Raw genomic sequence first — 57,671 nt, 5'->3', positions numbered from 1 at the left:
ATCGCGTCCTGCCAGTTGAAAGGCGAGAAGGTAAGCTCGACGCCTGTCACGCCGGAGGACTGAACGCTGTCGAGTATCCGGTCCCAGAAGGCGCGCGGCGCCTCGCGGGCATAGCTGATGACAGCCTCGTGATCGGGGACGTTCCAAAAGCCAGGATGGAAGAAGGTCACCAGGTCGACGCCAAAGCGGAGTCCGTCGCGGCAAGTCATGGCTGCTCCAGTTTCTAGGCATGCTGCATGGTTTGCGGAAAATGCATCCCGCATAATAAAATACAGCAATTTCAAAATGTTGCGAAATGGCAAACGATTGCCATGGCTAGATAATAATCAAGCCTATATTTATTGCAAGTGCTTTTTGGCAAACGTTTGCTATAAGCTTCCGGGCGGATTGGGTACCATGACGCGAATGTCTGGGAGGCAACAGAATTGAACAGAAAAGACAATGTGACGCAGGACGAGCCGTCAGGTCCGCTGATGGCGGATGTCGCCCGACTTGCGGGCGTGGCAATTTCGACGGTCAGCCGCGCGCTTGCCAATCCCGGGCGCGTCAACGAAAAGACGCGCGCGAAGATCGATGCCGCGGCCAAGCAACTGGGCTACACGCCGAACGCCATGGCGCGATCTCTCAGGGTCGGCAAGCCCAATACCATCATGATTATCCTTCCCGGATCGCTCTACTACGGCGCGTCGCAGATCATTCCGCAGGTCCTGCAGAGCATCAACAAGTCGCTGATCAAGGCCGGCTACAACCTGATGATCGCCAACCTCGATCGCGACGAGACCTCGGAACGCTACATTCTCGACCTCGCCTTCGGCGGCACGGCGCGCGGCGTCATCATCCTGTCCTCGAAATTGCCGGAAGTCGACGGCCGCTCGCTTGCGCAGGCGGGACTGCCGGTCGTCTCGATGCTTCTGGACATGAGCGACGCCGGCACGCCGAGCGTCGTCACCAATGATCGCGCGGCCGTTCGCGCGGTGTCCCGCGATCTGATCGGACTGGGTCACAGGCGGTTCTTCTATCTGGCCGGGCCCGAGGGCAATTATCACGACGTGGAGCGCTATGCCGGCGTTGTCGAGGCATTGGCCGAGGCGGGCCTTGGCGAGGATGCGGTGGTGCGCTCGGGAGGCAGCCTCGACTATCAGCAAGGCTTCAGAATCGGCCTTGAGGGCGTCGCCGATTTCGAAGCGCTCGAAAACCGGCCAACCGCGGTGATCGCGACCAGCGACGACATGGCGATTTCCTTCATGAGCGGCATCCGCAAGCTCGGCTTGCGCATTCCGGAGGACGTCTCGGTCGTTTCCTTCGACGGCTCCCCTGTCTGCGCCTTCTGCACGCCGCCGCTTTCGACGATTGAGCAGCCGGTGGACGAGATGGGCCAAGCGGCCGCAGCCTTGCTGCTTGAGGCTATCGAAAACGGCCCACCGACTCCAGCGAGCTGCACTGTTGTTCCAAGCCGGCTGATCACACGCGAGAGTATGGCACCGCCTGCCCTATCGCGCTGAACGACCGCGCCGCGTCGGGCCATGCGGTCGTTGGAAGGATCTTGCAGAGCCCTGCGTCACGTCTTCAGGACGAGGTCAGCCGCGATACTGTGTTCAATGACCATTTTGGCGTTGGGGAGATCGTTTTCCTCGATCTTGGCGCGCGCTTCCTCCGGCTGCAGAGAACGCCATCTTTCGAGCAGGCGCTGGCGCAGCAACGCCAAAGGCACATCCAGATACAGGCTCAAGTCGAAGCGTTCATGCAGAGTCTTCCATCCCGGTTCATCCAGCAACAGATAATTGCCTTCAACAAGGATCAAGCGCGCAGATGGCGCGATCACCGAGGCGCCCGCACGGGAGATCTCCAGCGCGCGGTCGAAGACTGGAACCGCAACCGGGCGATCCCCCCGAGCAAGCCGGTCGAGCACACATGCCAACCCGTCCAGGTCGAAGGTGTGGGGAGCGCCCTTGCGCGCCAGCCAGCCATGCGACTGCAGGACGGCATTATCGTAATGAAACCCATCCATGGGCAGAACCGCCACCCGTCCAGGCGCTTCCGCTTCAACCGCCTTGAACAGGCGCTCGGCAAGCGTGCTCTTGCCGGAAGCTGGCGCTCCGGCGATAGCGACAAACCTGCGGACATCGCCTTGCGCGAAGGATATCAACCGGTTCCGAAGGTCGGTTTCGTCGGTCGGAAGAGATTTTTGCGCGCTCACCAGCATGTGAGCCCGCCATCGACCACCAAAACGGCACCCGTTATCAGACTGGCGGCATCACTCGCCAGAAAATGCACGGCGGATGCGACTTCATACACCTGTCCGAAACGCCCCATTGGCGTGTCACGCATCCAGATGGCGGCCATGCCGTTCTCATGGGCAACGGCCGTCAGCGGCGTTTCGATATAAGTCGGCGCCACCGCGTTCACCCGCAGACCGCGATCAGCCCATTCTGCGGCCAACGACTTCGTCAGGTGATGGACGGCGGCCTTGGAACTGTTGTAATGCGCTTGCCCCTGTGGACGATTGACGATGATGCCGGACATCGAGCCAATGTTGACGATGCTGCCGCGCTTGCGATCCAGCATCTTCCGGCCAAACGCACGGTTGCAGTAGAAGACCCCGTCGAGATTGACTCGATGCACTTCGAGCCAATCCTCGTTGGCAATGTCTTCGGCTGGCGTGGGCAAGCGTCCGATACCGGCATTGGCAACCAGAATATCCAGATCCCCGACAGTGGCGGCGGCATCATCGACGGCAGCACTGTCCTTGACATCGAGGCTCATGGCCTCGGTGCTGCGTCCGTTTTCAGCCAGCCTCGCAGCCGCAGCCGCGGCAGCCGCGCCATCGAGATCGGCCAGGACCACATGGGCTCCGGCCTCGCTCAGCGCATCGGCACAGCCATAGCCAATGCCGCGGGCGGCCCCCGTGACGAGCGCGCGGCGCCCGCGTAGAGACAATTTTTCCATATACATCTTCGAACCCTCGCGAATCCGGCGCGCCGGTCAGGCGGCGCCGGCCAGTTGAACGTTTCGGATCGTGGCGCCCTCGGCATCAAAAAGATGACAATTCCCGGTTTGCGGCGTCAGGGAAATCACACTACCTCTGCCGAAGGCGCGTTCGCCGACGCCGCGCACAACCAGTTGTTGGCCGAGGCCGGCTACCGCGACATGGAGATAGGCGTCGCTGCCGAGTTGCTCCGTCACCGTGACCTTGCCATCCCATAGTCCTCCCGAGCCCTGATGCAGGAAATGCTCTGGCCGGATGCCCAGTATTCTCGTCCGGGCACACTCGGCAGGACTGCGGTCAGGAAGCGTGATCTGGAGCCCTCCTTCAAGGTGAAGCCGGTTTTCCTCAGCATGCGTGACCTCGAGGAAATTCATCTTCGGGCTGCCGATAAAGCCAGCAACGAAAAGATTGGCCGGATGATCATAAAGTTCGACCGGCGTATCGAATTGCTCCACTCTTCCGCCATTCAGCACGACGATGCGATCAGCCATGGTCATCGCTTCAACCTGATCATGGGTTACATAGATCATCGTTCGCTTCAGGTCGGCGTGCAGATTGATGATCTCCATGCGCATTTGCACGCGCAGCGCCGCGTCGAGGTTCGACAGCGGCTCGTCGAAAAGAAAGGCCGATGGCGAGCGCACGATCGCCCGCCCGATCGCCACGCGCTGTCGTTGACCACCGGACAGGTCGCGCGGACGGCGCTCGAGCAGCGGCGTCAGCTCAAGAAGGCGTGCGGCCTCCTCGATCTTGGCGTTGATCTCAGCCTTCGGGAAGCCGGAAATCCTGAGGCCAAAACCAATATTTTTGCGAACGCTCATATGCGGATAGAGCGCATAGCTCTGGAACACCATGGCGATGTGACGGTCAGCGGGCTCCTTCATGTCGACCCGCTCTCCGTCGATGCTGATTTTACCCTCGTCGATCTCCTCAAGGCCTGCGATCAGGCGCAGCAGCGTGGACTTGCCGCACCCTGAAGGACCAACGAAAACCACGAACTCGCCATCTGCAATCTTGAGATCTATGCCCTCGATGACGGTGACGATACCGAAACTCTTACGCACATTATCGAGGTGTATGGCACCCATTTCAGGCCTCCATTTCGTTGAACCCGGATGCCCTCAGCACCGTTTCGCGCGCGGCTTTTAATTGGGCATGGGTAAATGTGTAGGCGTGGCGCGCCAGATCCTCGCCATCCGTCCAGGTGTTGCGCCAGATGCCGAGAATGCCGGTGAGCGGCTGCCCCACGACCTCCGATGAAAAGGACTCGTAGGTGATCGGACCGTCATAGCCTGAAGCGACCAGCGCCCGGAACAGGCGTGGGTGGTCGATGGAGCCGGAGCCGATATAGCCCCGATGCGATTCTCCGGTATGGAAATAGCCCAGACGCTTGCCGGTCGCCATAATGGCGTCTGAAGGGTTCTGTTCTTCGATGTGCATGTGATAGGCGTCGAGATGCACTTTCACATTGGGGGCATCGACCATCTCGCAATAGGCGAGAGCCTGGGCGGCCGTGTTCAGCACATTGCTCTCGTAGCGGTTCACAACCTCCATCCCCAGCGTGATGTCGTTTTCCGCCGCATAGTCAGCCACCCGCCGCATGACCTCGGCGGAGGCCTCGATGCCCCTCCGGGTCGGCGGTTCGAAATATTTCTGAAATGCGCTGTAGAGAATGCCGCAGACGTGGGTTGCACCCAGGTCCCGGGCGACGGACAGTGCGGTGCGCAGCATTTCCTCGCCGGCCTTCATCATCTCAGGGTCGCCCGAGGAAATATCGCTCCTCTCATTCAAGCCGAACGACATCGTACAGCCAATACCGGCTGCATCAAGCCGCCTGCGCGTCTCGTCCGGCCGCAGGCTCGATGGGTCCATTGCAGGGATTTCAACGAGGTCGAAGCCTGTCGCAGCGGTCTTTTCGATAGCCATTGCCGCCTCGTTTTCGCTCCAGCCGGCGACCCAGACATTTGCGTGCAAACCAAGTTTGTTCATAAGGTTTCGGTCTCCGTGAGAACTCAGTGAAAAATGATGCCACCGCAGACGTTGATCGCCTGGCCGGTGATGAAGGCCGCATCGTCGGAAGCGAGGAAGGCAACCGGTCCGGACACGTCCTCGGGGTAGCCAAGCCGTTTCAGCGCGGTCTTGGAATGAACAGCCGCCAGCGCCTCTGGCGTGCGATAATTGTTGCGGCCCATGTCGGTATCGATAATGCCCGGGCAGATCGCATTGACGTTGATACCGTCCTGAGCCACTTCCTCGGCGAGGATCTGCGTGAAACTGATGACTGCCGCCTTCGAGGAACAATAGTGGATCTGGCCCGGCGCACCACGTTTGCCACCGATGGAAGCGATATTGATGATGCGTGCACGGTCTTGCTTGCGAAGGTGCGGCAACATCGCCTGCGTGACGAGGAAAGTGCCGCGCGTATTGATCTGATACATCCGATCCCATTCCTCGGGCGACAGGTCATCGACGGACGACACCGAAAGCACCCCGGCGTTGTTGATCAGCACCCGGATACCGCCCGAAAGCGCGAGGGCATCGTCAGACAGCGTCTCGATGGATTTTGGATCGCCGACGTCGCAGGGCAGAAAATCCGCCCTACCCCCGGCGTTGCGGATGGTTTCAACCACGGTTTCAGCCTCACCACGCTGGCGCTCAAGATCGCTGAGGAGAACGTGGTAGCGGTCAGCGCCGAACCGCTCGGCGATGGCGCGACCGATGCCGCGCGATGCACCGGTGATCAGCGCCGCGCCGGGATTTTCAAGGGTCAGGGTCATGGGTATCAATCCTTTATGGCGCCCATCGTCATGCCGGACACGATGTGTCGCTGCATGGCGAAAGCGAAGACGATGGGGGGAACGCACTGCACGACCGTAGCGGCAGCGATGTATTCCCAATAAATCCGACCCGTCCCGATGAAGGACGAGATGGTAACCGGGAAGGTTCGGGACGAGCCGCCGCTGAGGAACAGCGCCAGGAGGAACTCATTCCAGGCAAAAATGAAGACGAACGTGGCGACCACGGCGATGCCGGAGAGACTGAGCGGTATGGCGATCAGCATCAGTATCTGGAACCAGGAGCAGCCTTCCAGGCGAGCAGCTTCAATCAGCTCTTTCGGAACCTGCTTCAGGAAGGACATCGATACCCAGATGGCAAAGGGCATGTTGAAGCCCGCATAGGCTATGATCAGCGCCGGGATGCTGTCGAGAATGCCGAGACCGTTGAATATGATGAACAGCGGAACGGCGGCAGCTATGGGCGGCATCATGCGGGTCGACAGAATCCAGTCGGCAAGAAAGTTGCGGCGCTTCAGCCTGAAATTCACCAGTGCGAATGCCACCGGAAGCGCAAGAACCAGCGCAAGGATCGTGGTTCCCACGGTTACGACCAGCGAGTTGCGCATGTTTGGCCAGTAAGTAGCAAACAGGTCGATGAAGTTCTTGAAGTAGGTAAAATCAACCGCCCAGACCGGGGGAACGGCAATCATCTGTGCAGTCGTCTTGAAGGCGCCGAGGAACATCCAGAGCAGCGGAGCGAGGGAAAATAACGTCACGCCGAGTGCGACCATGACGAGGATCGCGTCTTTCCAGACGGCACGTCTCATTGCTCGATCCTCCGCAGAAGCGCCACGGCGAATGTTGTGATGACGATCGACATGGCAAGGATGATGACGGCGGACGCAGAGCCAAGCCCGACCTGGAAGTACTGAAATTCCTGCTGGTACGTGAACAGTGTCATCACCATCGTCGCATCGCTCGGACCGCCGCGGGTGGTGATGTAGACGATATCGAAAAAGCGCAGGATCTCGATCAACCGCAAGATGACGGCTAGGAGGGCAATCGCCAGGATCGAGGGAATCTCGATGAACGCTGTTATATGATACCAGCGGGCCCCGTCGACGCGGGCGGCCTCAAGCACATCGTGGCGCACGGACATCAGGCCGGCGAGAAGCAGCACCGCCACGAAGGGCGTCCATTGCCAGACATTGATCAGCAGGATTGAAAGCTTTGCCATCATCGGATCGCCGAACCAGCTGACAGGATCGATCCCGAGGCTTGCAAGCAACTGATTGATGATGCCCAGTTGCGGGTTCATGACATAATTGGCAATGACGCCGATGGTGATCGGGGTGACCATCATAGGCACGAGATACGCGGATCGCAGCGAATTCACCCAGGGCCGATGCGCCAGTTCGTAGAACACTTTGGCAATGGCAAAACCGAGGATCAACTCGATGGTCAGGGTGGCACCGGCAAGCAACAGGGTGTTGCGAATGGCGCTGATAAAAATCTCGTCCTGGAACAGGTCGATATAGTTCTGAAGCCCTGCGAACACCTTGTTGTCGAGCCGCGTGAGACGCACATAATGAAGACTGAGCCACACCGAGTAGACGAATGGAAACAGCGTCAGAAGCAGCAGGAACAACAGCGGCGGCCACAGAAATGCCGGTTGCTGGACGTCATCGCGCGACCACCAGCGCTTGCGGCCGTGGCGCATCGTGGCAGAGCCCTCCCCTCTAGACAGAACGGAGGAACGGCTATCCAGCGAAGGGTTGGCGGTTCCGCGAGACATGCGGATCTCCTTGGCAGGTCAGGCATGAGAGGGGAACAGAGGGCGCACCAGGCGCCGCTCTGTCTGGTTTTGGTGAAGCCTAGAGCAGACCAGCGCGCTGCAGCATCTTTTCCGCCTGCGCATTGGCATCGTCCATCGCCTGCTGCGGGGTCTTTTCGCCGATGATGGCGCGGTTGACCTCGACGCCGGTCTCATCGATGAGCTGGAAGGTCAGCGGGTGACGCGGCCGACCTTCGGCCCATGCGGTCTGGCGTGCCTCATTGAGCTGAACGGTCCACGGCCATTTCGCCTGAATGTCGGCGTCTTCCATGGCAGACACGCGGCTCGGCGGTCCGCCGGCCAGAACGAATTCCTTGTGAACCTCCGGGCTCGAGAACCAGCGGATCAGGTCCCAGGCGGCGTCTTTCTGCTCGCTATGGGCATTCATGCACATGACCCAACCGCCGACTGGCGATATCGTCTTCTCGCCTTCGGCGTGCGGCATCAACGCGGCGGCGAATTTGCCGGAAATCTGACTGGTTGCCGGATCTTCGGCGATCTGCGCGCGAACCGACCAGTCGTTGATCATCGCCAGCGAGCCATTGGCAAAGCCTGTCGCGCGCTCGTCCCATGCGTAGCTCTCAACGCCGGGGGGACCATAAGCCGTCATGTCCTTGAAGAACTGTACAAGCTCGACAGAGCGCTCTCCGTTCATGGTCGGCGTCAGATCGGCATAGGGATTTTCCGCGCCAACCGTGTTGGATTTCCATGGCGACACGCCGGCGGAGAAAGCCCATTCAAAGTATTGCTGCCCAGCTGCAGCGCCGCGCTGATTGTTCATCGCATAGCCATAAACGCCGGGAAAGTCAGGATTGTCGGTAAAGAAGGCAGCAGCTTCCTTCAACTCGTCAAAGGTCTCCGGCACCTCAAGCCCTGCCGCTTCGAAGAGATCGGTCCGGTAGAACATGAGACCATAGTAAATGCCGATCGGCGCGCAGTATCGCGTGCCGTTCCAACTGGCCTGCGTCGCGCCATCGGCAACGAAGTCATCCCAGGCGAAACGATCTTCGTCCGCTGCGATGCGATCGTCGAGGGGCTCAAGGCATCCGGCTTCAACGAATTCACCCATCCAGATGCCGTCGATCACCAATACGTCGGTGCTACCGTCGTTTTGCGAGCATCCCAGAAGCTGACGGTCGTGAAGCGCATCGTAGCCAAAGCCGTCGATCGTCACCTCGGCGCCGGTCAGGGCCGTGAACTCGGGCATCGTCTCTTCCATCGAGTCGATGAACGGGTCGGTAATGGTCGAGATCACCAGACTGGTTCCATCGAGATTGCCCAACTCGGACGACCAATCGATATCCTGTGCGTGCAGCGCCTGCGCGGAAAACACCGTCAGCGCTGTTAAGACAGCCTTTTGCGTAAATCGTTTCATATTTTCCTCCCAAAAGTTCGAGGGATGCCCCTCGTCGGTTATGCCCGGTCTCAGCGCGAGGCCGGTGCGGTAGATTCTCTGATAATGAGTTCGGGCCGATGCATGGTGTGGGTATTCAGGTTCTCTCCGCCCTTTATCCGCATGCGCAGGCTATCCCAGGCGAACTGAGCCATCTCCCGGACCGGCTGCCGGATGGCCGTAATTGACGGACCGGCCACTGCCATCCAGTCGTAGTCGTCAAAGCCGACCAGCGAGACATCATCCGGCACCCTGCGCCCGAGATGGCGCAGTGCGGCCAGCGCCATCAGCGTGGCGGAATTGGTGAAGGCCACGACAGCCGTACAATCATCCATCCAGCGGGCAGCCACCTCGTCTACACTTAGTCTGCTGTCCGCGTGACCGATCTGGATCTGTACGGCCGGCTGCCCCAGCTCATCGGTCATCGCAGCAAGACGCTCCTTGACGTTGTCCACCGTGAATGAAGGCGCCACCACGGCTATACGGGAATGTCCAAGTTTCATCAGATGCTTAGCGGCCATTCTCCCAGCAAGCCGGTTGTCAATTTCAACGAAATCCGCGTTTTGTCCGTCAATACACCGGTCTGCAAGAACGAGTGGAACATTGGCTGTCGTTATCAGATCCTGGCTGCGAAAATTTCTACTACAAGGAATGGCGAACAGACCGGCGGGACGCCAAGTCAGCAACGATCGGACCCGCGCTATCTCCGTCGCTTCATCATCATTGGAAGAGGCGACGATCAGGTCATAGCCATCGCGGCCGCAATGGCGCTCGATTGCGGCAAGCATCGCTGAAAAAAACGGATTCTGGATGTTGGGCACGATTGCGCCGATCACGTTTGACTTTCCTGAACGCAACAGCGACGCTGCCGGGTTCGCGCGATAGTTCAGCGCCTTCACGGCGGCAACCACCTTGCGACGCGATTCCTCACGCACAGGCTTAGATTCGCTGAGCACATTGGAAACCGTTGCCGCAGATACACCGGCATATTCGGCGACCTGCTTGATCGTTACCGACACGCATTCCTCCCAAATAACGTGAATCGTTTTATGTATATCGTTTTACGAAAGACGTGATCCAGAGTCAAGCGTTCTCGAGACTATAACGTGCTCCAAAACTCTCGCGCGTCGCCAAACGGAAGCTCTTCTCTGTCTAACGAACAGGCGCCTGCAAATGCGGCGCGACTTCCTCGGCGACGGCCTCACTCTTCGGATCCGGCGCGGATGCCGTGAGCACCGGGCTATTGCCGAGCGAAACGATTGGCATCGTAAAGTTAAAAGACCCCGGTCAAAAGCCTCGCCCACCGCTCTCGCTTATGCTGCCTGCAGGCGTGCGATCTCATTCCACATAAGCATGGCTGCGGTTCTCAGTTCGCGGTGATGATCGGAGGGAATATTGTGGCGTGGAATGTGAAAGAGATTTGCGACGGGGTCATGAATTGAAACGAGCAGTTGGAGATGTCGGGCTGACTTGAAACCCTTCATGATCCGTTCTCGCCGTCGTGTCGGCTGATGGGAATTCTCCGCCCGGTTGTTCAGGCCTTTGTGCGAGCGATGCTCGACGCCAGGCATGATATCGCGCTTTGCCGCGCCATAGGATCGCAACTTGTCGGTGATCATGACGCGGGGTGAATGCCCCTGTCCTTTCATAAGCTTTCGCATAAGGCGTTTGGCAGCCATCGGTCATTTTCAATAACCGTTGGTATAAATAGGAGCCCATCCGTCTTCGTAGTCCCGACGAAAAATAAACCCTTCACTATCGGGCAAACACCATGGGCATGCGCATCGCCAGGTCGATGTCGACGATATCGCCAGGCTTCAAACCGATTGCACGCTCGATCGGAAGGCGCGCGACCAATACATGGGGATGGCAGTCGACCACCATGCGAACGGCATCGCCGAGGAACAACGCCTCACGGATTTCGCCGCGCCACCGGTGTCCGTCGTCGACCGCCTCTTTTGCCGGCTTCAGTCCGACATGTTCCACGCGCACCACGAGATCGACCGCGCCGTTGCTTCCGGCGGGAGATGACGGCTCAAGCGCCAGCGTACGTCCCGCTTCGTCCTGAAAAGGCCTGCCGTCATTGCTCGCGGTCATCGCAACGATATTCACCTCGCCAAGGAATTCGGCTACAAAGCGGGATTCAGGCTGGAGGTAGATCTGCTCGGGCGGCGCATCCTGCACGATCCGCCCGTCGCGCATGACAACAACGCGTTCCGACATCGTCAAAGCCTCCGTCCGGTCATGGGTGACGCAGACCATCGTGGTTCCGATTTCCCGGTGAATTCGCCGCAACTCCAACTGCATTTCCTCGCGCAGCACCCGGTCGAGAGCTGAAAGCGGCTCATCGAGGAGAAGCACATCCGGCTCGAATACAACGGCACGCGCCAAAGCTATGCGTTGCTGCTGGCCGCCAGACAATTCCGCAGGACGGCGGTCCCCATACGTATCAAGGCGAACGAGGGAAAGCGCGCGCTCGACACGCGCCTGCGCCTCGGACCGCCCGATCCGACGTACACGCAAGGGATAGCCGACATTCTGTGCCACTGTCAGATGCGGAAAAAGCGAGTAGTTCTGAAACACCATGCCGATATTGCGTCGATTCATCGGCACTGACGACAGGTCCCGTCCCGCGATCGAGAGCTTTCCACCGTCGGGCGTCATCATGCCGGCTATGGCGCGAAGGCAGGTCGTCTTGCCGGAACCGGAAGGGCCGAGCAACGTGACGAATTCGCCCTCGCGAATGTCGAGCGACACGTCGTCAAGCGCCACAACAGACCCGTAATGTTTGCGGATGCGCTCCAGCTTGACGAAGTCCGGTTGCGGCTCGCGATCACCTCGGTCAACTTCAACCGATATATTGATCTCAGACATGATCAGTCCTTTCGTAAGTCGGCCGCCGAAAGCGGCAGACCGAAGCCGCCGTTGCGACGCGCAAGAGCCAGGGCCACCGTCAAACCGATGACCAGCACTGCAATGAGAATCGAAGCGATGACGGCCGGCGCGGATGTCAGTTCCTCTTGCAAAGAAAGAAACATGCGCACGGTAACGGTCGGTTTTTGTCCTGTAATGAAGAGCGGCAGAACCAGATTGTCGAAGGCATGGAGAAAGCCGTAGACAAAGCCGACAAGCAAGCCGGGCGCAATCATCGGCAGCACGATTTCTCGCACGGTTCGCAAGCGCGAAGCGCCGCACATCAGTGCCGCGTATTCGATATTCTCATCAAGCTGGCGAACCACACCCGAGAGAATGACAACCACCAGTCCGACCGCAGCGGCGCCCTGCCCAAGGATCACGCCAGCCGCCGAACCGGACAGACCGATGCGGTTGGCAAAGATGAAATAGCTGATCGCGATCACGATCTCCGGCAACACAATGGGAATAACGAGAAGCGCAGTCCCTGCCTGGCCCCAGCGAGGCCGGCTGCGCGCAAAGCCATAGGCTGCCAGCGCGCCAAGCGCCGTGGCCAGCAGCGCGTCAATCGCCGCATAGACGACGCTGCGCTGAAGCGGCTGCATCCAACTCGGATCGGAGAGCGTATGGATATATCCCTGCAGGGTGAAATAGGCGGGAGGGAAGCTGATATCCCGTTCCGGTCCAAAGGAAAACGCAATGATCACCAGTTCCGGCAGGATCAGAAAGGCAAGGACCAACCCGGCCGAAATCCGCCAGGCCCATGTCCAAAACCGTTCCGGTACGCGCTCAAGAATGGGAAACAGGCTCTGCGAAAGCAACGATTGCACCGGGCCGATGGCGTGATGGGTATGTCCGCGCAACCGCACCCGGCCGGCAAGAGCGAGGAACATGGCGGGAACCGCGGCCGCGACGAGCATGATCACGGCCATCGCAGCGGCAAGGTTCCAGTTCAAAAGCGTCGTCGCCTGATCGACCAGCATCTGCGCGAACAGCAGACCACGCGTTCCGCCGAGCGTCTGCGGAATAACATAGGCGCCGAGCGAGAGAATATAGACAAGTGACGCCGCCGACCCGAGACCAGGAAGCGACTGCGGCAATGTGACCGTCAGGAATTCCTCGATCCGCGATGCCCCAAGGCTGGCGGCCGCTGTGCGCTGCTGCGCATCGATCTTCTCCATCCCCGACCACAATGTCAGCACCGCGATCGGCAGAAGAATGTGGATCATGCCGATCATCGTGCCGAAATCGCTGTGGCCCAGCAGAAGCGGCTCCGAGAGCAGTCCAAGTCCAAGCAACATTTCGTTGACAGGTCCACGCAAGGCAAGGATCGCCGCCCAGGCGTAGGTACGCACGATCACCGATGTGAGATAGGGCAACGCGACAAGGCCGATCATCACCGACTTAAGCCGGCCAGGAATCCGCATCAGCGCATAGGCCATAGGGTAGGCCAGCACCAGGCAGCAAAGCGTGACGGTGATGGCGGTAACCAGCGTCTTGCCGAGAACAACGAAGAAGGTCGAACTTGCCAGTAACCGCTGAAACTGAATGAGCGAAAACGACTGACCGTCACGCAGGCTGTCGAACAGAAACTGCGCCATCGGCCAGACGGCGAAGATGCCAACGAAGACAATCGCGGGCAATGCGAGCAGAAGCGGCCCATGCAGGCAGGCGTTCAACCATAACCGGAGCGCGCCTTCTCGGCCGGCCCCGAAGGGCCGGCCGGATATTCCGGCGTGGTCAGCGAGCACGGAAGTTGTTCCATCCATCAAGCACGAGCGAGAGATTGCTCTGCCCCAATTCGCCCTCCGAACTGTAATAATCGTAGTTGATCGTCCGGTAATTTTCCGGGTGATTGCCCGAGAACGGCATGTAGGCCTGCTGCTCCTCGGTGAAATTCCCGGTGACCAACGGCGACGGCACGACAATCCCGTAATTGGTCAGTTCGGTGTATTTCACCTGCTGTTCCGGTTCGAACCACCATTTCAGGAATTGCTGAGCGGCCTCGTTGCCATTCGGAGCATCCTCCATGACCACGGCGTACTGGCGGGCAACCGCCGTGCCGGGAGGTGCTGCAAGCTTGATGTCCTGACCGGCCTTAACCGCCGAAAGCGCCGCAGGGGCATAAGACCATGTCATCACAGTATCACCATTGACGATATCCTGGATGCCCTTGGGCGCATTGTCCCACAGCACGATGCTGTCCGCCACCCTGTCCAGTTCGGCAAAAGCCTCTTCAAGATCGAGCGGGTAGAGTTCATCCGGCTGAACGCCTGATGCGATCAGCGCATATTCGAGATTGATCGGAACGCCCATGCCGCCTGATGCCATGCCCCTGTTGCCCGGCCATTTCTCGGTATCGAAAAAATCGCTCCAAGAGGCCGGCGCATCATCCTCGAAGGTCGGGGAATAGACCAGAAGCGCTGCCGTATCCTGCGAGACGGCGTAATCCTCTCCAATCAGCCCGGCCTCCTTCATCGCGTCCAGAACATCCGTGTTCCAGCCGGAGATATCGATGGCCGTGAACACGCCCTGCGGCTGGATCAGATTGTAAATATCGCTGGTCACGCCGAGCGCAAGGTCAAAATCGGAGCGTCCTGTCCTGGCGGCAAGCTGCATCTTGGCGCCATAGTCCGTGTCCGACATCGTAATACCGACCGCATCGACGCCCGTCGCCGCCGAATAGTCCTTGAGTATTGCCTCCACGGCGTTACCGTTGATGCCGGCCGCATGAGCCACCACCACCTGCTCGGCATGGGCGGCGAACGGCAATAGAACCACCGCCGTCATTGCTGTAAGAATGGATAACTTGTTGAACATGATACACTCCTCCAGTTTGAAAAGATGCGACCCTCGAGGTCACCATTGCGCTTTTCGCGCCGGACGCGGCCATTCAGTCGCGACCAGAACGTCGAGCAGACTGTCCTTCATACGCTCCCGCTCGAGCCTGTAGGCGGGATCGTTGTAGAGATTTGTTTGTTCGGTGGGATCACGCCCCAAATCATAAAGTTCGCCATCACGCGGGCGCTGCGTTGTCGGCGCTCCATGCCAAACAACCAGCTTCATGTGTTTTTCGCGCAGCATGGTCGTGAAAACGGGAGGCGTTGCGCTGTGCCCGCTGTCGCGATATTCCGCCAGAGCCCAGTCGCGCCAATCCGTCGCATCGCCGCCGCACAGCATCGGCAACAGGCTTTCGCCCTGCACCTGCTGCGCGTCACCGGCTCCAGCCGCCTCCAGCAATGTCGCGGTCAGATCGATCAGTTGAACGATTTCCTCGCGCCTCTGGCCGGGCGCGATCTGGCCAGGCCATCTCACGATCAGCGGTACGCGCACCAGCGCGTCATAAAGCATAGGCCCCTTCAGCATGATGCCGTGATCACCCAGCATCTCACCGTGATCGGAGCTGAAGATCACGATCGTATTTTCGCGTTGGCCCGACGCCTCCAACGCCTCCAGAATGCGGCCGACTTCCGCGTCGATCATGGAAACCATCGCGAAATACCCGGCCCGTGCCTCGCGCAGTTCCTCCGGTGTATATTCGGCAAAGCCCGGCGCTTGTCCGCCATAGGACTTCCGGTGATACTCGCTTTGCACGAGCGGCTTGGTTTCAAGCTCTTCCGGTCCGCCAACGGGTCCCGGAAGATTTTTCGCATCGTAGAGCGCGCGGAAAGGCGCAGGCGCGCCGAAAGGATGATGCGGGTCGAAAAAATTTGCCATGAAATAGAAGGGAGCATCGCGACGTTCCCCGATGAAGGCGATGACCTCCTCGGCAATCCAGTGGCTGTAGTGAGCCTCCACCGGCAGGACATCGACGGCCGTTGCTCCCTTGGCAATATTGCCAGCCTCCGCCGTAGCTCCCGAAGTGTCGCCGATCCGGGACCAGATATCCGGATGATTGTCCTCCAGCCAGCGGTGAAAGGCGTTTTCGGCGGAACGGTGAATCGGGTCGTGTGACCATTTATAGACCCGATAGCCGTCCTCCCGGCGTGGCTCCGGTCCATTGGCGCATGGCGCAAGGTGCTGCTTTCCGGCCATACCGCAATCATAGCCGGCCCCGGCCAGTGAGCGTGACACCATCGTCCGGTCTTCGGGCAGTTCGACGCCATTGGCCCACAGACCGTGGGCATGCGGGTAAAGCCCGGTCGCAAAGCTTGCCCGTGACGGGCTGCAAATCGGATTCTGCGCATAGCAGGAACGGAACATCGCCCCCTCGGCGGCAAGCCGGTCGAGATTGGGCGTGCTTATCGCCGGATTGCCCGCGCAGCCAAGCGCATCAAAACGCTGCTGATCAGTCATCAAAACCAGAATATTCGGACGTTTCACGCCATTAGTCATGAATTCTCATATCGCTCATATGTGCATTTTAATAATCATATGAGCATGCCATTTTCGTTAGCGTCAAGAAAAAATCGAATAATTTCCGGAATTTTCTGGCTTCCCATCCAGAAATAACCACGTATTGTAACGCACATATGCTCATATGAGCGCCATAAGGACACGCTAACACCGATGCCTGCAGACGTTGACAGCTTTACCGACCGTATTCTTTGCGCCGCGGCGGCGCAGCGCTTTTACCTGGACGGCATCGCCAAGTCGGACATCGCGAAGGAATTGGGGATCAGCCGCTTCCGCGTCGCGCGTTTGATTGAAAAGGCGTTGCGCGAGGGCATCGTCAGGATCGAATTCATTCACCCTGCCGACGCGGTCGACTATGAGTTGAGTGCCATACTGAAACGGCGGATGGGCCTGGCAAACGCCGTCGTCGTCAAGGACGCCGGCCTTGATACGGACATGTGTATTGACAGCATGGGCCGGGTGGCGGCGGAGCTGCTCTGCGACATCAGCGGGCCAGACGATATCCTGGGTGTCGCCTCGACCCTTGCCACGGAGGCGATGACCCGGCATGCACGCCCCTTCTCCGCCCGTGCAGTGGTCCAGCTCGGCGGGGCATGGCCCGGCGTGGCAAACGGCCAGACCTCGGTCGAGATGGTGCGTCGGATCGCGGAACTGACCGGCAGCCCCGGCCACGCCTTCTACGCGCCGCTCGTCGCCAGCGATAGCGACGCGGCCGATGCGCTCAGACGCCAGCGGGACTATCATGTTGTCAGTGCTCTCTTTCCCGCCGTCACGCTCGCCATCGTCGGGCTGGGCGCTTTGCGCGAGGGGCAGACATCGCTGTGGAGCATTCTATCGCAGGAAGAGCGTCAGGAACTGGCGGAAAGCGGCGCTGTCGGCGAAATTTGCGGACAGACCTTTGATCGAAACGGCCAGTCGGTGAAATCAGAGTTGTCGCACCGCTCGATCGCTGCCGGGCTGGACCAGCTTGCAAAATGTCCGAATGTGTTATGCATCGCCTTCGGCGAACAAAAGGCGGGACCGATCGCCGCCGCCATCCGCGGCGGCATCGTCAACTCACTGATCACACATGCAACGGTGGCCCGCGCCGTTCTGGAAACCCTTTCGGTCGAAGCGTGACCGGAAGGTTTATTCCCTTATCCATCGTTACCACTCGGCAATCCGGCCTTGTCCAGCGCGCCGGCTGTCGCAGCGCAGACCCTTGGCTGCGTGGAGCATCGTTTTCCAGCGTCGGGTCGCCGGTCTTCATGCCAGGCACTTCGCGCGGCATGTCGATGTTGCCGCCACGGCACTGATCACCCCGCAAGATCGTTACCGGTTGCCTTTCTGCGTCAGTTCGTCATCGAGAAGAATCCGGGCCGTATTCTCATCGGTGATCAAACCGTTGGCGAGCCGGCCTTTGAACGCCGCGACAATCGCGGCGGCGCGCTGTGCGCCGGAGGCGACGATGATGACCGGGCGGTGTTGATCGGGCTTTGGGAGGTATGATGTCAGGCGCTCGTGATATTCTGCGGCGACGATCGCGCCCTCCACGTTGATGGCAAAGCCCAGAAACTCGCCGACAGCGCCTGCCTCGATCGCCTGCCGTGTTTCCTCGGCGGTGATGAAGCCGTCCTCCAGAAGGGATGACTTTGCGCCGAAAAAACCCATCCCCATGATCAGCACCTGCGCCTCGGCAACAAGACTGCTGATCGACTGATAGCCTGGCTGTGCCTGAAGCACCCGGCGTTCCTCGGCCGTGTTGGTGATGATCGGCATCGGGCGCGGGTAGCATTCCGCCCCCAGTGCCTCGGCAATCCAACTGACCACGTCGTGATTGTTGGCCTTGCCGTCGCGGGTCAGATTGCCCATCAGCGAAACGCAGCGGCATTCCGGCAGGTCGCGGCGCTCGATACGACGCGACAGTTCACGCATCGTCCGGCCATTCCCTACGCCAATCGTGAAGGGTTCGCTCGACGGCAGGATGGTTTCGAGATAGTGTGCACCGAGACTGCCGACTGTCGCGAGATCCTCGATCGTCTCGGATTCGTTGGGCGCCACGTCACAATAGCTGAGGTCAAGCTTCTCCCGCAGCCGTTCGGCCAGTTCGATGCAGTCGGTCAGCGCATGCTTCAGGCGGAACTCAATCAGACCCGCGCGATGCGCGAGCGCCATGAGACGCTGGACCACCTGCCGGGAGACCTGCATCTCCCTGGCGATCTGGTCCTGCGTGCGCTGCTTTTCATAGGAGAGCCACGCCGCGCGCGCCGCAAGGTCGAGGCGCCGGTCGGGATTGTCAACCGGATTGCGCGGAACCGGCTTTTTCATTTCATCCGTACCCACGGTCAGAGCTTGAGAATACGGGCGATATTACCGCCCACGATCTTACTATAAGCATCAGCATCGTCGGTTGCGCTACTCATTTTCTGGAATTCGAACGCGTAATCCACGAAAGGCGAATCCGTGCCCCAGATGACCTTGTCGGCGCCGACTTCGCGAACGGCCGTCTGGATCTCGAAGATCGGCGCCCGGGAGGTCTCGAGATAGAGATTCGGATACTGAATGGCAAAGCGGATCGCCTGATCGACCGACCAGAAGAAGCCCATATGCGCCATGATCAGCGTGACATTCGGAAACCGCTCGGCCATCAGCGCGAATTCCGGTGGGCAGTTGTAAAGGTCGCTCGCGCCGTGCACGACGATCGGAATGCCGTAGCCCTCGCAAACGGCAAACAGCGGATCGCAAAGCTTCGGATCGGAAAGGTGATAGCCGCCGATGGTGGGGTGAAGCTTCAGCCCCTTGAAGCCGTAGGTCTCCACGCAGCGCCGCACATCGTCGACCGCGGTGTCGTTCCAGGGGTTGACCGCGCAATATGGAATGAGGCGATCGGGAAATTCCCTGTGAGCGTCCCGGATCGGCTCGTTGGAGAAATCACCCTCCACGAACGGAAACATCACCGCCTTTTCCACCCCGGCCTTGTCGAGTTTGGCAACGAGGTCGGCGCCGGACTGATGCGCCTTCTTGATGGTGCCGACGTGATTATGGGCATCGATAATCGTCATGACCTGTTTCCTTCTTTGAGTTCATGTCCGGCGCTTCAGTCCGCCCACCGCCATTGCGAGGAGGATGAAACCGCCATTGAGTGCGAAACGGTAGGGCGCGCCGAGGCCGACGATCGTCAGGCCATTGCCCAGAAATCCGATGAACAGCGCGCCGATAAGTGTACCTGGGATGCTGATCCCGCCCTGCCGGGAAAACAGCGTTCCGAGGAAGACCGCCGCGAAGGAATCAAGCAGGAAAGGCTCGGCCCCGCGCGGCATGGCAACCCCGGTGCGCGAGGCAAGCGCCACGCCGCCGATGGCCGCAAGCGCGCCGGAGGCGACGAAGCCGAGGGCGAAGACCGAGCGAATGGACAGTCCTGCCAGATATGCGGCCCGCACATTGGCGCCGATCGCCTTCGCCCGCCGCGAGAAGCTGGTGACCGACATCAGCCCCCAGACGAGGAAAAAGAGCACGACGGCCAGCACGATCAGGGTTGCAACGGGACCGATGCTTCCCTGGCCGAGAAAGAGGAAGTCCTTGGTCAGTCCACGCGGCAGCGAAAACAGGATCTGCGGTTCCGCACCGTTGGAGAGGACGAGTTCGCCGGAGCGGATGATGAACATCATGCCGAGTGTGCCGATAATGGCCGGTACGCCGATATAGGCGGCGAGGATGCCGTTGATCCCGCCGGCGACGATACCGAACACAACCGGGATGACAAAGGCCATCCAGGCCGGCTCGCCCCTGATGATCAACATGGCCGCGATCAGTCCGGCGGCATCGGCGATCTGGGCCGCGGAAAGATCAACCCCGCGCATCGACATGACGATCGCCATGCCGAGCGCGATCGCGATCAGCACGGCAGATTGCCGCAGCACGTTCAGTACATTGTTGGGATGCAGAAACGCAGGCTGCAAATAGTAGAAGATTGCGAGCACGGCGAGCATGCCGAAGATCGCGCCGTAGTCTCGGAGAAACCCGACGACGGTTGCGCCGGTCGACTTTCGTGTCAATGCGTGGTTCATCTCGCCGACCTCCTAGAACAGCAGCACTTGGCCGATCTCGCGCCGTCGTATGACGCCGATCGCGATCGACAGAATGAGCACCGCTCCCTGAATGGCCGGCAACACCTGATTGGAGATGCCGATCAGGATCAGGCCGTTCGAGAGCGAGGCAAGGAACATTGCCGCCACCACAGTGCCGGTGACATTGAGCTGACCACTGCGCGACAGGGTGGAACCGAGGAAGGCCGCCGCCAGAGCGCTGATCAGAAAATCGATACCGGTGGCCAGCGCCGAGGCGCCATAACTGTAGGAGGTCAGCACGACGCCCGCAAAACCAAGAACCGCGCCGCCGATGATAAAGGAAGCCAGCGCATAGCGCGGCTGGCGAATGCCGCGCAGTTCGGCTGCGGCGAGATTCTGTCCCACCGCATACATTCTGAGGCCCATGCGACTGCGTGACAGGAAGATGTGGAGCACGAAGGTGATGGCGACGAGAAGAATGAAGACCACCGGAACCGGCCCGACATATCCCTGGCCAAGGAGGAAGAAGCCGGGCTCGTTCGACAGGGTGATTGCCTGTCCGCCGTTATAGAGAAGCGTGGCGCCCATCGTCACGAACATCATGCCGAGCGTGGCCACGAAGGGCGGCATCGCGAATATCAGCACAAGCGCCGCATTTATCAGTCCTACAACAGCACCGATGGCGATGCCCGCCCCGAGCGCCACTGCTGTTCCCGCGGAACCGACGATCAGGCCGGCAGCGACATTGGAGCTGAACTGACTGATCGCGCCGGCGGACACATCGAGCCCGCCGGCGATCAACACCAGCGTCAAGCCGAGAGCGATAAAGGCCAGCACCGACCCCTGCTTGAGCACATCAAAGATGTTGCCCGGATTGAGAAACTGGGGTGAGAGAAACGCAATCACCGCGATGGCGACCGCCATGCCGAACAACGATCCCCAGCGGGCGAAGAAACGGCCGAGGCCGCTCTCGTGATGTTCGCGCATTTCCACTTCGGCAGGCGGGGCGGCCTTGTGTCCGGTGGAGGAATTTTCGGCATCCCCATCCGCGCCGGAAGCGTGAAAGAGCACTGTGGCGACATCGAGTTCGTCGCGTTCGAGAACGGCGTTGATCCTGCCTTTCTGCATGACGGCGGCGCGATCGCACATGCCGACGATTTCCTCAAAATCCGAGGAAATCAGGATCACGACGGCCCCGCGCCGCGCCAGGGCCGTCATCTGGCGGTAGATTTCCACCTTGGAACCGACATCGACCCCGGTCGTCGGTTCGTCGAAAATGAAAACCTCGGCATTGCCCGGCAGCCATCGGCCGATGACGACCTTCTGCTGGTTGCCGCCTGACAGGTTTTTGGTCGTGGTCGCGATGTTCGGCGGCTGGATCGCGAGGTCACGCTGAAGCTGCTGCGCATCTGCTTTCTCGCGGCCGAGATTGAGGAGCCCAAATGTCGCCCATTTCGAGATGTTGGGCAGTGTCATGTTTTCGCGCATCGACAATTCGCCGATCAGACCATCATGCCGGCGATCTTCGGGAATGAGCGCGTAGCCTTCGTTCTTGGCTGCCTTCGGGCTTGACGGGTTCGATGGTTTGCCGTTGAGCGTCACCGTTCCGCGTGTTCGCTTCATTGCGCCGATCAATGCCAGCGCAAGCTCTGACCGACCCGCGCCCATCAGCCCAGCAAGGCCGAATATCTCTCCGCTGCGGATATCGAGATCAACGCCGCGTACGGCATTGCCGACCGCAAGGTCCCTGATCGACAGCGCTGTTTCGCCGATCGCAACGTCTTCCTTCGGATAGAGCTGGGAGATCTCGCGACCGACCATCATCTTGATGAGGTCCGGACGCGACGTCTCTCCGACCTCCTTCGTGGCAATCAGCCTGCCGTCGCGCAGCACAGTCATCCGGTCGACCAGATCCAGCACTTCATCGAGGTAATGGGAAATGTAGACGATGGTCACGCCATCGTCGCGCAGACCGCGGATGACGCCGAACAGAAGATTCACCTCGGCTTCTGAAAGCGAGGCGGTGGGTTCATCGAGGATGAGAATTTTAGGATCGCGCACGAGCGCGGCGGCGATCGCTACCTGCTCGCGCTGTGCCACGGAAAGGTCGCGCACCAGAGTGTCTGGCGTGAAAGCCGCGCCAACCTTTGCGAGCGCCTTTTCCGTTTCGGCCCGCATCTCCGGCAGGTTCAGAAAACCGGCGCCGCGGGTGCGTTCGATCCCGAGAAATACGTTCCGGGTGACGTCGAACTGGGCAACGAGCTGCTGGTCCTGGTGAACGATGACGATGCCATTCGCCTCGGCCTCGGAAGCACGCGACATCCGGACAGGTTTGCCCTCGACGAGAATCTCGCCGCCATCATGCTGGTAGACGCCGGTCAGCACCTTGACGAGCGTGGACTTGCCGGCGCCGTTCTGGCCAAGAAGCGCATGGATCTCGCCGCGGCGCACCTGGAGGGAGACATCCGAGAGGGCGAGGACGCCCGGGAATTCCTTGCGGATATTCCGGCATTCCAGCGCCAAAGGGGCTTGATCGAGATGCAAAGTCATCGGCGAAACCATACGATTGTCAGGTCTTCCCGCTCGGAGATGACCCTGATTTGGAAAGTGGACCGGCGCCGCACAGAGACGGCGCCGGTCCGCTGACACGCGGGAGATGCGGTCAGGGGAGGATGGGCTGAATGACCACCAGATCCTTGTCCTGGGGATAACGGGCTTCGACGTCGGCTTTGTCCATGCCGAGTTCGTCCCATATCTGCGGACCCCAGCGCTTCTCAGCGGCGGCAACGCCATTGCCATGTACGGCCAGCCAAGCATCGGTGTAAAGCGCGGACGGAAATTCCTCGGCGCCGCCGAGCTTTTCAACCAGCACCTCGGCCGCCGTGCTGCCGATGGTCGGCACGTCCTGAACGACGGTGGCCACAAACGGGCTGTTTTCATCGAGCAGCATCTGGAAGCCGATCCGGTCGCCGTCAATGGACGCAGCCTTGATCTCGGTGCGACCGTTGCGGCGGATCGCTTCAACGGCGCCGGAGGTCAGAAGGTCGTACGCGCCCCAGACCGCGGCGATGCTGCCGGGAGCCGGGTTGGCGGTCAGCAGGTCTTCCATCTGCGTCTGGACGCGGGCAACGGAATGCTCGGTCGGGACCTCGTGCAGGGTCACCTGAGGATAGTCCGCGGCAACCGCCTCGAGAACGCGCTTTCGGGTTTCCAGAAGCGGCGCGCCCGGAACCCAGAATACATAAACGTCGCCTTTGTAGTCGATGCTCGACAGCAGAGCGCGGCTCATCATCGCTGACATCAATGCGTCGTCGCCGCCAACATCCGCCAGCGCGCCGGCGGTGGTGGCGCCAACCGAGGTGGTGACGACCGGGATACCGGCGTCGTTTGCCTTGGCGACGACGGGTGCGAGCTGTTGGGCATCACCGAGCTGCACGATGATACCGGCAACGCCGGAATTGACCAGGTTCTCGATGTTTTCGTTGTGCTGGCGCGGATCGCCGCCGCCGTCGGTCACGACGATTTCCGCGCCGGCCCCCTCGAGCACTTCGCGCGCGCCGGCAATGATGTCGCGGTTGTAGTCATTCGTGATTTCGCGCGCGGCGATGCCGATTTTCTTGCCGGACAACTCCTGAGCGCCTGCCTGCATCGGCAGTATCGCCATGGTCGCGGCCACAGCTATTGCGTGAAATAATGAGACTTTCATTCGAGGCTCCTCCCTGGGAATGCATATCCTAAAGCCGATCAAATAATCGATAGTCGATATATTGATCATCATTGGATGAAACTGTCAAGGAAGTCGCGCGCCCCCCCAAACACCCGAGGGCATCGTAAACTTGACGGAATGTGGAACTCGATGGGTGATGAAGGTTCATGACAGGTCGTGATCAGCTCTATCGCCGGCATCGCGTCCCGGCCAAAGCCATTTGTACATCGGCATCCATCGACAGGCCGACGAACCAGCGAAACAAGAGATTGTAGTTGATCTGCTCCATCAGCATCCGCTCGGAGCGGATCGAGAAGAAAGCCTGCAAAAGCGTGACCCGAAGCAGCATCTCGGGCGGGATCGAAGGTCGGCCGACGCGCGCATAAAGCACCTCAAACCGACCACTGAGCGACGCCAGAACCTCATCCGTCAGCGTTCGGATCGCCCGCAACGGATGATCCGCCGGAACCCGTTCCTCCAGCCGTACGAAACTAAAAAGCTCATCCCCGTGATCCGATCGCCCGCGCATAAATCCACCCCCGCAAATCAATGCCGAAAGTGAATCACAAACTCTGCCCGCTGACGAGGAGTTTTGCAGCAGCCTGTTAAAGCGAGTGGGGTCACAGTGCCGCGCCGAATGACAATCTGGGCCTCCTGTCTGAAGGGTGAGCTGCAACAACACCATCCAATCAGTCAGGAGGCTCCGTTCAAAGCCGGCCCCAATCGCCGCGATAGCGGCTTAGTTCAATCCCAATGCTTAATCTGTCACTACGGCCCAGAGCTTGCCGGAAGATCCTCCGGCATGGGCAGGTGCAGCGGCTTGACCAGGACAGGCTTCAGAGCCTTTCGAATGAGACGCGCCTGCTCCTGCAGATCGGGCTTGTCGCTCGCCAGGGAAACGGCGCTGACGGCCGCGATCGGCCTTGCGTCGTCCAGCACGGCCACAGCCACCGCGGTCAGCCCCTCGACATTCTCTTCGTTGTCGACCCCGAAGCCCATTCGGCGGGCATCGACGATGCGGGACCATTCCTCCTCAAGCGTCTTCGGCGCATTCTTCGTCCGTGGCGTGAGCGCGTTCTTGAAGCGGATCTTGAAGCTTTCGAACGTCGGGCACTCATAGGCCACCATGGCCCGGCCCATGGCGGTGGTCAACGCCGGAAGGCGCATGCCCACGCGCGTACCCGGCTGGATCGCGCGGCGCGATTCGATCTTCTCGATGTAGAGGATCTCCTGACCTTCCAGCACCGCGATATGACAGACTTCGTTGATCTGGTCGGCGAGCCTCAGAATGGCGGGTCTGAGCGTCAACCGGATATCGAGGCTGTTGAGGTAGCTTTGCGAAAGGTAGCCAACCGCACTGCCGAGCCGATAATAGCCCGTGATCGGGGACTGCGCGACGAAATCGCGGAAGCGTAATGCGCCGAGCGTGACATGCAGACTGCTGCGGTTGAGCCCAAGTTTCTTCGCGACTTCGATCAACGGCATGCCTTCCGGCCCGGCTTCGGCCAACACCAGCAACGCCCGCAGCGCCTTGTCAACGCTCGGCATGGCGGACCGCTGGATCTTGTCGTTGGAATCCGAGCCCTTCGCTTCGTTTTCGCCGGCTCGTGTCATGAATCCTCCAAACGCGTCATCTCCGGTTATCGATACCGGCTACAATCGGCAAACGCCACCCAAAACGCTCCGCATTGCAGTTCAGGGCGGCGGGTCTCGCAAGAAAGTGATTCATCGCAATGGAGGATATCCCATGGCCGAACCGGCACGTTTGACGCGGCCGGACCGCCGATGCCGTAACGCCCACGCCCTAACCTTCGGCGGCATATCCGCCCGCCGCGGCCGAGAGCACGAGAAATTCCGGTGGGACGGCGAACCTGCGCCGCAGATCATCGCCTGCGGAAAACGCACAGCTTCGTTCAAATTTGCCGCCGCAGACGATATCCTGTTAACGGTGAACCGCTCCAAGCGGTTTACGATACAGCATAACTGTATGGCTAAACCGGATTTGTCAATGTTCGACGATGTCGCGCGAGGTTCGTGACACGAATTAAGTCAGGTCGTCAGGCAGCAGTTCGCTCGGCATATTCTGATAGGAAACCGGACGCAACCAGCGGCGGATCGAAAGCGTGCCGACCGAGGTCGCGCCGAAATTGGTCGATGCCGGGTAAGGTCCGCCGTGAACCATGGCGTCGCAGACTTCGACGCCGGTCGGAAAGCCATTGGCCAGAAGGCGTCCGGCCTTACGCTCGAGGATCGGCATCAAACGCCTTGCCGCCGTCCGGTCTTCGGAATCGAAATGCAGCGTGCAGGTCAACTGGCCAGCAAGCACCCGGGCGACGGCCTGCATTTCCGCCGCGTCGGAAGCAAGCACGACCAGACCGAGCGGGCCGAACACTTCTTCTCCCAACGCCGCGTTGGCGAGCCATTCGCCGGCCGTCGTGGCATAGAGATAGGGAGCGGCGCTGCGTGAACCGGCCTCGGCCGCGAAAATTTCCTCAACGCCCTTGCTGGCGGCTATCCGGTCGCGGCCTTTGCGGTAGGCCGCCGATATGCCGTCCGTCAGCATGACCTGAGGAGCAACCCCGGCAAGAGCTTCTTTGACACCCGCAATGAAGGCGGAGGACGCGGCCTTGCCGGAAACGACGGCGATGCCCGGATTGGTGCAGAACTGTCCGGCGCCGAGCGTCAGCGAGGCGGCCCATCCGGAGGCGATTTCCGAAGCGCGCGCCTCAAGTGCGTGTTCAAGAACGAACATCGGATTGACCGAGCCGAGCTCGCCGTAGAAGGGGATGGGCGATGGCCGGACGGCGCAAAGGTCGAACAGGGCGCGTCCCCCGCCAAGGCTGCCGGTAAAGCCGACCGCCGTGACCAGCGGATGCTGGACGAGCGCTTGACCGACGGTGCGGTTGCCGCCCTGGATCTGGCTGAAGACGCCGGGCGGCATATCACATTCGCGGATTGCCGCGTCGATCGCCTGGGCCACCAGATCGGATGTTCCGGGATGGGCGGAATGCCCCTTGACGATCACCGGGCAGCCGGCGGCCAGGGCGGACGCCGTGTCGCCGCCCGCAGTCGAAAACGCCAGCGGGAAATTGGAAGCGCCGAAAACCGCTACCGGCCCGACCGGACGCTGCATCAGACGGATATCGGGACGCGGCGCGGGCTTGCGGTCGGGCAGCGCCGGATCGTGGCGGCGATCGAGATAATCGCCGGCCTCGATGTGATCGGCGAAGAGCTTGAGCTGCCCGGTCGTTCGGCCGCGTTCGCCGACGAGACGCGCTTCCGGCAATCCCGTTTCCTTGCTGCCCATCTGCGCGATCGCATCGCCGCGCGCGTCGATCGCACGCGCGATCGCGCGCAGGAATGCCGCACGCCTTTCCCGGCTGGTGTAGCCATATTCCCAAAACGCCTCTTCGGCGGCCTCGGCGGCCTTGTTTACCAGTTCGGGCGTTCCGACGGAGAATGTGTCGGGTTCGCCGCTGGCCGGTTCGTTCCGAAAAGTTTCATTACCGCCGATCCATTGGCCGGCGATCAGGTGTTTGCCCTGAAGCATGACCTCTCCTTTCAGATAAGCTCTCGTTTCGCGAGGTTTCGCATCAGATGGCTGATCCCGAAGGTCCATTCCGGGCACTCCGTGGACAGCCTGACGGTGTTCTCGAGTGTTCCCAACCCGTCGGCGGAAATGCGCACGACGTCACCGGTCTTGTGGGTGAACCCTTGGCCGGCCACATCGCGGTCCTGCGTCGGCGCGAACAGCGTGCCGAGAAACAGCACGAAACCATCGGGGTACTGATGATGCCGCCCGACCGTCTGCGCGATCAGGGTGTCCGGATCTCGACTGATTTCGCGCATCGACGACCGGCCTTTCATGACGAAGCCGTCCTGCCCGCAAACCTCGAGATCGATTTCGGCCATCCGGACATCATCCATGGAAAAGCCCTCATCGAACAACCGGATGAACGGACCGATCGCGCAGGAGGCATTGTTGTCCTTGGCTTTCGACAGCAGCAGGGCTGACCGGCCCTCGACGTCGCGCAGATTGACGTCATTGCCGAGCGTTGCGCCGACGGCGCGACCGCGCGACGAGACGGCGAGCACAATTTCCGGCTCGGGATTGTTCCAGCTCGAGACGGGATGCAGGCCGATCTCCGCCCCGTGGCCGACGGATGACAGCACCTGCGATTTCGAGAAGACTTCCGCGTCCGGGCCGATGCCGACCTCCAGATACTGGCTCCAGAGACCCTCCTGGATAAGGACCTCCTTGACCCTGGACGCCTCCGGCGAACCGGCGCGGATATCGCGCAGGCTGTCGCCGATCAGCATGCCGACGCGTTCCCGGATGGCCTCGGCGCGTGCCGGGTCGCCGGCCGCACGCTCCTCGATGACGCGTTCGACCATCGACCGGGCGAAGGTCACGCCGCAGGCCTTGACCGCCTGGAGATCACACGGCGCCAGGAGCCGCGTGACGTTTTCGCCCGTCGATGCGACCCGTTCCAGATCGTCGAGCGCGCCGATATCCGTGCCTTCGGCGGTCCTCACATAGTCCGCGGGATCGTCCATTTCGCAGACATCGCGCACCAGAGGCGCCCTGCGGCACGTGATGTCGATGATGCGGCCATCGCGGATGGCCACGACAGACGGTCCGCCCGCTTCGGCGTTCCAGATCCGGCCGAGATACGTCCCTTCCTTGTGGAAACCGGTCATTCATTCGCTCCAAGTTTTCCGGCCTGCAGATTGGTGATGAAGACGGCGAGCAGAACGACGGCGCCGCGCACGATGTTCTGTGCGTAGGAATTCACGCCGTAAAGCACCAGCGCATTGCCGAGAATGGAAATGAAGAAGACGCCGAGCAGGGTCCCGATGATCGAGCCTCGTCCCCCCGTCAGCAGCGTTCCGCCGATGATGACGGCGGCGATCACCTCGAATTCGAGCCCGTTTCCAATCGCCGATGTTCCCGAGCCGATCCGCGCCGTCAGCAGGACGCCGGTGATGCTTGCCAGAAATCCGGTCGCGGTGAAGACGAGCACGCGTACCCGGGCGACGGGAAGTCCGGCGATCTGCGACGCCTTGGCGTTGCTGCCGACCGAATAGATCTGGCGGCCGAACACCATCTGTCGCGAGACGATCCAGAATATCACGGCCAGCAGCAGGAAGATGAGGACGGGCAACGGCAGTCCGAGGAAATTGCCGCTGAGAAAGTCGAGCACCGGGTTATAGACCGAGATCGGCGAAGCGTCGGTGATATATTCGGCAATGCCCCGCAGCGACAGGAACAGCGCCAGCGTGACGATGATCGAGGGTATGCCGAGATAGGCCCGCACCGCGCCGGCAAACAGGCCGACGATGGTGCCCGTGATCAGCACGATGATCAGCGCGGCCACGATATCGATTCCGAGGTCCCGCGTCAGCACGCCGATCAGCGCCGAGGTGAGCGCAACCGTCGCCCCCACCGATATGTCGATCTCGCCCGCGATGATCACCCAGGTCATGCCGAGCGCGATAATGCCGGTGAAGGCCGCCTGGCGGAGAATATTGACCTGGTTGATCGTCGTCAGGAAGTTCGGCGCCGTGACGGAAAAAATCACGAAACAGACGATGGTCGCGAGAACCAGCCCCGCTTCGTGGCTCTTTACAGAGCGCATGTTCTTCATGTTGCTTGCTCCATGGGGGCTTCATCGACGCGCAGGATCTTTTCGAGAAGATCGTCGAACCGGCATTCGCGCGGATCGACGGCGCCGGTGTTTCGGCCGTGTTCGAGGATCATGATCCGGTGGCAGAGGAGCATGAGTTCCTCATACTCCGACGACACCAGGAGGATCGCCATGCCCCGGGAGGCCAGCGCGGCGATTTCACGATAGATCTGCTGTTTGGCGTGCACGTCGACGCCGCGCGTCGGCTCGTCAAGCAGCAGCACCTTCACGCCCGAATTCAGACACCGGCCGAGAACGACCTTTTGCTGGTTCCCGCCCGAAAGCGAGGCGACCGGATCGGACAGGCTGGCGAGCTTGATGTCGAGCTGTTGGCGGGAAGCCTCGGAAATCGACTTTTCCCCTGCCCTGTCGAGCCAGCCGATGGCGCGCGACACTTTCGACAGGCAGGAAAGAACGAGGTTCTGGCGTATCGGGAGGTCGAGGATGATGCCTTCGGCCTTGCGGTTTTCAGGCACCAGGCACAGGCCCTTCCGGATGAGTTCGCGCACGTTGCGGCCGGAAATTCCCTCGCCGAACAATTCGCTCCCCCCCGCCTGCATCGGCGCGATGCCGGCGAGCGCCTGCAGCAGTTCCGTCCGTCCGGCGCCAAGCAGGCCGGCGATCCCCAGCACCTCGCCCCGGCGAAGGTCGAAACTCACATCACGCACCTTCGGGCCGGCGGCGAGATGCGTGACCCGCAGCGCGATCTCGTCCCCCGGCTTTCCGATATCGAACTGTTCGGCTTCCTCGTCCTTGCCGCCGATCATCTGGGCGGCAATGCGCGAGATCGAGGTATCGGCGAAGCGGTTGGTTTCGACCGCACGGCCGTCGCGGATGACGGTCACGCTGTCGGCCACCCGGGCGATCTCATCCATGCGATGCGAGACGTAAAGCACCGCCACCCCCTCGTCCGAAAGCTTGCGCACCACGTTCAGCACGCGTTCGACTTCGTCCTGCGGAAGAGAGCTCGTCGGTTCGTCCAGAATGAGCAGCCGGGGATGATAGGCGATCGCGTGCGCGATCTCGCAAATCTGCAACTCAGCGATCGAAAGCTCGCCCATGCTTTTGTGCAGTGGAATCCGTTCCCCGAGAATATCGAGGGCCGCCTGCGCCTTTTCATAGACTTCCGAATAGTTGATGAAGCCTGCCCTGGAGCGCCAATGGCCGAGCATGATGTTTTCGGCGACCGTCAGTCCGTGAACATGGTTCAGTTCCTGGTGCACGGTGGCGATTCCCGCATCCAGCGCATCGTTGGGTGAATTGAGCGTAACGACCTCGCCGTTCAGCCTTATCGTGCCCGATGTCGGGGCTTCGAGGCCGGACACCATCTTGATGAAGGTTGACTTGCCGGCGCCGTTGCGGCCCATTAGGGCGCGGACCTCCCCTTTCTCGATGGAGAAGGAAAAGTTGTCGACGGCCAGCACGCCGGGATACTGTTTCGTCAGGTTTTCAGTGGATAGAAGCATGCTCTCGTCCTGAAGCGCGCCGGCGGCTCCCGCAGGATCCGCCGACGCTTGCCCGTCAGCCATTGTCTTTGAGGTAGCTCTCGACCGCCTTCGGATCGTCGGCGGTAAAGTTGGAGACGGGAACGATCTGGTCAAACGAACCGATGTCCTCGCCCGCATCGAGCTTTTTGACGACCTCGACGGCCGTACGTCCCGTCGCGAGCCCGTCCTGGCCGGTGGTCGTCAGCAGCGTATGCGGCTCTGCAAGCAGCATCTGCCCCAGTTGCGGCGTCATGTCGGTGCCGAACACCGGAATTTCGCCGGCGCGACCGGCGTTTTGAACCGCCTTGACCAGCCCCACGGTACCGCCGTCGTTGGCGGCCCAGAGGGCGTCGACATCGGGATTGGCGGTCAGGATGTTTTCCGCCACCGGAACGGCCTTGTCGACGACATAGGCTTCCTGATCGGCGACGAGATCGACGGAGATGCCTTCGTCATCGAGGACCTTGAAGAAGGCGTCGCGGCGCTGCCGGCAGATCTCGAAGGAATCGCAGGTGAGAATGCCCATCGTGATGCTGTCGCCGATATTTTCCTTTATATATCTGGCGGCATATTCACCGGTCGCCCGGCCGAGGCCGGCCTGGTCGGAGAGCACGAAGGCCTTGACGTATTGCTTCTGCGCATCTTCGTTGAGGCAGGTATTGTAGCAGATGACGTCGATGCCCGCCTGCGCGGCACGGCGGATTGCCGAAACCGAACTATCCGGATTGAGCGGCGAGGTAATGATCGCGTCCACCTGCCGCGTGATCAGATCGTCAAACCCGCGCGATTCCTTGGCGGCATCGCCGTTATAGTTCACAATGATGGTGTTGCCGTCCGAATTCGCATCCTGAACGCCCTTCACCACGTTCGAGAAATAGGTATCGCCGTTCAGAAGCATGACGCCGATCGTCAGGTCCTTGGCGGATGCGGGGGCGCCGAACGCGCCTCCGATTGCCGCCGCGATGAATGCACTGATAATGGTCGCTTTCATTTTCTCCTCCTCATGATTGCGAGCCGGTTTTCGTTACCACGCCGGTATTATCGGGAACCAGCCGGGCCGATTGGGGTCGGGGCCGACGGTATTGGCCTCGACATAGACATTGCGGTAGATGCCGCTGGCATGAATTTCGCGGTATTTTTCCACCTTGTCCTCATCAAGCTCGACGCCCCAGCCCGGTCCTTCCGGCGGAGCCAGAACACCATCCTTGGGCAGCAGCATGTCGCCCTTGATGATATCATCGGTGAGGTGATGGTAGTGCGCGTCGACGGCCGCCGTGAGGCCGATCATCGTCACGCCGGTATGCGCCATGACGGCCATGCCGATGCCGAGTTCGATGCCGGAATGCATCGACAGGCCGATGCCCATGGTGCGGGCCACGGTGTCGAGCGTCTTGACCTGGGTCGGTCCGCCCCAATACCACGGGTCGGTCAGGATCACGTCGATCGCGCGGATCTGGACCGCCTGACCGAGTTCATCGAAGCTGGTGACGCACATGTTGGTCGACATCGCCAGTTTCGTGCGCTGACGCACCGTGGCCATGTTGGGCTGGCCGGCGACCGGATCCTCGAAATATTCAAGGCCGACGGTTTCGAGACGCGGCACCATCTCGATCGCCGTTTCGACGGTCCACGCCGATTGCGGGTCCAGTCTCAGGCGGATGTCGGGTCCGAGGCGCCCGCGCATCGCTTCCATGGTTGCGACCTCGGTGCGCGCGTCGAGCACACCGCCCTTGAGCTTGACCGTGCGGAAACCGAACGCGTCGACGAGGTCGGCGGCATGGCTCGCCATCTCATCCGGCGTGCTGACGGCGGGCGCGCCGGTCTCTTCGCTTGGATAGCGATAGAAGCAATAGGCGGCCATGTTGATCGCGTCGCGCAGCTTGCCGCCCATAAGCCGGTAGGCGGGCATGCCGGTTGCCTTGCCCATGATGTCGATGCAGGCCATTTCGAGGCCGGACGCGACCAGCGGATCGCGGCTCCAGTAGAAACGGTTGCCGATGATGTTGCGGATGACGTCGAGATCGAAGGGGTTTTGCCCGATGATCGGCTTGCCGAGCGCTTCGACCTGCGCCGCGCTGGCGGCGGTTTCGCCGAGGCCGACAATGCCTTCATCCGTATGCATCTTGATGATCGTGCGCGTGAATGCGATATGCACGCCATAGGCGAATCGCAGTGGCGCCTGCACCGGAACGGTGACCTCCACGGTTTCGATTTTCGTGATTTTCATTGAGTTTTATATCCTCCAATGTGTCGGTAATAGTTTCAGCCGATGCGCTGATAGGTTTCCGGGCCGACACGCTCGATCTCGTAGGCGTGAAGGAACTCGTGGATGTGGGCGTCGACCATCATGAGCGAGCGGAATTCGGGAGCCTTGCCCATGGCCTTGCACGTGCCCTGCCACACCTGTTCCAGCGTCACCGGACGCCGGCCGATCTGCTCGCGGATCACCTGCTCGGTCCGGTCGATGAAGGTCAGCACCTCCTCGACGAGTTCCAGAAACTCGTCCGCGCCGCGGGCGTGATAGTGAGACATGGCGACGCTGGTCACGTCCCGGTCGGCGACGAAGCTGCGCAGCTTGCGTAGCGACTGTCGCAGCACCGCCGGCTTGGCATGGCCGTGGAAAATCGGCCAGTCGATGCCGATCACCGCGTCGCCGAGCACCAGCATTTTGGTGTGACGCTCGAACCAGCCGAGCTCGGCCTCGAGATGGCCGGGAAGCGAAATCGCCTCGATTTCGATCCCGCCGCCGAGCCTGACAGTTGAGCCCTCGGTCAGGGTCAGATCGACGCGCACGCCCTCGCTGTAGGTGGGCTCCAGTTCGGCACGCAGATCCGGGCCATCGCCGATGATATGCGGATGATGGAGGGCAAACTCGCGCAAATTACGCTCCGTGTCCTCGATCCACGGCACGGCATCCTCGACGGTGACGACAAGCGCGCCGTGTTCCTTTTTCAGTCGCGGGAAATTGCCGATATGGTCGTGATGGCCGTGCGTGTTCAGAAGATACTGCAGCGGCTTGTCCGAGCGGCCGACCCCGGTGCGCTCGAGCAGCCGGTTGATGTATTCGCTCGAATTGGGCATCCCGCCGTCGATGATGGCGGCGCAGTCGTCGCCCCTGATCACGTGCAGATAGAGCGGGACTTCAGGCGTCAACGCCTGGTAAATCTGCGAGACCGGCTCGGCGAGCCGTTTGACCTCTTCCATTTCAACCTCCTCCGGATTGAATTCAGAACGATGCCGTCAGTCCTCCGTCGACCAGATGCGACGATCCGGTGACGAAAGACGCGTCGTCGGAAAGCAGGAAGACGACGAATTTGGCCACTTCGATCGGCTGCCCGATCCGTCCCAGGGCATGCAGGGCGCCCCATTGGGCCAGTTGCTTTTCCGGCGAACCGGGCGAGAAGTGTTCGGCGTTCTTGCGCACCAGCGGCGTTTCGATCGTGCCGGGGCAAACGGCGTTCACGCGAATGCCGTCGCGGCCGTGATCGAGCGCCATCGTGCGCGTCAGCGAGATGACGGCACCCTTGGTGGCGGCATAGGCGGCAACCTCGGCCTGCGTCGCGATCGCCTGGATGGACGACATGTTGACGATCGCGCCTCCGCCATTCGCGATCATCAGCGGTATGATGTGCTTCGACACCAGAAAGATGGATTTGAGATTGACCGCCATGACGCGGTCCCAATCGGTCTCGCCCATGTCGACGACCGAGCCGTGAAGTTCCAGCCCCGCACAGTTGAACAGACCCTTGACCTCGCCACGAGCCGCGGCGGCATCGGCGAGCCGCGCGCAATCTTCAGCGCTGGTGATATCGCACTTGTGGACAAAAATACCCGGACCGGCGATTTCGGCCAGTCCTTCCTCGTTCAAATCCGCGGCGATCACTGTCGCGCCGCAGGCTTTCGCATATTCCGCGGTTGCCCGTCCAATACCGGACGCAGCACCGGTCACAATGATCGTGCCATTGAGTTCCGGCAACCTTCTTCCTCCCGTTTTTGTTTTTCTGTATTTGACAATCTAAAACGTAGTTCGTTATCACAGAACATGACAAACCACTCCACGGCTTGTCAAGCACTGAAATGGAATTCGCCGGAGGCACGACTGCAATGACCATACCGACTGAGCCGGCGCGCTCTTCGAGCGACGGTTCGAAACTTCCGAGCGTCGACAAATCGCTTCGCGTTCTGCTTGCCCTGGCGGAAGCCGGCTTCGGCGGCGTCGACCTGCGCACGCTTTCGGCTCGTCTCGGCATCAACAAATCGAGCCTCCACACCTCGATTTCCGCGCTGAGATTCCGTGGCTTTGTTTCGCAGTCGCCGGACACCCGGCGATATTATCTCGGGCCGGCCATCGCCGATCTTTCCCAGATCTATATGCGCCGATACGACCTGCGCAGCCTGCTGCGGCCGGGGCTGATGCGGCTGACGCGGGAAATCAACGAAGTCTGCTATATGTCACAGCTCGACGGGACGGAGATCCTCTATCTCGAGCGCACCGAATCCCGGCGGCCGATACAGCCGGGCATCCAGAACGGCACGCGCCTGCTCGCGGTGAACACGGCCATGGGCCGGACCATGATTGCCGCGGCCTATGAGGATTTCGACAGTTTTGCCCGTATTTTCGGTCCCGGCTACCAGCCGCGCACGGCCCATGCTCCGCCGACGATCGAAGCGGCCTGGCAGGAGATCGAGGCGGTGCGCCGCCGCGGCTTCGGCATCGATCGCCAGGAAAATGTGGAGGGGCTGACGGCAGTCGCCGTCGGGATCGTCAACGGCGGCGCGCCGGTTGCCAGCGTATCCGTCGTTTCGCTCGCCAGCGATCCCGGAGCGGATGAACCGCTCCGGCATCTCGACCGGCTCAGGCAGATCATTGCGGAATCATTGCAGCCGCCAATGGAAATCTTTCAGGCACACGACCAGAACAGCAAAGGGAGAAGGACCTATGAAGAAATGGACAAGTCTCGATAGCCATCGTTCGTGGCTTTTCGCGCAGGCCAACGCCATCCTCGATTTCTATCAGTACAATGCCGTTAACCCGGAGGGCGGCTTTTTCGATCTCGACGACGACGCGCGACCGCTGCCGACCGGCTGGCCGCCGGCGCCCGAAAAGGCGACCAATCTGTTTCAGACGACCCGGATGGTGCATTGCTTCGCGCTTGCCCAGCTCATGGGCCGTCCGGGCGCAATGAACCTCGTCGATCACGGCATGCGCCATCTCTGGGAGGTTCATCGCGACACCAAGAACGGCGGCTACTACTGGGCCAACGGCCTGAACGGGCCAGTCAGCGACAGCAAGCAGCACTATGGACACGCTTTCGTGTTGCTGGCGGCTTCGTCGGCCAAGCTCGCCGGCCATCCAGATGCCGACCGGCTGCTCGCCGATGCGACCGAAGTGCTCGACAAGCGCTTCTGGGAGGAGACACACGGCGCCGGCGCCGAGGAATTCACCGCCGACTGGCAACCGGTCGGGCCCTATCGCGGCCAGAATTCCAACATGCACCTGACCGAGGCCCTGATGGCCGCCTTCGAGGTGACGGGAGAACGGATCTATATCGACAAGGCGCTGAGCATCGCCGGGCTGCTGATCGACCGCATCACGCGATCGAACGAATGGCGGCTCGCCGAACATTTCGACACCGCCTGGAAGATCGATTACGACTACGATCAGGATGTCTTCCGGCCTTACGGCTCGACCATCGGCCACTGGCTGGAATGGACCCGCCTGCTGCTGCAGTTGTGGAGCCTGACCGGCCGCCGGCATGACTGGCTGCGCGAAGCGGCCCGCAACCTGTTCCGCAATGCCTGCAGCGAGGGCTGGGACAAGGAGCGCGGCGGTTTTTATTTCACCGTCGGCTGGAAGGGCGAGCCGGTCGATCGCGACCGCTACTGGTGGCCCTGCACGGAGGGCATCGGCGCGGCCCATTTCCTCAACGACCTTGAAGACGATCCGTTCTACGAAAGCTGGTATCGCCGCATCTGGGACTGGTGCGACGCCCATCTGATCGACCATCGTCTCGGCGGCTGGTTCCATCAGCTCAACGACGCGCTCGTTCCGGTTACCGACCCGTGGTTCGGCAAGCCGGACATCTACCACGCATTCCAGGCCTGCATCATCCCGCTTCTGCCGACCGACGGTTCCTGCGGCATGGGCCTGAAGAAACACGGCATCATTCTTTCGGGAGGCAAGTGAACAATGTTCGACAAAACCAAATTCGATCTCGACGAACTGGCGGCGACGACCTATTCGGCCGTCTTCTCGGATGTCTGCGACCAGGCCGGCCTGCGCAATCAGACATTCGAGGCCGGGATGTCCAAACTCGCCGGTCCCGATAAGGTGTTGATCGGCTGGGCGAGGACGGCCATCAGCGTGCCGATCAACCATATTCCCGAAAGGCCCTATGGCGGCGAGATCGACTTCGTCGATTCGCTTTCGGTCGGCGATGTCGTCGTGCTGGATTGCTCCGGCCGCCCGGCGGCGGCCTGGGGCGAGCTGTTTTCCTCCGCCGCGACCGGCCGCGGCGCCCGCGGCGCGATCATCGACGGCCTGATCCGCGACAGCGAGAAGATCGATGCGCTTGACGGGTTTCCGGTTTTCGGTCGCGGAACCCGGCCCACCGATGCGCTCGGCCGCGTCGGCATCCGCGAGTATGACTGCCCGGTCACGCTGTACGGCTGCCCTGTCTTTCCGGGGGACCTGATCGTCGCCGACCGCGACGGCGCCTGCGTCGTTCCCCAGGCACAGGCCGAGGACCTGATCGCGCGGGCGGTCGGGAAGGCGTTGGTCGAAAACGAGGCGCGCGACCTCCTGCTGAACGGCGGCTATCTGCGCGAGGTCTGGGAAAAGTACCGGGTTCTCTGAAGAGCGCCACCGGCAGCCGGCATCGCCTCGCCGGCGTTGCCGTCAAAGCGACGGGCGGCCAGATGACGAAGGCCGCCCGTCGGAGTTACAGCGCTCCGCCGGCGACATAGCGCTCCATGGTGGAGCGCGTCCCGCGCGACCAGATGCTTTCAAGCGCCGCGGCGAATGCCGCGCGATATTGCGCAAAGGCGGCCACCTCTCCGAAGATATCGCCCATGGCGAGGAACGCGTCGGGATCGTTCCGCGCCGCAAGCGCCGTGGTGCGCATGCGGTCCCAGTTGGGATCGTTTGCCTCGACCGTCCGGCCGCTTTCGGTGGTTCCGGCGCAATAGCGGCACCAGAATGCCGAAATCAGCGCCAGCCCGGAAACCGGCCGGCCGGCCCGCAACGCCGCAAGGGCGGTCGGCAGCACATATTGCGGCTGCCTGTTCGAGCCGTCGAAACAGACGCGCCGGTTGGTATCGCCCATCTTTGCATTGGCGAAACGGGAGATCACCTGTCGCTTGTAGCCGCCGAGGTCGGTATCCGGGACGGGCGGAACCAGCGGCATGATTTCTTTTTCCTGCAACCGGTCGAAGTAGCGGGAAAAAAGCGGATCCTGCATGGCCTCGTGAACATATTCCATGTCGAGCAACGCCCCCGGATAGCTGATCGCCGCGTGGCCGCCGTTGAGGATGCGGATCTTCATCAGCTCGAATGGCGCGACATCCTCGACCATCGTAACGCCGACCTTCTCCAGCGGCGGCCTGCCCGCCGGAAAGTGGTCTTCCACCACCCATTGCCGAAATCCCTCGCAGAAAATTGGCGCCCGGTCGTCAATGCCGAATTCCGTGCGCAGCCGCTCGCGCTCGCGCTCGCCCGTCGCCGGCGTGATCCGGTCGACCATCGTGTTGGGGCAGGCGAGATCGCTCTCGACCCAACGCCCGAATTCATCGTCGACCAGGCGGGCGAAGGCGCTGAGCGCACGGTGCGTGATTTCGCCATTGCCGGTGATGTTATCGCAGGAAAGCACCGCAAACGACAGCAGGCCTGCCGCGCGGCGAATTTGCAGCGCCCGCAGGATCAGCCCGAAAATCGTGCGCGGATGATCGAAATCGGCCAGATCGGCGACCACGGCCGGGTCATCTGAATTGAAGCGGCCGGTTGCCGGATCGATATGGTAGCCGCCCTCCGTGATGGTCAGCGATACGATCCGGATTCCGGGCTCGACCAGCCGCGCCAGGACGAGGTCCGGCCGTTCCGGATCGATAAAGTCGATCATCGCAGCGGTAATGCGGGCGTCCGTCTCCCCGGCGTCCTGGGCGACGACGGTCGTCAGATAATCCTGCGCTTTCAGCCTTTCCCGCATGGCGGTATCGGCAGGCCGGATGCCGGCGCCGACAATCGCCCAGTCGCGCCCCTCCCCGAGATTGAACAGATCGTCCAGATAGCAGGCCATGTGGGCCCGATGGAAATTGCCGACGCCGAAATGAACGATGCCGGCCCGCAGGTCTTCGCGTCGATAGCGTGGCACGCGCGCGTGTTCGGCCAAACGGTCGAGCCCGGTTGCGTTGAGCTTAATGATCATTCCTCTCCTCCTTGAATGCCCTGTCACTGATTTTGATGAGAATTTCGATCTCTTATGTTTGTCTATATAAAACATAAATCGATAATTTTGAACGCCTTAGGGGTATAAAAGCCGCTCCATGGACCAATTCACTTGACAGTTTCCCCGCCAGCATGTTCTCTTTTATAAAATGAGAGTTGGTAATATCAAATGATTATTTCGGAGGAGGGAATGGCAGAGAACAAGGCGGCGGTCTATCTCGGACCGGATTCGCTTGAGATTTCCGACTGGCCCATGCCCGTTGCGAAACCGGGCCAGGTCATTGTCGAGGTGATGGCCTGCGGCGTCTGCGGGTCCGATATCCATGTCTTCAGGCACGGCCAGATCGGCGACCTGAAGGTGAAACCGCCGCTCGTGCTCGGCCATGAATCCTCCGGCATCATCGTCGACGCCGGCGATGGGGTGGATCGCGCCCGGATCGGCGAACGCGTCGCCATCGAGCCGCAGGAAACCTGCGGACATTGCGCCGCCTGCCGTTCCGGCCATTACAATCTCTGCCCGGAGGTCCGCTATTATTCCGCCTTTCCGGTACATGGTGCGTTTCAGCGCTACGTCGCGATCGACAACCATCTGGCCCACGGGGTGCCGGACAGCGTTTCCTTCGAGGCGGCGGGATTGATCGAACCCGTTTCGGTCGTGCTTTGGGCCGCGCAGAAGGCGCGGATCATGGCCGGCGACCGCGTTCTCGTCACCGGGGCGGGGCCGATCGGCAATCTCGCGGTCCAGTTCGCCGATCTCAACGGCGCGACCGAAGTGGCCGTCGTCGACGTCGTGGCGGCCCGTCTCGATGCCGCGATGGAAATGGGCGGAACCCGCCGCATCGACAATTCCGACGGCGCGCTCGCCGGCCTGCACAGCGACTTCGATGTCCTGCTCGAATGCACGGGGGCGCCGGCCGTGGTCGCCGAAGCATTGCGCCATGTGCGCCCAGCCGGTCGCGCGGTTCTCGTCGGCATGGCGCCGGAGGCCAACGCATCGCTGCCGATCGCGCTACTGCAGGCGCGGGAGGTCGAGATCACCGGCACATTCCGCTTCGCCAACACCTATGAACGCGCATTGCGGATCGCCGCCTCCGGCAGGCTGCGGCTCGACGACATCGTGACCGACAGATTTTCCCTGGCCGAAACCGCCGCCGCGCTCAGAGCGCCGCAGGTTTCGACCAGCGTGATCAAGCCAATGGTCTACCCCGGCCGGTAGCTCCATTGGGGAGCGACAAAGGGGAATAGCCGGAACGGCCCGGGGATTAGGGAGCTCGGTGCCGTGCCGGTATAAGAGGAGGAGAGACGATATGAATACAACTGCAAGCGCATGGTTGCGGGGCACAGCGGTCGCCGGCGTGCTGGCGTTGACTGTGGGACAGGCGGCGGCGGCCGACAGCGGCGCCTGCATCGGCAAGGTGCCGACGCTGCGCGTTCTCGTCCAGCCCACGCCGTCGGTCGGGCTGATGGAGGAGCTGAAAGGCCAGTTCGAAGACAAGTGGGACACCAGCGTCGAATTCACGCGGCTTGGCGAAAACGAGCGGCGCGCCCAGGAGCGTCTCGATGCGTCGACCGGCGCCGGCGCCTATCAGGTTTACTATCTTGACGAAGCCAATGTGCCCGAATTCGCAGATGCCGGGTGGATCCTGCCGATACTCGACTACTATCCCGAGCACTACGACTTCGACGACTTCCTCAGCAGCCGCCGTGCCGTCGGCTCATGGGAGGGCAAGGATTATGTGGCGCCGACCATGGGCGGTGGCGACATTCTCTTCTATCGCAAGGATCTGTTCGCCGAAGCCGGCGTCGATGTGCCGAAAACCATGGACGAGATGGTGGCTGCGGCCGAGGCGCTGAACCAGCCCCCGGATCACTACGGCTGGGCCAATCGCGGACGCCGCGGCTCCGGCATGAATGTCTGGACCTGGATTCCCTTCTTCAAGGCTTATGGCGGCGAATGGACCGATGAAGACGGCGTGCCGCAGCTCAATTCGGAAGCAGCGGTGAAGGCCACGGAAACCTTCGTCAAACTGTTCGACTACGCCCCGCCGGGCGGGCGCACGGCGACCTTCGCCGAGCAGATGGAAGGCATGCGCTCCGGCCAGGTGGCGATGGTCTACGCCAACGAGATCTTCGCCCCGCCGATGGAGGATGAGAGCGTTTCCTCCGTCGTCGGCAAGATCGGCTACGCCCCGCCGCCCTCCCCGCTTCCCTCCGCGGGCTTCGGCCACGGCCTCGGCATTTCCGCCGAGGGCGCGAAATCGGAGTGCGAACGCCTGATCGCCGGTGAGTTCATTGGCTGGGCGACGAGCAAGGAAATGGAGACCGAGAGGATCGACCGCGGCATCACCTCCGATTACGCCCGCAAGTCGTCGCTTGACAATCCGGGTCTGACGGCATCGATGCCGCCCGATTTCGCCGAGGCGCTGAAGGGTTCGGCGCCGGTCACCTCGGTTCTGTTCTGGCGCATTCCGGAATGGCCGACGATCGGCGATGAGCTGGGTCTTGCGATCGAGGAACTGACGACCGGCACCCGCACCGACGTCCAGGCATCGCTCGACGAGGTCAATGATTTCGCCGTCCACCACCTGCGCCGTTCCAACCGTTGACAGGAAAAGACTGTCCGCCCCGAACGGGCGGACAGTCTTGCCGGTATCAAAAATGAACAGAAAACTCTTTGTCGCAGCCTGCATCCTGCCGGCAATGATCCTGCTGATCGTTCTGGCGCTCGCGCCGACGATCGGCGCGATCAACCTTTCGTTTCAGGATCGGTCGCTGCGTTTTCCCGACGGCATCTATATCGGGTTCGAAAACTATCAGCGGCTTCTTCACGACCGGCGTTTCCTCGGGGCGCTGAAAACCTCGGTGATATGGGAAATCGCGACCGTCGCCGGAACCATGATCGGGGCGGCCGGAGTGGCGACGCTGCTTTACGAAAAGACGCGCGGACAAGGCCGGAACCTGATCTGCCTCGTCCTGCTCCTGCCGATCCTGCTTCCGCGCGTGTCGGCCGGCCTGATCTGGCGGTTCATGCTGTCTCCCTCCATGGGACTGATCAATTATCCGCTGACCGGGATGGGCCTGCCGCCCGTCGACTTTCTCGCCAATCCATCGCTGGCGCTCTGGGCGGTCGCATTCGTCGATATCTGGCAATGGGCGCCCTTCTTTGCGGTCATCCTGCTCAAGTTGATGGAAACCCTGCCGAAAAGCCCGCTGGAGGCGGCAAGGATCGACCACGCCAAACCCTGGGAGATACACTGGTTCGTGGTGCTGCCGATGTTGCGCGGCCCGCTCATCATGCTCGGTTTCGTCAAGGCGGTGGAATCGCTGCGCTCGTTCGACCTGATCTACACGATGACGAATGGCGGCCCCGGCACCTCGACCGAAACCCTCGACCTCTACGCCTATAACCAGGGTATCGGCATTTCGGGCGAAACCTCTTACGCGGCGGCGATGAGCGTTCTGCTCATGGTGCTGACGATCGTCGTTTTCTCAATCATATGGAACAGGATGCGGCAATGGTCAGACTGATTTCCCGTATCGCCTCGACGCTGGTGCTGGCGGCGGTCATCATCATCACCGTGCTGCCGATTCTCTGGACGTTGCTCGGTTCTTTCAAGACCATGCGCGACATCACCTCGCGCGTGCCGAAATTCATCTTCAGCCCGACGCTCGAACATTTCGTCGGCGTGCTGAATACGCCGGCGGTCCAGAGCGGCATCGTCAACTCCGTCGTCATCGTGGGCTCGGCGCTGATCGTCGGCGCCGTCCTCGGCATCCCGGCAGCCTATGTGATCGCGCGCTACGACCCGCCTGGCAAGAACCACATGCAGTTCTTCGTCCTGTCGCTGCGGTTCCTGCCGCCGGTCGCGATCTCGATACCGCTGATGGCGATCTTCATCGATGTCGGCCTTTACGACACCGCTCTGGCGGTCATCATCGTCTATTCCCTGATCACCACCTCGACCATCATCTGGCTCAGCGTGCCGGCCTTCCAGCAGGTCCCGCCGGAACTTTCCGAGGCAGCGCTGCTCGACGGCTATTCCGACGGTCAGGTTTTCCTGAAGGTCGTCCTGCCCGTCGCAGCGCCCTCGCTTGTCGGTGGCATCCTGTTTTCGTTCATCGTCTGCTGGAACGAACTGCTGATCGCGCTCACTCTGACCTCGCGCAACAGCACCCTGCCGGTTGTTGCCGCAAGTTTTTCCAGCCTGGGCATGGAGGTGCCCTGGGGGCTCATCAATGCCTCGGCCATTCTTCTGGCGCTGCCGCCGTTGCTGCTGCTGGGCGGCATCCTCAACTTCATGAATCGCCTGCTGCGCCGCATCGCCGACTGAGCGGGCCACCGGAGAAAACACGTTGACCAATATTCAACTGAGATCCCTGACAAAGGCCTATGGCACCGTCGAAGTGATGAAGGATATCGAACTCTCGATCGATTCAGGCGAGTTCGTGGTTTTGCTCGGGCCTTCGGGATGCGGCAAATCGACGATCCTGCGCATGATCGCGGGCCTTGAGAGCATTACCTCCGGCGAAATGAAGATCGGCGACCGGATTGTCAACGCGGTGCCGCCGGGCGACCGCGGGATTGCACTGGTGTTTCAGAACTACGCGCTCTATCCGCATATGACGGCCTACAACAATATCGCGTTCAGCCTGCGCCGGCTGAAAACGCCGGCCGACGAGATCGAAACTCAGGTGCGCCAGGTCAGCGAGGTGCTGCATATCAACCAGCTTCTCGACCGCAAGCCGCGCCAGATGTCGGGCGGCCAGCAGCAGCGAGTCGCGATCGCGCGCGCGATGATCAAGAAGCCGAAGGTCTTCCTGTTCGACGAGCCGCTGAGCAATCTCGATGCGAAGCTGCGCGATCAGATGCGGCTGGAACTGAAGCGTCTGCACAAGCTCCAGCAAACCACCACGGTTTTCGTCACCCACGACCAGCTCGAGGCCATGACGCTCGCCGACCGGATCGTCGTCATGAAAGCGGGCGTGATCGAACAGGTCGGGACGCCGGAAGAAATCTATTATTCCCCCCGGACACTCTTTGTCGCGCAGTTCGTCGGCACGCCCAACATCAACATCTATCCGGTGACCGCACGGATGGATGGCTCGGTCCCCCGACTTGAAACCGGAGACGGACATAGCTTCGATCTCGACCCCAAACGCGCGAGCGGGCTTCACGAGGGACAATCCCTGATCGCCGGTTTCAGGCCGAGGGATTTTACCCTGGCGACGGCCGACGGCAAAGGCGCGATCGCCATGCATGTCGAACTGACCGAGATGATGGGCGACGAGACGCTGATCGAAGGCATGTTTGCCGGCGTGTCCACCCAGGTTCTGGTTCCGTATGCTACGAATGTCAGCGACGGAGACACCGTGTACCTGGTCCCCCGGACCGGAGCACTGAAATTGTTTGATGCAGAAAATGAAGTAGCGATCGGATCATGACCCAAGTGTAAGCGGCGGGGGCGTGTCGCAAAGTTAGGTTCGGCCCCGCAGTTTAACCCTAAATGGGGTACGCTTCATGCTTTGTTGACTTTTTGCAGTCCGAAAAGGCGCGCGAGCAGGTCGTTCTCGTCATTTACAGTCCAATCGCCAGTGAAGCCGAAGCCCTTCTTCAGCCAGAGCATCGCTTCAAAACCCGCAATCGTTCGGCGCGCCGTGTTGAAAGATTGGAAGCTGCCGATCTTTGGCATGTTCTTCTTCACTCGAAAGTGGTCACTCTCGATGCCTTGCTGGAGATGCTTGGTAACATAATGAACCGGATTCGGACGCAGGTGCCTGTCATCGACGGCCGTCTTGATCGTTGAGGGGAAGGTGTTGGCCCCATCGGTGCCGATCTTCCCCGGCGAAAGTAGCGGCTCGTCCTTGAGCATCTTTCGAAAGAATCGCTTCGCGGCATCAAGGTCGCGCTTCGTGGTGAGCAGGAAGTCAATCGGGTTTCCGTGCTTGTCGATGGCACGGTACAGGTAGCGCCACTTGCCGAGGATCTTGACGTAGGTCTCGTCAATCCTGACTGAGCCACAGTGGGGTCGTCGAAACTGCCGCAGCCGTTTCTCGATGACAGGCGCATAAGCCAAGACCCAACGGTTGATCGTGCTATGATCGACCTCGAAGCCGCGCTCCCGGAACATCTCTTCCAAGTCTCGGTAGCTAAGCGGATAGCGCAGGTACCAGGTCACCGCCTGCACGATGAGCCATGCCTCGAAATGCCGCCCTTTGAAATCGTTCTTCGATTGGCGCTTCAGTTTTTCGACGATGGCATTCAAAATCATGGTTACGCTCCGCTAAATCCGGAGCGAAATCTCCCCAAACTTGGTGAATAGCCCGTTAAACGCAGAAATTTGCGACAAGCCCCCCACGCGACTGTTATCGTTTGCATCGCTGTTTTCACGCCCTGCCCATGACAGGCAGCATGAGCTCGTCGCTTCCGGACAGATCGGATCTACGCGAAGGCGATGACGGCAGGAGCTCCCAGGTCGGGAACGGTGCCTATAGCGGCCAGCATTCCGCTTTCTGCATCGCGACGGAAGATGCAGACATTCCCACTTTGCTGGTTCGCGGCCAACAGGAATCGGCCCTCAGGCGACAGAGCGACATCCCTCGGCCATTCTCCGCCTGAAGAAACAGCGGCGACGACACGGGGCAAGCCGTCCGCATCGAGTGCAAGGCAGGCGATCTTGCCCTGGCGACGACCGGAGACATAGAGATGCCGACCGTCGGGAGATAGGCGGATAGCTGCTACAGTGCCGTTGCCATCTTCGGCATCAGCAAAAATGACCGTTTGTCGCGAGATCTCGAAATCATCGCCATTGCGTTTGAGCGTCACAATGGTTTCATCAAGCTCACAAGCCACATACAGAAAACGTAAATCGGTCGACAATACCATATGGCGCGGGCCACAGCCCGCCGGAAGAGCAATTCGGCGGCGGCGCCCCTCATCAATACCGCCGGTTGCCGGATCGAGCTGATAGACAAAGATGCTATCGAGGCCCAGATCGGCCACCAGTAGTTGCCGGGTTCCGTCGAAAAGGACGCAATGGGCATGCGGCCCCTCCTGCCTTGCAGTATATCTCCCCCGTCCGCTGTGCCGGACAAGGCTTATCGCCGGTTGAGGATCGCCGTTTTCGTCAAGCGGGAACAGCGCAACATTACCGCCGCCATACTGCGCAGTGGCAATCAACCACCCGGTTTCATCCAGCGCCAGATGACAGGGAAGATCGCCGGACACCGGTTGACATCCCGTCTTTTCGAGGGAGCCCTTCGACTTTCTGCGATAGGCAGCGAGGGCGGGCTGCCGGTCACCGAAAACCTCCCGGACGCAATAAAACCGGCTCCCGTCTGCCGATATCGCGATATAGGAAGGGTTGATCGCAGAAAGCGCCTCCTGCACTTGCGCGGCCCCGCTATCCCTGTCGAGTTCAATTACAGCGACGCCCGGCCCCGGCTGGCCGTGCCCGTCAAGCGGCTCGGTATAAGTTCCGATATAGACCTGCCAGGCCGGACAATCCATTACAGGACTCCGTAGGTAGCGAACGCCTGTTCCGCACTCATGCCGTTGCGGATCGCCTTGGCGACGGTGTTTTCGGTGGCAACCTTTTCCAGCGCGGCGGCAACCGCCTCCTGCTCGACCGGCTTCGGGATGACGAGGACGCCCTCGCGATCACCGAACAGCAGATCGCCCGGATTGATGCGGATGCCTTCGATCTCGATCGGTACACGATAATCAATGACCTTGCCACGCTGGCCCTGGTCCTGCGCATAAACGCCGCGGCAGAAGGTCGGGAAGCCGAGCGCCTCGATACCGTTAGAGTCGCGTACGAACCCGTTGAGCACCGCGCCCGCGGCGCGGAGATGGGCGGCTCGTGTCGACATCAGTTCGCCCCACAAGGCGTAATTGAACGACGAACCGCTGGCGATATAGATCTCGCCGGGCTTCAGGTCATCGAGCGCCCGCATCATCAGGCCGAAGGGAACAGCGCCGAGCGGACCATTCGAGGAAGCTGCGATCTCGTCGAAGACATCCGCCTCGAGCACGGGCATCGCCCGGCCAGCAACGCGCATATCGCTGCGCAGGGGCCCGATCGCCTGCGGCAGGAATTGGCGCCGGTAGCCCATCTTGTCGAGAACATCCCCGACGACGGCGGTAAACAGCTTCTCCTTCAATGCCGAAAACAGCGCGTCATCGCTCATATACTGATTCACGTCTTTTCTCCCTGTTCAGCCGCGCCTGTCCGGGCGGTCATCATATCGCACGAGATTTTTCATGTAGCCGCCGTCAACATAGATGTCGGTGGCGGTGATATAGCTTGCAGCGTCGGAACACAGGAACCGGACGGTTTCCGCGATATCGCCGGTATTGCCGAGCCTGCCGACAGGTATCCAGCCCTCGAACTTATCGCGTCCGAAGCCCTCGATCGCCTCGCGGTTCATGTCGGTCTCGATCGCGCCCGGTCCGACGCCGATGACCCGGATGCCGTGTTCGGCCCATTCGAGCGCGGTGCAGTGGCCGAGCATCTTCAATGCCGCCTTGGCTGCGCAATAGTGAGCGAGCCCTTTGCGCGGGACGCTGTCGTGGATGGAGGTGATGTTGATGATGACGCCGCCGCCTTTTTCGATCATCTGCCAGGCGGCATGCTGGCTGCACCTGAAGGGCGCGTTGAGATTGACGTCGATCACCGCCTGCCATTCGGCAACCGGCATATCTTCCGCCGCCGCCGTCGTCTCGAAACCAGCATTATTGATGAGAATATCGAGCGGTCCGACATCGGCAGCGGCGATGCCGGCGAACAGTTGATCGACGCCGTCGGGCTTCAGGAAATCCGCCGTGACGACATATGTCCTGACGCCGTGCTCTGCGGCCAGGTCCTCGGCGAAACTCCGAACCGCGTCCGTAACATTGCGGGCATGAATGACGACGTTGCTTCCCGCAAGGGCGGCGCTGATATCGTGGCCTATGCCGCGGGCGCCGCCGGTCACGAGCGCCGTCTTTCCCTTCAGGTCGGAGCCCATCGTCAGAGTCCCTTCGTCAGCAGGCCGTGGCAGACGCTGCCGGAGGTCGGCAGCATCGGGATCAGGCAGGCCTGAAAGGAATGATACATATCCGGCTTTCCGTACCAGGGGTCGGTGATCGGTGTCAGTTCGTCATCCAGTTGCGGATGCCAAGAGCCGTTTAGATGGTCGATCAGGTGGCTGTCGGCAAAGTCCCAGATGCGGCGGTACCAGGCCTCGTAGAAATCGTCGCCGTCGATCCGGGTCAGGAACGACGCAGCGCCGATGCCCTCGGCGCAGGGCCACCAGTAGCGATCGCGGTCGCGCGGCTTGCCCTGCCAGTCGAGGGTGAAATAGAAGCCGCCTTTTTCCGCGTCCCAGCCTTCTTCCGTAGCCTTGCGGAACAGCGTCTTCGCCGCATCGGGCAACCAGGCAGACTCGCGGCCCTTGAGCTCCCAGAGCTGCAGCAGCAGCCGCGACCATTCCAGCCAGTGACCGACGGTGGTTCCGAACGGGCGGAAGACGTCGCGGTCGTAATCCCGGTCGATCTGCCAGTTCTCGTCGAAATGTTCCGGCAATCGCCATTCATTGCCGGCGGTGATCCGGCCAATCAGAAGTTCGGCAACGGCGGTCGCCATTTCGAGATACTGGTTGTCGCCCGTCGCCTCATAGGCAGCCATGCAGGCCTCGGTGAAATGCATGTTCGAATTCTGGCCGCGATAATTGCTGATCGGAGACCAGTCCTCGTTGAACTCCTCGGCGATCGCGCCCTTGTTCTTCTCCCAGAACTTCTCGAGAATCACGGTCGTGGCGTCCGCGATCAGCCGATCGGCGTCGGGATGGCCGACCATCTTGGCACTGGCGCCAGCCAGCAGCACGAAGGCATGGCCATAGGCCTGCTTGCTCGCATCGGTCGGTCCGTTATAGCCGCTGCCCCAGTGATAGCCGCCATGCCTGCGGTCGCGATGGCCATTCCAGAGAAAGTCCATGCCGTGGTCGATATTGTCGGCAACGCCGGGCCGGCCCATGAGATGCGCGAGCGAAAAGCAGTGGACCATGCGCACGGAGGCAAACAGAGCGCGCGTCGGCGCTGGCCCCGGCGGCCAACCCGTGGGCAGCGGGTTGCCGTAATCATCGAGGTCGAAGAAACCGCCGCGCGGATTGACGGCGCCGGGATGATAGAAATCAATCAGCGCGTTGGCCTGGTCCAGAAGCCAGCTTCTGTGGCTCGTCGTTGTGGCCCATTTCGGGCCAGCGGCTCCATTGAGCGTTCTTGTCATAAATGCCTCCCTGTCAGGCCGTGGCGAGCAACGCGCGCATATAGCCGATCGCATAGGCCATGCCGGCATGCCACGGCGCGTCACAATGAATTTCAGGCGTGTGGTCCGGGATCATGACACCGGCAAAGCCGTTCACCTTGAGGATTTTCATGATCCGAGCCATGTCGATGTCTCCCTCATCGACGAAGACTTCGTGATAGTTCGGCACTTTCCCCTTCACGTTGCGGAAATGGATGTAGCCGATGCGATTTTCGCGGGCGAAGCGGGCGACGGTGTCGTAGACGTCGCCGCCGCTCATTTCCTGGACGCTGCCGAGGCACAGTTCCAGCGTGTTGGACGGGCTCGGATTGATGCTGACGAGCCGGTGGTATTTCTCCGGCTGGTTGACGAGCCTTGCGGCGCCGCGCAGGGCTTCCATCGGCGGGTCATCGGGATGGGCGGCGAGCCGCACGCCAACCTCTTCCGCCACCGGCAGGATTTCGTTGAGGAAATACGAGGCGCGCGCCCAGATTTCCTCCTGCGAGACCGGGGGCACCGTCTTGCCGGCCTCGCCGGCGGCATAGCGCATGTTCCAGACCATGCCGTCGGGGATCGGCTCGTCGGCATCGATCGCCCCGGCATCGAAGCCCACGCTTATCGCGCCGCCGCGCGCAAACGGACCGCGCACCCAGCCCCACACGCCGGCCACGGAGAAATTGTAGCCGAAGCAGGGCACGCCGGCGCGTCCGGCATCGCGGATCATCTGCTTCAGCGCCGCGAGCTGTTCGTCGCGCTTGGGGCCGCCGAGAAGAACATCCGACCACTGCTTAACCGCGAAATTCTCGATCGCCGCAAGCTTCAGCCCGTTGGCCTCCAGTTCGTCGATCAGCGCCCGGAAGGTGTCGTAGGTCCAGTAGCCGTCGACGGCCTGGCCCCAGCCGTCGCTGTCGCCGCGCGAGAGCGCGACCTGGCCACCGTCGTTGCTGGCGAGATAATTCTCCAGATGCACCACGATCTGTTCGACGCCGAGCTGGCGGGCAAATTTGTAATAATCGTCGTTCAATTGATTCCGATAAAGGCCGAGACCGATCTGCATTGCTTCCACGCTTGTCTGCTTGTTCAAGTTTGTATTGCCGTAACCGCGTCAGCTTTCGCCGACGAAGCGGCGGCCGAATTCCATGTGCTCGGAAAGAAGCGACGAATACGCGCCGACATCGCCGGTTCTGAGCGCTTCGAGGATATGGCGATGCTGGTTGACGGCCACCTCCGTGCCACGCGACCCCTTGCCGAGTTCCATCAGCCGCTTCATCGGTTCGGCCAGCACACGGTAGCTCCGCGTCAGGACCGAATTGCCCTCAAGGCTGACGAGATAGAGGTGGAACTCGAAATCCCAATGCGCCTGTTCGCGCAGGTCGGAGGTGCCAGCCATATTCCCGATCAGGGTTTCCAGGCGGGCGTAGTCGTCGTCTGCCGCCCGCGCGACGACATGGGGAGCCACGCCCATTTCGATCAGGCGGCGATATCCCTGAATGTCCTCGAACACGGTCGGCGTGATTTGCATGCCCGCAAAGGCAATGCCGACGATATGATCGATATTGGCCTGCTTGATCACTGTACCGTGGCGCGGCGCGCGATCGACGACGCCGTAGATCTCCAACACCTTGATCGCCTCGCGCAGCGTATTGCGCCCGACATTGAACTGCTGCGCCAGCTCCCGTTCGGCCGGCAGAACGTCGCCTTCCTTCAATATGCCCTGCTCGATCATCTTCATGATCGAGGAAACCATGTGATCGGTGTGGCCGCGCTGCTGCAAAGGTGCAACCGGCAGGCTGGCGAGCTTGTCACGCGGGGTCGACTTTTCGGCCATCAAGCTGATTCCTCCGTCGTTTCTTTCTCCATCCCCTCGTTGGCAGCCAGCAGGCGCGCCATAAGGCCGTCCATGCGCTCGTTGCCGGGATCGAATTCATCGACGATCCGCCCGTCGGCCATGATCACCACGCGGTGGCACAGAAGAAGGAGTTCCTCATATTCGGAGGATACGACGATGATCCCCTTCCCCTGGCGGGCCAGATCGCGAATGAGATCGTAGATCTGCTGCTTGGCCTGCACGTCGACGCCGCGCGTCGGCTCGTCGAGAAGCAGGATGTCGACCTCGGCATTGAGACAGCGGCCGAAAACGACCTTCTGCTGGTTGCCGCCCGAAAGGGTCTGGACCGGCAGGGCCAGATCGCTGACCTTGATGTCGAGCAGGTCGCGCGCATATTCGGCCAGCCGCCGTTCGCGCGCGGCCCGCAGGATGCCACCGCTCGCCACGCGGCCGAGCGCCGACATCGACAGGTTCTGCGATATTGGCATGCCGAGCACCAACCCTTCCGACTTGCGGTCCTCAGGAACGAGCGCCACGCCGTTCTTGAGCATGGTCTGGATCGTCGGGTGGCGGATCTCTCGCGCTCCGACGAACAGAACACCCGATTCCGACCGGTCGATTCCCGACAAGACGCGCAGGAACTCCGAACGTCCGGCGCCGAGCAGGCCGGCGATGCCGAGGATTTCTCCCTTGCGGATATCGAGCGAAATGTCGCGGACACGCGGTCCGGCGTTCAAAGTCCGGCATTCGAGAGCGATTTCGCTGCCCGGGGCTTGCGTCGTTCCGTGCTCGGCGACCTCGATCCCTTCGCCGACCATCAACTGCGCGATATGGCGCACCGGCGCCTTGGCGATCGGCAGGGTGTCGATCAGCCGTCCGTCTCTCAGCACGGTCACTGTGTCGGCCACGCGACCAATCTCGTCCATGCGATGCGAGACATAGATGACGGCGACGCCGTTCTCGCCGAGCCGCCGGACCAGACGCAGCAGCGCCTCCACCTCATGAGCCGGGAGCGAACTTGTCGGCTCGTCGAGGATCAGGACCTTCGGCTTCAACGCCAGGGCACGGGCGATTTCGACGATCTGTTGCTTGGCGATCGAAAGCTCGCCGGCGGCCATGTGAGGATCGATCGTCTCGCCCAACTGATCGAGCGCTTCGCGGGCCACGCGTTCGGCCGCGCCATTATCGAGGATGCCGCGGCGCTGCGGCCAATGGCCGAGCGTGATGTTTTCGGCAACGCTCAGGCCCGGAATGATCGTCAGCTCCTGATGCACGGTGGCGATGCCGGCGGCGGTCGCTTCGGCGGGCGTGGAAAACGAAACCGTCTCGCCATCCGCGCGGATCGTGCCGCTGTCGGGCGCAGTCGCGCCGCTGATAATGCGCACCAGCGTCGACTTGCCGGCGCCGTTCTTGCCCATCAGCGCACGGACTTCCCCGGCCTGAAGGTTGAAGGCGACATTGTCGAGCGCCTGCACGCCGGCAAACGCCTTGGATATTCCGGTAAGGTCAAGAACCTGCGGCGTCATCCTCTGTCCCTCCCCATCAGTCTTTCCGGGTCTCGCCAGTCTGAATATTGGCGATCAGGACCGCAAGCAGAACGATTGCGCCGCGCACGACGTCCTGCGCGAACGGGTCGACGCCCAGAAGCACGAGAATGTTGGAAAGCACGGTGATGAACAGCACGCCGAGAAAGGTGCCGGCGATGCCGCCATGGCCGCCGGCGAGGCTCGTGCCGCCGACGATCACCGCGGCGATGACCTCGAATTCGAGACCGGTGGCGATGTTGGCGTTGCCCGCCTCAAGCCTGGCGCTGAGCAGAATGCCGACGAAAGCGGCCAGCACGCCGGTGATGACGAAAATCAGGATGCGCACCCGGTCGACCGGAATGCCGGCAAGGCGTGCGGCCTTGGCATTGCCGCCGATTGCGTAGATCGAGCGACCGAACGTCGTTTTCCGGGAGACGAAAAAGGCGATCGCGAAAACCGCGAGCAGGATGATCACCTGAACCGGGATGCCGGCCATCCGTCCATTGCCGAAAAACCGCAGGACGGGGTTATCGATGACGATCGGCAGCGAGCCGGTAATGATCTGCGCCAGCCCGCGCAGCGCCAGATAAAGCGCCAGCGTCGAGATGAAGCTGGGAACGCCGAAAAACACGCGCGCAAGCCCGGTCAGAAGGCCCGAAACCATGCCGACGACAAGAACCGCGAGGATGGCGACCGGCAGTGGGTAGCCGAGCTTGGTCATCATCACCCCGAGAAGGGCGGAACTGAGCGCGACCAGCGAACCGACGGATATGTCGATCTCGCCGGCGAGGATCACATAGGTCATGCCGCAGGCGATGATGCCGACAAAGGCGGCCTGACGGAGAATATTGAGCTGATTGGGCACGCTCAGGAACGCAGGCGACAACAATGCGCCGACGACGAAGAGCACGACGAGTCCGGCCAGAAGCCCGGTGCGGGACAGTCTTTTCAGCATACGACGGCTGCCGGGACGTGATTGTGTGAGGGTATTAACAGACATCGGGTTCATTCCGTTTGGCGGTGCTCGTATCCCTTGCCGAAGAGGCCAGCTGATCCGGCCTCTTCGCCTGGTTTGGTGTTTCAGTCCGGTTTAGTTGGTCGAGGCGAGGTATTCCTCGATCACTTCCGGATTGTCGCGGGCAAACACGGTCGGACCGATTTCGACCTTGAACTGGTCGATCTTTTCGCCGTTCATCAGCTTGTTCACCATATCGTAGGCTGCCTTTCCGGTACCGGGTCCGTCCTGGCCGGCGGTTGCGATCAGGATCGGCGGCGTTTCGGACAGCCGTTTGGCAAGTTCCGGGCTGATGTCCTGGCCGAAGACGCGGATGCGCTTGGTCCAATTCGGATCGTTGCCGACGGCCGTCGTGATGCCGCTGGTCGAGCCGTCGGAACCGCCCCACATCAGGTCGATATCGGGATTGCCGGTCAGCATGTTTTCAGTGATCGTCGCCGCTTTATCCGGCGCCAGCGCGAGCTGCTCGTTCGGATAGGCCGCCGTCACGCCGCCATCGGCGAGCGCCTTCTTGAAACCGGCTTCGCGGTCCTGGCATTCGATGTAGGTGTTGCAGTGCACGATGCCGATCGTTGCCTTGCCGTCGCGGTTGTCGTTGATCCACTTGGCCGCATATTTGCCGATCTCTTCGCCCATGGCGTAGTGATCCGTGGCCACGAACCCTTCGACCAGGCTCTCCGAGGCATCGCCGAGGCACGTATTGAAGCATACGACCTTGACACCGGAATTAACCAGGTTGCGGATCGACGCCAGCGAGCCTTCGGGCGACGTCGGCGAAGCCACCACATAGTCGACCTGGCGGGCGGCATATTGCGACAGAAGCTGCGCCTCGCGCGCCGGGTCGTCGTTGATGATGGCCACTTCGACATTGACGTTGTCGCCAGCGGCTTCCTCGAAACCATGCTCGACGCCGAGCATGTAGGCATCGGCATGCAGAAGCATGAACACAACGGTCGGCTTGTCGTCAGCAAGCGCGTTGCCCGCCATCGCGGCAAAAGCAAATGTAGCCACGCACAGGGCCTGGCCTATTCTCTTCAACATAGCTGGATACTCCTCCTTATTCATTGGTAGGACCAATGAACCATTCAATACCGCCTAGAGGATTTGCTGTCAAACATGAAAGTGAAAGGCGACTAACATCGGCGCGGACGCTGACCTCAAAATACACCATAAATTACTGAATATATTGTATAATTATCAACATGTTCCGGTATGTATCGGATGGGGGGGAGCTTCAAAGTCAGCGTTTTCAGCGCATTGTCTTCGCAATTGCTTCCGTGACAGGCATCCAAATACGGGACCCCCGGAACAAACCCGAGGCTGCCGTAACTCCTTTGCAGCGGCAATCCCTTTGGAAGCCGATCACATCTCTGACGGGTTCCTTAATCCACGGCTGATCACACGGAGGAAGGCAGCCTGAAGGTGTTTGGCTGCCTTTCTCTATCAGGCAGCGGGGGCTTGCAGCACGACAGCACCGCTGTTTTGCGCATTCGGAAGGCCGGCGGGTGATGTCAGGTTAACCGCAGCTGAAAGATTTGCAGATATCTAGAGTCTGTGGACATTCATCGCAATGCGATGATTGTTGCAGCCAGGTTCCATGAGGCTTCATAGCTGGCATCCGTCTTGTCGTATCTTGTGTTGATACCTCTGAACTCTTTGATTTTGCTGAAATAGTTTTCAATCAGATGACGCCACTTGTAGGTTTCCTCATCGTGGGGAATGTGGACGCGACGATTTGTTTTCGCCGGTATGACGGCTTGTGCCTTGCGCGTGTCGAGGTCTTGTCGCAAGGAATTGGCATCGAATGCCTTGTCGGCAAGCATAGCGCCAAAATTCAGGCCGTCGATCAGGTCTGGCACACCAACGATTTCACTGCGCTGTCCGGGCAGCAACTTGAAGCGCGCCAGATTGCCCAACGCATCGGTGAGGGCGAGAACCTTGGTGGTCAATCCGCCTTTCGAGCGCCCGATGGCCTGATTGAGAGTCTCCCTTTTGCGCCAGTCGCCTTCTGGTGGACGCTGACGATCGTGCCATCGACAAGAACATATTCAAAGTCGGGGTCACCCGATACAGCCTCGAAAATCCGTTGAAACACGCCACGTTGGGCCCATCGACGGAAACGCCTGAACACACTGTTCCATTCGCCAAACCCCGATGGGAGATCCCGCCACGGGCCACCAACGCGCACCTTCCAGAGCACCGCCTCAAGAAACAGTCGGTTATCCCTTGCGGTCCGGCCTCGATCCCGGACGCTGCCGGGCAGCAACGGTTCTATAATCGACCAGCTGCGATCCGAGATGACAAAACGTTCGCTGCGCATGAAAGCCTCCTCAAAAGGAAGCTTGAGACCCCATGTCCGTGATCGGCATGGTGGCTCGCCTCGCAATATGTTGGCAACGAGGGTTAACTTTGCAGCCAGAGCCTCAAACATAGGAGACGAGCCGTGACCGATGATACAGCACTTTACGTTGGTTTGGATGTGAGCAAGGAAAAAATAGCCATTGGCCTGGCGGAAGCTGGCCGCAAGGGAGAGGTGCGTTACTACGGTGAAATCGCCAACCGTGCTGATGCGGTGCGCAAATTTGTCGATAGGCTTGCAGGACGTCACGGACGCCTGTGCCTTTGCTATGAGGCTGGCCCGACAGGCTACGGTCTGTATCGCCAACTTCGCGATCTTGGCCATGAATGCCTTGTCGTTGCACCATCGCTCGTTCCGACCCGTCCGGGACTTCAGGTCAAAACGGATCGGCGCGATGCTGTCGCGCTTGCCGCCTTGTTGCGTGCAGGCGAACTGTCATCCATCTGGGTTCCCGACGAGACGCATGAGGCCATGCGCGATCTTTGCCGGGCACGGGAAGCGGCCGTCTCGGATTTACGACGCGCCCGCCAGCATCTCTTGTCATTTCTGCTCAGGCACGGCAGGGTCTTCGAAGGTCGCTCCCACTGGAGCAAAGCTCATCGAAACTGGTTGGCGACACAGCGCTTTGATCATCGCGCGCAGCAAATTGCTATGGAAGAATATATTCGTGCCATTGAGCAGATCGAGGAGCGGCGCGACCGGCTGACACGGCAAATGGTGGAGCTCTTGCAGGATTGGTCGCTTAACCCGATCGTCGAAGCGATCCAGGCCCTGCGTGGTGTCGCGCAGATCTCGGCGATGACATTGGTATCGGAGATCGGCGACTTTAGACGCTTCAGTAATCCGCGTCAGTTCATGGCCTGGCTGGGGCTGGTTCCCAAAGAGCATTCGACCGGTGCCAGCGTGTCGCGTGGGTCGATCACGAAGGCCGGCAACATCCGTGCGCGACGCATGCTGGTCGAAGGCGCTTGGACCTACAGACTGCCCGCGCGGGCGTTGTCACGTTAAGTTTGGCAGGCTGAGAAGGGCCGG

At 61.0% G+C, this 57,671-nt stretch carries 51 protein-coding genes and 3 pseudogenes (1 of these 54 running past the window's edge); 12 read left to right on the top strand and 42 right to left on the bottom strand.

Going from position 1 to position 57,671, the window contains the following annotated elements; all coding sequences use genetic code 11:
- Window positions 1-209, bottom strand: the beginning of a protein-coding gene (locus tag K7H91_RS18875; protein WP_230721781.1) for a sugar phosphate isomerase/epimerase family protein. It extends 745 nt beyond the left edge of the window; the window shows 209 of its 954 coding nt (coding positions 1-209); its start codon is at window positions 207-209; the stop codon falls past the left edge of the window.
- A 264-nt stretch (window positions 210-473) separates the two neighbouring features.
- Between K7H91_RS18875 and K7H91_RS18870 the strand changes: the two genes are divergently transcribed.
- On the top strand, window positions 474-1,502 hold the full coding sequence (locus tag K7H91_RS18870; protein ID WP_419197498.1) for a LacI family DNA-binding transcriptional regulator: 1,029 nt from the start codon (window positions 474-476) through the stop codon (window positions 1,500-1,502).
- A 56-nt stretch (window positions 1,503-1,558) separates the two neighbouring features.
- Here K7H91_RS18870 and K7H91_RS18865 read toward each other — a convergent pair whose 3' ends face one another.
- The 14 genes and pseudogenes from K7H91_RS18865 to K7H91_RS18800 form a co-directional block, all read right to left on the bottom strand.
- The gene (locus K7H91_RS18865) at window positions 1,559-2,203 is read right to left on the bottom strand and encodes a nucleoside/nucleotide kinase family protein (protein ID WP_230721779.1); all 645 of its coding nucleotides are present in this window, start codon (window positions 2,201-2,203) and stop codon (window positions 1,559-1,561) included.
- Window positions 2,194-2,952 carry an SDR family NAD(P)-dependent oxidoreductase gene (locus K7H91_RS18860; protein WP_230721778.1) on the bottom strand — a complete coding sequence of 253 codons (759 nt, stop codon included), beginning with the start codon at window positions 2,950-2,952 and terminating at the stop codon, window positions 2,194-2,196. The genes K7H91_RS18865 and K7H91_RS18860 overlap by 10 nt, the downstream gene beginning before the upstream one ends.
- Window positions 2,953-2,982: 30 nt before the next feature.
- Window positions 2,983-4,074: an ABC transporter ATP-binding protein gene (locus K7H91_RS18855; RefSeq protein ID WP_230721777.1), complete on the bottom strand. Its 1,092-nt coding sequence runs from the start codon at window positions 4,072-4,074 to the stop codon at window positions 2,983-2,985.
- Between the two features lies 1 nt (window position 4,075).
- Window positions 4,076-4,975 carry a sugar phosphate isomerase/epimerase family protein gene (locus tag K7H91_RS18850; RefSeq protein WP_230721776.1) on the bottom strand — a complete coding sequence of 300 codons (900 nt, stop codon included), beginning with the start codon at window positions 4,973-4,975 and terminating at the stop codon, window positions 4,076-4,078.
- 23 nt (window positions 4,976-4,998) lie between these two features.
- Window positions 4,999-5,763, bottom strand: coding sequence for an SDR family NAD(P)-dependent oxidoreductase (locus tag K7H91_RS18845; RefSeq protein ID WP_230721775.1), 765 nt, complete (start codon window positions 5,761-5,763; stop codon window positions 4,999-5,001).
- Between the two features lie 5 nt (window positions 5,764-5,768).
- A complete protein-coding gene (locus K7H91_RS18840) occupies window positions 5,769-6,554 on the bottom strand; it encodes a carbohydrate ABC transporter permease (RefSeq protein WP_230721774.1) in 786 nt (261 codons plus the stop codon).
- Window positions 6,555-6,586: 32 nt separating this feature from the next.
- On the bottom strand, window positions 6,587-7,558 hold the full coding sequence (locus K7H91_RS18835; RefSeq protein WP_230721773.1) for a carbohydrate ABC transporter permease: 972 nt from the start codon (window positions 7,556-7,558) through the stop codon (window positions 6,587-6,589).
- A gap of 79 nt (window positions 7,559-7,637) precedes the next feature.
- Window positions 7,638-8,972 (bottom strand): ABC transporter substrate-binding protein, encoded by a 1,335-nt coding sequence (locus tag K7H91_RS18830; protein WP_230721772.1) that lies wholly within the window; start codon window positions 8,970-8,972, stop codon window positions 7,638-7,640.
- A 50-nt stretch (window positions 8,973-9,022) separates the two neighbouring features.
- The gene (locus tag K7H91_RS18825) at window positions 9,023-10,009 is read right to left on the bottom strand and encodes a LacI family DNA-binding transcriptional regulator (protein WP_230721771.1); all 987 of its coding nucleotides are present in this window, start codon (window positions 10,007-10,009) and stop codon (window positions 9,023-9,025) included.
- Between the two features lie 294 nt (window positions 10,010-10,303).
- Window positions 10,304-10,666: pseudogene (locus K7H91_RS18820) on the bottom strand (DDE-type integrase/transposase/recombinase); the annotation flags it as partial.
- A gap of 79 nt (window positions 10,667-10,745) precedes the next feature.
- Window positions 10,746-11,864, bottom strand: coding sequence for an ABC transporter ATP-binding protein (locus K7H91_RS18815; protein ID WP_230721770.1), 1,119 nt, complete (start codon window positions 11,862-11,864; stop codon window positions 10,746-10,748).
- 2 nt (window positions 11,865-11,866) lie between these two features.
- A complete protein-coding gene (locus K7H91_RS25735; protein ID WP_230721769.1) occupies window positions 11,867-13,654 on the bottom strand; it encodes an ABC transporter permease subunit in 1,788 nt (595 codons plus the stop codon).
- Window positions 13,644-14,723 carry an extracellular solute-binding protein gene (locus K7H91_RS18805; protein ID WP_230721768.1) on the bottom strand — a complete coding sequence of 360 codons (1,080 nt, stop codon included), beginning with the start codon at window positions 14,721-14,723 and terminating at the stop codon, window positions 13,644-13,646. Before K7H91_RS18805 ends, K7H91_RS25735 begins: the two co-directional genes overlap by 11 nt.
- Window positions 14,724-14,762: 39 nt before the next feature.
- A complete protein-coding gene (locus K7H91_RS18800; protein WP_230721767.1) occupies window positions 14,763-16,238 on the bottom strand; it encodes a sulfatase-like hydrolase/transferase in 1,476 nt (491 codons plus the stop codon).
- A gap of 174 nt (window positions 16,239-16,412) precedes the next feature.
- Here K7H91_RS18800 and K7H91_RS18795 point away from each other — a divergent pair, with 174 nt between their 5' ends.
- Window positions 16,413-17,378, top strand: a complete 966-nt coding sequence (locus K7H91_RS18795; protein ID WP_230721766.1) for a sugar-binding transcriptional regulator — start codon at window positions 16,413-16,415, stop codon at window positions 17,376-17,378.
- 192 nt (window positions 17,379-17,570) lie between these two features.
- Here K7H91_RS18795 and K7H91_RS18790 read toward each other — a convergent pair whose 3' ends face one another.
- The 7 genes and pseudogenes from K7H91_RS18790 to K7H91_RS18760 form a co-directional block, all read right to left on the bottom strand.
- Window positions 17,571-18,566 (bottom strand): sugar-binding transcriptional regulator, encoded by a 996-nt coding sequence (locus K7H91_RS18790; protein ID WP_230721765.1) that lies wholly within the window; start codon window positions 18,564-18,566, stop codon window positions 17,571-17,573.
- 17 nt (window positions 18,567-18,583) lie between these two features.
- Entirely contained in the window at window positions 18,584-19,300 is a 717-nt protein-coding gene (locus tag K7H91_RS18785; protein WP_230721764.1) for an amidohydrolase family protein, read from the bottom strand.
- A gap of 21 nt (window positions 19,301-19,321) precedes the next feature.
- Window positions 19,322-20,305 carry an ABC transporter permease gene (locus K7H91_RS18780; RefSeq protein WP_230721763.1) on the bottom strand — a complete coding sequence of 328 codons (984 nt, stop codon included), beginning with the start codon at window positions 20,303-20,305 and terminating at the stop codon, window positions 19,322-19,324.
- 12 nt (window positions 20,306-20,317) lie between these two features.
- Entirely contained in the window at window positions 20,318-22,855 is a 2,538-nt protein-coding gene (locus K7H91_RS18775) for an ATP-binding cassette domain-containing protein (protein WP_230721762.1), read from the bottom strand.
- Window positions 22,856-22,967: 112 nt separating this feature from the next.
- Entirely contained in the window at window positions 22,968-24,011 is a 1,044-nt protein-coding gene (locus tag K7H91_RS18770; RefSeq protein ID WP_230721761.1) for a substrate-binding domain-containing protein, read from the bottom strand.
- Between the two features lie 223 nt (window positions 24,012-24,234).
- Window positions 24,235-24,540 (bottom strand): annotated as a pseudogene (locus K7H91_RS18765) (transposase); the annotation flags it as partial.
- A gap of 239 nt (window positions 24,541-24,779) precedes the next feature.
- Window positions 24,780-25,625: an IclR family transcriptional regulator gene (locus tag K7H91_RS18760; protein ID WP_230721760.1), complete on the bottom strand. Its 846-nt coding sequence runs from the start codon at window positions 25,623-25,625 to the stop codon at window positions 24,780-24,782.
- Between the two features lie 133 nt (window positions 25,626-25,758).
- Here K7H91_RS18760 and K7H91_RS18755 point away from each other — a divergent pair, with 133 nt between their 5' ends.
- A complete protein-coding gene (locus tag K7H91_RS18755; protein ID WP_230721759.1) occupies window positions 25,759-26,049 on the top strand; it encodes a hypothetical protein in 291 nt (96 codons plus the stop codon).
- 6 nt (window positions 26,050-26,055) lie between these two features.
- Here K7H91_RS18755 and K7H91_RS18750 read toward each other — a convergent pair whose 3' ends face one another.
- From K7H91_RS18750 to K7H91_RS18715, 8 genes are read right to left on the bottom strand one after another with little or no spacing between them, the layout of a single operon-like run.
- Window positions 26,056-27,561: an aldehyde dehydrogenase (NADP(+)) gene (locus K7H91_RS18750; protein WP_230721758.1), complete on the bottom strand. Its 1,506-nt coding sequence runs from the start codon at window positions 27,559-27,561 to the stop codon at window positions 26,056-26,058.
- A gap of 11 nt (window positions 27,562-27,572) precedes the next feature.
- On the bottom strand, window positions 27,573-28,712 hold the full coding sequence (locus K7H91_RS18745) for a fumarylacetoacetate hydrolase family protein (RefSeq protein ID WP_230721757.1): 1,140 nt from the start codon (window positions 28,710-28,712) through the stop codon (window positions 27,573-27,575).
- Window positions 28,709-29,659: an ABC transporter permease gene (locus K7H91_RS18740; RefSeq protein WP_230721756.1), complete on the bottom strand. Its 951-nt coding sequence runs from the start codon at window positions 29,657-29,659 to the stop codon at window positions 28,709-28,711. The genes K7H91_RS18745 and K7H91_RS18740 overlap by 4 nt, the downstream gene beginning before the upstream one ends.
- Window positions 29,656-31,164 (bottom strand): sugar ABC transporter ATP-binding protein, encoded by a 1,509-nt coding sequence (locus K7H91_RS18735; protein WP_230721755.1) that lies wholly within the window; start codon window positions 31,162-31,164, stop codon window positions 29,656-29,658. The genes K7H91_RS18740 and K7H91_RS18735 overlap by 4 nt, the downstream gene beginning before the upstream one ends.
- Window positions 31,165-31,219: 55 nt before the next feature.
- A complete protein-coding gene (locus tag K7H91_RS18730) occupies window positions 31,220-32,176 on the bottom strand; it encodes a substrate-binding domain-containing protein (protein WP_230721754.1) in 957 nt (318 codons plus the stop codon).
- Window positions 32,177-32,209: 33 nt separating this feature from the next.
- The gene (locus K7H91_RS18725) at window positions 32,210-33,412 is read right to left on the bottom strand and encodes an enolase C-terminal domain-like protein (RefSeq protein ID WP_230721753.1); all 1,203 of its coding nucleotides are present in this window, start codon (window positions 33,410-33,412) and stop codon (window positions 32,210-32,212) included.
- Window positions 33,413-33,447: 35 nt separating this feature from the next.
- Window positions 33,448-34,389, bottom strand: coding sequence for an MBL fold metallo-hydrolase (locus K7H91_RS18720; protein ID WP_230721752.1), 942 nt, complete (start codon window positions 34,387-34,389; stop codon window positions 33,448-33,450).
- A 22-nt stretch (window positions 34,390-34,411) separates the two neighbouring features.
- Entirely contained in the window at window positions 34,412-35,161 is a 750-nt protein-coding gene (locus K7H91_RS18715; RefSeq protein ID WP_230721751.1) for an SDR family NAD(P)-dependent oxidoreductase, read from the bottom strand.
- A gap of 128 nt (window positions 35,162-35,289) precedes the next feature.
- On the opposite strand from K7H91_RS18715, the gene K7H91_RS18710 reads away from it, so the two are divergent.
- From K7H91_RS18710 to K7H91_RS18700, 3 genes are read left to right on the top strand one after another with little or no spacing between them, the layout of a single operon-like run.
- A complete protein-coding gene (locus tag K7H91_RS18710; protein ID WP_230721750.1) occupies window positions 35,290-36,150 on the top strand; it encodes an IclR family transcriptional regulator in 861 nt (286 codons plus the stop codon).
- A complete protein-coding gene (locus tag K7H91_RS18705; protein ID WP_230721749.1) occupies window positions 36,125-37,372 on the top strand; it encodes an AGE family epimerase/isomerase in 1,248 nt (415 codons plus the stop codon). Before K7H91_RS18710 ends, K7H91_RS18705 begins: the two co-directional genes overlap by 26 nt.
- Window positions 37,373-37,375: 3 nt before the next feature.
- A complete protein-coding gene (locus tag K7H91_RS18700; protein ID WP_230721748.1) occupies window positions 37,376-38,041 on the top strand; it encodes an RraA family protein in 666 nt (221 codons plus the stop codon).
- A gap of 85 nt (window positions 38,042-38,126) precedes the next feature.
- Here the strand turns inward: K7H91_RS18700 and K7H91_RS18695 are convergent, their stop codons facing one another.
- The gene (locus K7H91_RS18695; protein WP_230721747.1) at window positions 38,127-39,608 is read right to left on the bottom strand and encodes a mannitol dehydrogenase family protein; all 1,482 of its coding nucleotides are present in this window, start codon (window positions 39,606-39,608) and stop codon (window positions 38,127-38,129) included.
- A 210-nt stretch (window positions 39,609-39,818) separates the two neighbouring features.
- Here K7H91_RS18695 and K7H91_RS18690 point away from each other — a divergent pair, with 210 nt between their 5' ends.
- The 5 genes from K7H91_RS18690 to K7H91_RS18670 all read left to right on the top strand — a co-directional run bounded on the left by K7H91_RS18690 (window position 39,819) and on the right by K7H91_RS18670 (window position 45,070).
- A complete protein-coding gene (locus K7H91_RS18690) occupies window positions 39,819-40,844 on the top strand; it encodes an NAD(P)-dependent alcohol dehydrogenase (RefSeq protein ID WP_230721746.1) in 1,026 nt (341 codons plus the stop codon).
- Window positions 40,845-40,935: 91 nt separating this feature from the next.
- Complete coding sequence (locus K7H91_RS18685; RefSeq protein WP_230721745.1) at window positions 40,936-42,234, top strand: ABC transporter substrate-binding protein; 1,299 nt, start codon at window positions 40,936-40,938, stop codon at window positions 42,232-42,234.
- A 52-nt stretch (window positions 42,235-42,286) separates the two neighbouring features.
- Window positions 42,287-43,156: a carbohydrate ABC transporter permease gene (locus tag K7H91_RS18680; RefSeq protein ID WP_230721744.1), complete on the top strand. Its 870-nt coding sequence runs from the start codon at window positions 42,287-42,289 to the stop codon at window positions 43,154-43,156.
- The gene (locus tag K7H91_RS18675) at window positions 43,144-43,959 is read left to right on the top strand and encodes a carbohydrate ABC transporter permease (RefSeq protein WP_230721743.1); all 816 of its coding nucleotides are present in this window, start codon (window positions 43,144-43,146) and stop codon (window positions 43,957-43,959) included. The genes K7H91_RS18680 and K7H91_RS18675 overlap by 13 nt, the downstream gene beginning before the upstream one ends.
- Window positions 43,960-43,981: 22 nt before the next feature.
- The gene (locus K7H91_RS18670) at window positions 43,982-45,070 is read left to right on the top strand and encodes an ABC transporter ATP-binding protein (RefSeq protein ID WP_230721742.1); all 1,089 of its coding nucleotides are present in this window, start codon (window positions 43,982-43,984) and stop codon (window positions 45,068-45,070) included.
- Window positions 45,071-45,144: 74 nt separating this feature from the next.
- Here the strand turns inward: K7H91_RS18670 and K7H91_RS18665 are convergent, their stop codons facing one another.
- The 11 genes and pseudogenes from K7H91_RS18665 to K7H91_RS18615 all read right to left on the bottom strand — a co-directional run bounded on the left by K7H91_RS18665 (window position 45,145) and on the right by K7H91_RS18615 (window position 56,600).
- Complete coding sequence (locus K7H91_RS18665) at window positions 45,145-45,897, bottom strand: IS6 family transposase (RefSeq protein ID WP_230721741.1); 753 nt, start codon at window positions 45,895-45,897, stop codon at window positions 45,145-45,147.
- 170 nt (window positions 45,898-46,067) lie between these two features.
- Complete coding sequence (locus tag K7H91_RS18660; RefSeq protein ID WP_230721740.1) at window positions 46,068-47,135, bottom strand: lactonase family protein; 1,068 nt, start codon at window positions 47,133-47,135, stop codon at window positions 46,068-46,070.
- Window positions 47,135-47,827 carry an RraA family protein gene (locus K7H91_RS18655; protein WP_230721739.1) on the bottom strand — a complete coding sequence of 231 codons (693 nt, stop codon included), beginning with the start codon at window positions 47,825-47,827 and terminating at the stop codon, window positions 47,135-47,137. Before K7H91_RS18655 ends, K7H91_RS18660 begins: the two co-directional genes overlap by 1 nt.
- Window positions 47,828-47,842: 15 nt before the next feature.
- Window positions 47,843-48,634: an SDR family NAD(P)-dependent oxidoreductase gene (locus tag K7H91_RS18650; RefSeq protein ID WP_230721738.1), complete on the bottom strand. Its 792-nt coding sequence runs from the start codon at window positions 48,632-48,634 to the stop codon at window positions 47,843-47,845.
- A 2-nt stretch (window positions 48,635-48,636) separates the two neighbouring features.
- Window positions 48,637-49,893 carry an AGE family epimerase/isomerase gene (locus K7H91_RS18645; protein ID WP_230721737.1) on the bottom strand — a complete coding sequence of 419 codons (1,257 nt, stop codon included), beginning with the start codon at window positions 49,891-49,893 and terminating at the stop codon, window positions 48,637-48,639.
- A 13-nt stretch (window positions 49,894-49,906) separates the two neighbouring features.
- Entirely contained in the window at window positions 49,907-50,995 is a 1,089-nt protein-coding gene (locus K7H91_RS18640; protein WP_230721736.1) for a mannonate dehydratase, read from the bottom strand.
- A 21-nt stretch (window positions 50,996-51,016) separates the two neighbouring features.
- Complete coding sequence (locus K7H91_RS18635) at window positions 51,017-51,739, bottom strand: FadR/GntR family transcriptional regulator (RefSeq protein WP_230721735.1); 723 nt, start codon at window positions 51,737-51,739, stop codon at window positions 51,017-51,019.
- Window positions 51,739-53,265 (bottom strand): sugar ABC transporter ATP-binding protein, encoded by a 1,527-nt coding sequence (locus K7H91_RS18630; protein WP_230721734.1) that lies wholly within the window; start codon window positions 53,263-53,265, stop codon window positions 51,739-51,741. Before K7H91_RS18630 ends, K7H91_RS18635 begins: the two co-directional genes overlap by 1 nt.
- A gap of 16 nt (window positions 53,266-53,281) precedes the next feature.
- Window positions 53,282-54,220 (bottom strand): ABC transporter permease, encoded by a 939-nt coding sequence (locus K7H91_RS18625; protein WP_230721733.1) that lies wholly within the window; start codon window positions 54,218-54,220, stop codon window positions 53,282-53,284.
- A 135-nt stretch (window positions 54,221-54,355) separates the two neighbouring features.
- On the bottom strand, window positions 54,356-55,321 hold the full coding sequence (locus K7H91_RS18620; protein WP_230721732.1) for a substrate-binding domain-containing protein: 966 nt from the start codon (window positions 55,319-55,321) through the stop codon (window positions 54,356-54,358).
- A gap of 521 nt (window positions 55,322-55,842) precedes the next feature.
- A pseudogene (locus K7H91_RS18615) lies at window positions 55,843-56,600 on the bottom strand (IS5 family transposase).
- A gap of 123 nt (window positions 56,601-56,723) precedes the next feature.
- On the opposite strand from K7H91_RS18615, the gene K7H91_RS18610 reads away from it, so the two are divergent.
- Complete coding sequence (locus K7H91_RS18610) at window positions 56,724-57,647, top strand: IS110 family transposase (RefSeq protein WP_230721731.1); 924 nt, start codon at window positions 56,724-56,726, stop codon at window positions 57,645-57,647.
- Window positions 57,648-57,671 lie beyond the last annotated feature (24 nt).

Origin of the sequence: Martelella mediterranea, assembly GCF_021021415.1 — a bacterium.
In the GTDB taxonomy this organism is placed as follows: Bacteria; Pseudomonadota; Alphaproteobacteria; order Rhizobiales; family Rhizobiaceae; genus Martelella; species Martelella mediterranea_C.
This window is presented reverse-complemented; position numbering and strand designations above follow the sequence as displayed.

Coding starts and splice junctions, on each gene's coding strand:
- K7H91_RS18800 (WP_230721767.1), bottom strand. CDS start 16,238: ATGACTAATGGCGTGAAACGTCCGAATATTCTGGTTTTGATGACTGAT.
- K7H91_RS18710 (WP_230721750.1), top strand. CDS start 35,290: ATGACCATACCGACTGAGCCGGCGCGCTCTTCGAGCGACGGTTCGAAA.
- K7H91_RS18680 (WP_230721744.1), top strand. CDS start 42,287: ATGAACAGAAAACTCTTTGTCGCAGCCTGCATCCTGCCGGCAATGATC.
- K7H91_RS18665 (WP_230721741.1), bottom strand. CDS start 45,897: ATGATTTTGAATGCCATCGTCGAAAAACTGAAGCGCCAATCGAAGAAC.
- K7H91_RS18785 (WP_230721764.1), bottom strand. CDS start 19,300: ATGACGATTATCGATGCCCATAATCACGTCGGCACCATCAAGAAGGCG.
- K7H91_RS18625 (WP_230721733.1), bottom strand. CDS start 54,220: ATGCTGAAAAGACTGTCCCGCACCGGGCTTCTGGCCGGACTCGTCGTG.
- K7H91_RS18790 (WP_230721765.1), bottom strand. CDS start 18,566: ATGAAAAAGCCGGTTCCGCGCAATCCGGTTGACAATCCCGACCGGCGC.
- K7H91_RS18760 (WP_230721760.1), bottom strand. CDS start 25,625: ATGACACGAGCCGGCGAAAACGAAGCGAAGGGCTCGGATTCCAACGAC.
- K7H91_RS18740 (WP_230721756.1), bottom strand. CDS start 29,659: ATGAAGAACATGCGCTCTGTAAAGAGCCACGAAGCGGGGCTGGTTCTC.
- K7H91_RS18855 (WP_230721777.1), bottom strand. CDS start 4,074: ATGGGTGCCATACACCTCGATAATGTGCGTAAGAGTTTCGGTATCGTC.
- K7H91_RS18705 (WP_230721749.1), top strand. CDS start 36,125: ATGAAGAAATGGACAAGTCTCGATAGCCATCGTTCGTGGCTTTTCGCG.
- K7H91_RS18770 (WP_230721761.1), bottom strand. CDS start 24,011: ATGAAAGTCTCATTATTTCACGCAATAGCTGTGGCCGCGACCATGGCG.
- K7H91_RS18805 (WP_230721768.1), bottom strand. CDS start 14,723: ATGTTCAACAAGTTATCCATTCTTACAGCAATGACGGCGGTGGTTCTA.
- K7H91_RS18860 (WP_230721778.1), bottom strand. CDS start 2,952: ATGTATATGGAAAAATTGTCTCTACGCGGGCGCCGCGCGCTCGTCACG.
- K7H91_RS18780 (WP_230721763.1), bottom strand. CDS start 20,305: ATGAACCACGCATTGACACGAAAGTCGACCGGCGCAACCGTCGTCGGG.
- K7H91_RS18685 (WP_230721745.1), top strand. CDS start 40,936: ATGAATACAACTGCAAGCGCATGGTTGCGGGGCACAGCGGTCGCCGGC.
- K7H91_RS18695 (WP_230721747.1), bottom strand. CDS start 39,608: ATGATCATTAAGCTCAACGCAACCGGGCTCGACCGTTTGGCCGAACAC.
- K7H91_RS18660 (WP_230721740.1), bottom strand. CDS start 47,135: ATGGATTGTCCGGCCTGGCAGGTCTATATCGGAACTTATACCGAGCCG.
- K7H91_RS18745 (WP_230721757.1), bottom strand. CDS start 28,712: ATGACCGGTTTCCACAAGGAAGGGACGTATCTCGGCCGGATCTGGAAC.
- K7H91_RS18630 (WP_230721734.1), bottom strand. CDS start 53,265: ATGACGCCGCAGGTTCTTGACCTTACCGGAATATCCAAGGCGTTTGCC.
- K7H91_RS18690 (WP_230721746.1), top strand. CDS start 39,819: ATGGCAGAGAACAAGGCGGCGGTCTATCTCGGACCGGATTCGCTTGAG.
- K7H91_RS18795 (WP_230721766.1), top strand. CDS start 16,413: ATGCCTGCAGACGTTGACAGCTTTACCGACCGTATTCTTTGCGCCGCG.
- K7H91_RS18870 (WP_419197498.1), top strand. CDS start 474: ATGGCGGATGTCGCCCGACTTGCGGGCGTGGCAATTTCGACGGTCAGC.
- K7H91_RS18675 (WP_230721743.1), top strand. CDS start 43,144: ATGGTCAGACTGATTTCCCGTATCGCCTCGACGCTGGTGCTGGCGGCG.
- K7H91_RS18755 (WP_230721759.1), top strand. CDS start 25,759: ATGGCCGAACCGGCACGTTTGACGCGGCCGGACCGCCGATGCCGTAAC.
- K7H91_RS18725 (WP_230721753.1), bottom strand. CDS start 33,412: ATGAAAATCACGAAAATCGAAACCGTGGAGGTCACCGTTCCGGTGCAG.
- K7H91_RS18720 (WP_230721752.1), bottom strand. CDS start 34,389: ATGGAAGAGGTCAAACGGCTCGCCGAGCCGGTCTCGCAGATTTACCAG.
- K7H91_RS18835 (WP_230721773.1), bottom strand. CDS start 7,558: ATGTCTCGCGGAACCGCCAACCCTTCGCTGGATAGCCGTTCCTCCGTT.
- K7H91_RS18865 (WP_230721779.1), bottom strand. CDS start 2,203: ATGCTGGTGAGCGCGCAAAAATCTCTTCCGACCGACGAAACCGACCTT.
- K7H91_RS18750 (WP_230721758.1), bottom strand. CDS start 27,561: ATGCTTCAGGGCAAACACCTGATCGCCGGCCAATGGATCGGCGGTAAT.
- K7H91_RS18830 (WP_230721772.1), bottom strand. CDS start 8,972: ATGAAACGATTTACGCAAAAGGCTGTCTTAACAGCGCTGACGGTGTTT.
- K7H91_RS18700 (WP_230721748.1), top strand. CDS start 37,376: ATGTTCGACAAAACCAAATTCGATCTCGACGAACTGGCGGCGACGACC.
- K7H91_RS18845 (WP_230721775.1), bottom strand. CDS start 5,763: ATGACCCTGACCCTTGAAAATCCCGGCGCGGCGCTGATCACCGGTGCA.
- K7H91_RS18650 (WP_230721738.1), bottom strand. CDS start 48,634: ATGGGCTCCGACCTGAAGGGAAAGACGGCGCTCGTGACCGGCGGCGCC.
- K7H91_RS18730 (WP_230721754.1), bottom strand. CDS start 32,176: ATGAAAGCGACCATTATCAGTGCATTCATCGCGGCGGCAATCGGAGGC.
- K7H91_RS18735 (WP_230721755.1), bottom strand. CDS start 31,164: ATGCTTCTATCCACTGAAAACCTGACGAAACAGTATCCCGGCGTGCTG.
- K7H91_RS18775 (WP_230721762.1), bottom strand. CDS start 22,855: ATGACTTTGCATCTCGATCAAGCCCCTTTGGCGCTGGAATGCCGGAAT.
- K7H91_RS18645 (WP_230721737.1), bottom strand. CDS start 49,893: ATGACAAGAACGCTCAATGGAGCCGCTGGCCCGAAATGGGCCACAACG.
- K7H91_RS18620 (WP_230721732.1), bottom strand. CDS start 55,321: ATGTTGAAGAGAATAGGCCAGGCCCTGTGCGTGGCTACATTTGCTTTT.
- K7H91_RS18815 (WP_230721770.1), bottom strand. CDS start 11,864: ATGTCTGAGATCAATATATCGGTTGAAGTTGACCGAGGTGATCGCGAG.
- K7H91_RS18635 (WP_230721735.1), bottom strand. CDS start 51,739: ATGGCCGAAAAGTCGACCCCGCGTGACAAGCTCGCCAGCCTGCCGGTT.
- K7H91_RS18840 (WP_230721774.1), bottom strand. CDS start 6,554: ATGGTCGCACTCGGCGTGACGTTATTTTCCCTCGCTCCGCTGCTCTGG.
- K7H91_RS18850 (WP_230721776.1), bottom strand. CDS start 4,975: ATGAACAAACTTGGTTTGCACGCAAATGTCTGGGTCGCCGGCTGGAGC.